This is a genomic window from Mucilaginibacter sp. A5337 (assembly GCF_059690695.1).
Genome location: NZ_JCAWEC010000006.1, coordinates 230,685 through 288,355, shown reverse-complemented (window position 1 = coordinate 288,355; position 57,671 = coordinate 230,685). Strand labels below are relative to the sequence as shown.

56 protein-coding genes (2 of these 56 cut by a window edge) are annotated in these 57,671 nt (G+C 43.9%); 22 read left to right on the top strand and 34 right to left on the bottom strand.

Annotation, left to right across the window (positions count from 1 at the left end; genetic code table 11):
* Both AC59JO_RS21570 and AC59JO_RS21565 read right to left on the bottom strand, forming a co-directional pair.
* On the bottom strand, window positions 1-1,400 hold the 5' portion of the coding sequence (locus AC59JO_RS21570) for a TonB-dependent receptor domain-containing protein (RefSeq protein WP_497307908.1). 1,024 nt of this gene lie to the left of the window's left edge; the window shows 1,400 of its 2,424 coding nt (coding positions 1-1,400); its start codon is at window positions 1,398-1,400; its stop codon lies off the left edge, out of view.
* Window positions 1,401-1,514: 114 nt separating this feature from the next.
* Window positions 1,515-1,688: a hypothetical protein gene (locus tag AC59JO_RS21565; RefSeq protein ID WP_413670630.1), complete on the bottom strand. Its 174-nt coding sequence runs from the start codon at window positions 1,686-1,688 to the stop codon at window positions 1,515-1,517.
* 169 nt (window positions 1,689-1,857) lie between these two features.
* Between AC59JO_RS21565 and AC59JO_RS21560 the strand changes: the two genes are divergently transcribed.
* A complete protein-coding gene (locus tag AC59JO_RS21560) occupies window positions 1,858-2,454 on the top strand; it encodes a Crp/Fnr family transcriptional regulator (protein ID WP_091222582.1) in 597 nt (198 codons plus the stop codon).
* A 114-nt stretch (window positions 2,455-2,568) separates the two neighbouring features.
* Window positions 2,569-3,156 carry a DUF308 domain-containing protein gene (locus AC59JO_RS21555; RefSeq protein WP_497307905.1) on the top strand — a complete coding sequence of 196 codons (588 nt, stop codon included), beginning with the start codon at window positions 2,569-2,571 and terminating at the stop codon, window positions 3,154-3,156.
* Between the two features lie 239 nt (window positions 3,157-3,395).
* Here AC59JO_RS21555 and AC59JO_RS21550 read toward each other — a convergent pair whose 3' ends face one another.
* The 19 genes from AC59JO_RS21550 to flxA all read right to left on the bottom strand — a co-directional run bounded on the left by AC59JO_RS21550 (window position 3,396) and on the right by flxA (window position 18,804).
* Entirely contained in the window at window positions 3,396-3,755 is a 360-nt protein-coding gene (locus tag AC59JO_RS21550) for an ApeI family dehydratase (RefSeq protein ID WP_497307903.1), read from the bottom strand.
* Window positions 3,755-4,390 carry a flexirubin biosynthesis protein LolB2 gene (lolB2, locus tag AC59JO_RS21545; protein ID WP_497307901.1) on the bottom strand — a complete coding sequence of 212 codons (636 nt, stop codon included), beginning with the start codon at window positions 4,388-4,390 and terminating at the stop codon, window positions 3,755-3,757. Before lolB2 ends, AC59JO_RS21550 begins: the two co-directional genes overlap by 1 nt.
* Window positions 4,353-5,153, bottom strand: a complete 801-nt coding sequence (lolA2, locus tag AC59JO_RS21540) for a flexirubin biosynthesis/transport protein LolA2 (protein ID WP_497307899.1) — start codon at window positions 5,151-5,153, stop codon at window positions 4,353-4,355. The genes lolB2 and lolA2 overlap by 38 nt, the downstream gene beginning before the upstream one ends.
* Window positions 5,146-5,919: a polysaccharide deacetylase family protein gene (locus AC59JO_RS21535; protein ID WP_497307897.1), complete on the bottom strand. Its 774-nt coding sequence runs from the start codon at window positions 5,917-5,919 to the stop codon at window positions 5,146-5,148. The genes lolA2 and AC59JO_RS21535 overlap by 8 nt, the downstream gene beginning before the upstream one ends.
* Entirely contained in the window at window positions 5,913-6,962 is a 1,050-nt protein-coding gene (locus AC59JO_RS21530; protein ID WP_497307895.1) for a beta-ketoacyl synthase chain length factor, read from the bottom strand. The genes AC59JO_RS21535 and AC59JO_RS21530 overlap by 7 nt, the downstream gene beginning before the upstream one ends.
* Before the next feature lie 3 nt (window positions 6,963-6,965).
* A complete protein-coding gene (locus tag AC59JO_RS21525; RefSeq protein WP_497307893.1) occupies window positions 6,966-8,165 on the bottom strand; it encodes a beta-ketoacyl-[acyl-carrier-protein] synthase family protein in 1,200 nt (399 codons plus the stop codon).
* 3 nt (window positions 8,166-8,168) lie between these two features.
* The gene (locus AC59JO_RS21520; protein WP_091222612.1) at window positions 8,169-8,432 is read right to left on the bottom strand and encodes a phosphopantetheine-binding protein; all 264 of its coding nucleotides are present in this window, start codon (window positions 8,430-8,432) and stop codon (window positions 8,169-8,171) included.
* Window positions 8,433-8,499: 67 nt separating this feature from the next.
* The gene (locus tag AC59JO_RS21515; protein ID WP_497307891.1) at window positions 8,500-9,135 is read right to left on the bottom strand and encodes a hypothetical protein; all 636 of its coding nucleotides are present in this window, start codon (window positions 9,133-9,135) and stop codon (window positions 8,500-8,502) included.
* A gap of 39 nt (window positions 9,136-9,174) precedes the next feature.
* A complete protein-coding gene (locus AC59JO_RS21510) occupies window positions 9,175-10,425 on the bottom strand; it encodes an NAD(P)/FAD-dependent oxidoreductase (protein WP_497307889.1) in 1,251 nt (416 codons plus the stop codon).
* Between the two features lie 27 nt (window positions 10,426-10,452).
* On the bottom strand, window positions 10,453-11,004 hold the full coding sequence (locus tag AC59JO_RS21505; RefSeq protein WP_497307887.1) for a hypothetical protein: 552 nt from the start codon (window positions 11,002-11,004) through the stop codon (window positions 10,453-10,455).
* On the bottom strand, window positions 11,001-12,131 hold the full coding sequence (locus AC59JO_RS21500; RefSeq protein ID WP_497307885.1) for a beta-ketoacyl synthase N-terminal-like domain-containing protein: 1,131 nt from the start codon (window positions 12,129-12,131) through the stop codon (window positions 11,001-11,003). Before AC59JO_RS21500 ends, AC59JO_RS21505 begins: the two co-directional genes overlap by 4 nt.
* A 13-nt stretch (window positions 12,132-12,144) precedes the next feature.
* The gene (locus AC59JO_RS21495; RefSeq protein ID WP_497307883.1) at window positions 12,145-12,570 is read right to left on the bottom strand and encodes an acyl-CoA thioesterase; all 426 of its coding nucleotides are present in this window, start codon (window positions 12,568-12,570) and stop codon (window positions 12,145-12,147) included.
* A 12-nt stretch (window positions 12,571-12,582) separates the two neighbouring features.
* Window positions 12,583-13,227, bottom strand: a complete 645-nt coding sequence (locus tag AC59JO_RS21490; RefSeq protein ID WP_497307881.1) for a hypothetical protein — start codon at window positions 13,225-13,227, stop codon at window positions 12,583-12,585.
* An 8-nt stretch (window positions 13,228-13,235) separates the two neighbouring features.
* Window positions 13,236-13,661 carry a hotdog family protein gene (locus AC59JO_RS21485; RefSeq protein WP_497307879.1) on the bottom strand — a complete coding sequence of 142 codons (426 nt, stop codon included), beginning with the start codon at window positions 13,659-13,661 and terminating at the stop codon, window positions 13,236-13,238.
* Window positions 13,658-14,536: a lysophospholipid acyltransferase family protein gene (locus AC59JO_RS21480; RefSeq protein ID WP_497307877.1), complete on the bottom strand. Its 879-nt coding sequence runs from the start codon at window positions 14,534-14,536 to the stop codon at window positions 13,658-13,660. Before AC59JO_RS21480 ends, AC59JO_RS21485 begins: the two co-directional genes overlap by 4 nt.
* Entirely contained in the window at window positions 14,536-14,793 is a 258-nt protein-coding gene (locus tag AC59JO_RS21475) for an acyl carrier protein (protein WP_110584161.1), read from the bottom strand. Before AC59JO_RS21475 ends, AC59JO_RS21480 begins: the two co-directional genes overlap by 1 nt.
* An 11-nt stretch (window positions 14,794-14,804) precedes the next feature.
* A complete protein-coding gene (locus AC59JO_RS21470) occupies window positions 14,805-16,025 on the bottom strand; it encodes a beta-ketoacyl-[acyl-carrier-protein] synthase family protein (protein WP_497307875.1) in 1,221 nt (406 codons plus the stop codon).
* 446 nt (window positions 16,026-16,471) lie between these two features.
* The gene (gene flxB / locus AC59JO_RS21465; RefSeq protein ID WP_497307873.1) at window positions 16,472-17,200 is read right to left on the bottom strand and encodes a flexirubin biosynthesis SDR family reductase FlxB; all 729 of its coding nucleotides are present in this window, start codon (window positions 17,198-17,200) and stop codon (window positions 16,472-16,474) included.
* Between the two features lie 32 nt (window positions 17,201-17,232).
* On the bottom strand, window positions 17,233-18,804 hold the full coding sequence (gene flxA, locus AC59JO_RS21460) for a flexirubin biosynthesis tyrosine ammonia-lyase FlxA (protein WP_497307871.1): 1,572 nt from the start codon (window positions 18,802-18,804) through the stop codon (window positions 17,233-17,235).
* A 106-nt stretch (window positions 18,805-18,910) separates the two neighbouring features.
* Between flxA and AC59JO_RS21455 the strand changes: the two genes are divergently transcribed.
* The 9 genes from AC59JO_RS21455 (at window position 18,911) to AC59JO_RS21415 (ending at window position 31,767) form a co-directional block, all read left to right on the top strand.
* Window positions 18,911-19,516, top strand: a complete 606-nt coding sequence (locus tag AC59JO_RS21455; protein ID WP_497307869.1) for a hypothetical protein — start codon at window positions 18,911-18,913, stop codon at window positions 19,514-19,516.
* A gap of 464 nt (window positions 19,517-19,980) precedes the next feature.
* Window positions 19,981-21,177, top strand: coding sequence for a DUF2062 domain-containing protein (locus AC59JO_RS21450; RefSeq protein WP_497307867.1), 1,197 nt, complete (start codon window positions 19,981-19,983; stop codon window positions 21,175-21,177).
* A gap of 3 nt (window positions 21,178-21,180) precedes the next feature.
* On the top strand, window positions 21,181-25,035 hold the full coding sequence (locus tag AC59JO_RS21445; RefSeq protein WP_497307865.1) for a 1-acyl-sn-glycerol-3-phosphate acyltransferase: 3,855 nt from the start codon (window positions 21,181-21,183) through the stop codon (window positions 25,033-25,035).
* Window positions 25,036-26,550 (top strand): phytoene desaturase family protein, encoded by a 1,515-nt coding sequence (locus AC59JO_RS21440; RefSeq protein WP_497307863.1) that lies wholly within the window; start codon window positions 25,036-25,038, stop codon window positions 26,548-26,550.
* Window positions 26,543-28,225, top strand: coding sequence for a C45 family autoproteolytic acyltransferase/hydrolase (locus AC59JO_RS21435; protein ID WP_497307861.1), 1,683 nt, complete (start codon window positions 26,543-26,545; stop codon window positions 28,223-28,225). The genes AC59JO_RS21440 and AC59JO_RS21435 overlap by 8 nt, the downstream gene beginning before the upstream one ends.
* Window positions 28,222-28,599, top strand: coding sequence for a holo-ACP synthase (gene acpS / locus AC59JO_RS21430; RefSeq protein ID WP_497307859.1), 378 nt, complete (start codon window positions 28,222-28,224; stop codon window positions 28,597-28,599). The genes AC59JO_RS21435 and acpS overlap by 4 nt, the downstream gene beginning before the upstream one ends.
* Complete coding sequence (gene flxY, locus AC59JO_RS21425) at window positions 28,596-29,897, top strand: flexirubin biosynthesis putative acyl-CoA ligase FlxY (protein WP_497307857.1); 1,302 nt, start codon at window positions 28,596-28,598, stop codon at window positions 29,895-29,897. The genes acpS and flxY overlap by 4 nt, the downstream gene beginning before the upstream one ends.
* Before the next feature lie 24 nt (window positions 29,898-29,921).
* Window positions 29,922-31,172, top strand: a complete 1,251-nt coding sequence (locus AC59JO_RS21420; RefSeq protein WP_497307855.1) for a cation:proton antiporter — start codon at window positions 29,922-29,924, stop codon at window positions 31,170-31,172.
* Window positions 31,173-31,185: 13 nt separating this feature from the next.
* Window positions 31,186-31,767 carry an HPP family protein gene (locus AC59JO_RS21415; RefSeq protein ID WP_413670658.1) on the top strand — a complete coding sequence of 194 codons (582 nt, stop codon included), beginning with the start codon at window positions 31,186-31,188 and terminating at the stop codon, window positions 31,765-31,767.
* A gap of 99 nt (window positions 31,768-31,866) precedes the next feature.
* Here the strand turns inward: AC59JO_RS21415 and AC59JO_RS21410 are convergent, their stop codons facing one another.
* From AC59JO_RS21410 to AC59JO_RS21400, 3 genes are read right to left on the bottom strand one after another with little or no spacing between them, the layout of a single operon-like run.
* Entirely contained in the window at window positions 31,867-32,412 is a 546-nt protein-coding gene (locus AC59JO_RS21410; protein WP_413670659.1) for a hypothetical protein, read from the bottom strand.
* 28 nt (window positions 32,413-32,440) lie between these two features.
* Window positions 32,441-33,142 (bottom strand): Crp/Fnr family transcriptional regulator, encoded by a 702-nt coding sequence (locus tag AC59JO_RS21405; RefSeq protein WP_413670660.1) that lies wholly within the window; start codon window positions 33,140-33,142, stop codon window positions 32,441-32,443.
* A gap of 48 nt (window positions 33,143-33,190) precedes the next feature.
* Entirely contained in the window at window positions 33,191-33,424 is a 234-nt protein-coding gene (locus AC59JO_RS21400) for a hypothetical protein (RefSeq protein WP_091222681.1), read from the bottom strand.
* A gap of 168 nt (window positions 33,425-33,592) precedes the next feature.
* On the opposite strand from AC59JO_RS21400, the gene AC59JO_RS21395 reads away from it, so the two are divergent.
* Both AC59JO_RS21395 and AC59JO_RS21390 read left to right on the top strand, forming a co-directional pair.
* A complete protein-coding gene (locus AC59JO_RS21395; protein WP_413670661.1) occupies window positions 33,593-35,449 on the top strand; it encodes a chloride channel protein in 1,857 nt (618 codons plus the stop codon).
* 242 nt (window positions 35,450-35,691) lie between these two features.
* The gene (locus AC59JO_RS21390; protein ID WP_091222764.1) at window positions 35,692-35,973 is read left to right on the top strand and encodes a DUF4242 domain-containing protein; all 282 of its coding nucleotides are present in this window, start codon (window positions 35,692-35,694) and stop codon (window positions 35,971-35,973) included.
* Between the two features lie 59 nt (window positions 35,974-36,032).
* On the opposite strand, the gene AC59JO_RS21385 is transcribed toward AC59JO_RS21390, so the two are convergent.
* From AC59JO_RS21385 to AC59JO_RS21370, 4 genes are all read right to left on the bottom strand, one after another.
* Window positions 36,033-37,127, bottom strand: a complete 1,095-nt coding sequence (locus AC59JO_RS21385; RefSeq protein ID WP_497307851.1) for a phosphatidylinositol-specific phospholipase C1-like protein — start codon at window positions 37,125-37,127, stop codon at window positions 36,033-36,035.
* A 75-nt stretch (window positions 37,128-37,202) separates the two neighbouring features.
* Window positions 37,203-38,819: a RagB/SusD family nutrient uptake outer membrane protein gene (locus AC59JO_RS21380; RefSeq protein ID WP_413670663.1), complete on the bottom strand. Its 1,617-nt coding sequence runs from the start codon at window positions 38,817-38,819 to the stop codon at window positions 37,203-37,205.
* Window positions 38,820-38,839: 20 nt separating this feature from the next.
* The gene (locus AC59JO_RS21375) at window positions 38,840-41,833 is read right to left on the bottom strand and encodes a SusC/RagA family TonB-linked outer membrane protein (RefSeq protein ID WP_497307849.1); all 2,994 of its coding nucleotides are present in this window, start codon (window positions 41,831-41,833) and stop codon (window positions 38,840-38,842) included.
* A 343-nt stretch (window positions 41,834-42,176) separates the two neighbouring features.
* Entirely contained in the window at window positions 42,177-42,797 is a 621-nt protein-coding gene (locus AC59JO_RS21370; RefSeq protein WP_497307847.1) for a hypothetical protein, read from the bottom strand.
* A gap of 380 nt (window positions 42,798-43,177) precedes the next feature.
* Here AC59JO_RS21370 and AC59JO_RS21365 point away from each other — a divergent pair, with 380 nt between their 5' ends.
* Complete coding sequence (locus AC59JO_RS21365; RefSeq protein WP_497307845.1) at window positions 43,178-44,341, top strand: MFS transporter; 1,164 nt, start codon at window positions 43,178-43,180, stop codon at window positions 44,339-44,341.
* Between the two features lie 334 nt (window positions 44,342-44,675).
* Here the strand turns inward: AC59JO_RS21365 and AC59JO_RS21360 are convergent, their stop codons facing one another.
* From AC59JO_RS21360 to AC59JO_RS21350, 3 genes are all read right to left on the bottom strand, one after another.
* Entirely contained in the window at window positions 44,676-45,716 is a 1,041-nt protein-coding gene (locus AC59JO_RS21360; protein ID WP_497307843.1) for a DUF4097 family beta strand repeat-containing protein, read from the bottom strand.
* 85 nt (window positions 45,717-45,801) lie between these two features.
* Complete coding sequence (locus AC59JO_RS21355) at window positions 45,802-46,185, bottom strand: VOC family protein (RefSeq protein WP_413670668.1); 384 nt, start codon at window positions 46,183-46,185, stop codon at window positions 45,802-45,804.
* Between the two features lie 31 nt (window positions 46,186-46,216).
* Window positions 46,217-46,702, bottom strand: a complete 486-nt coding sequence (locus AC59JO_RS21350) for a peptide deformylase (protein ID WP_497307841.1) — start codon at window positions 46,700-46,702, stop codon at window positions 46,217-46,219.
* Between the two features lie 194 nt (window positions 46,703-46,896).
* On the opposite strand from AC59JO_RS21350, the gene AC59JO_RS21345 reads away from it, so the two are divergent.
* From AC59JO_RS21345 to AC59JO_RS21310, 8 genes are all read left to right on the top strand, one after another.
* The gene (locus tag AC59JO_RS21345) at window positions 46,897-47,469 is read left to right on the top strand and encodes a Crp/Fnr family transcriptional regulator (RefSeq protein WP_091222718.1); all 573 of its coding nucleotides are present in this window, start codon (window positions 46,897-46,899) and stop codon (window positions 47,467-47,469) included.
* Between the two features lie 109 nt (window positions 47,470-47,578).
* Window positions 47,579-48,112 carry a YceI family protein gene (locus AC59JO_RS21340; protein ID WP_413670670.1) on the top strand — a complete coding sequence of 178 codons (534 nt, stop codon included), beginning with the start codon at window positions 47,579-47,581 and terminating at the stop codon, window positions 48,110-48,112.
* A gap of 29 nt (window positions 48,113-48,141) precedes the next feature.
* Window positions 48,142-48,360, top strand: coding sequence for a tautomerase family protein (locus AC59JO_RS21335; protein WP_497307838.1), 219 nt, complete (start codon window positions 48,142-48,144; stop codon window positions 48,358-48,360).
* A 4-nt stretch (window positions 48,361-48,364) separates the two neighbouring features.
* Window positions 48,365-49,099, top strand: coding sequence for an SDR family NAD(P)-dependent oxidoreductase (locus tag AC59JO_RS21330; protein ID WP_497307836.1), 735 nt, complete (start codon window positions 48,365-48,367; stop codon window positions 49,097-49,099).
* A 1-nt stretch (window position 49,100) separates the two neighbouring features.
* On the top strand, window positions 49,101-49,553 hold the full coding sequence (locus AC59JO_RS21325) for a nuclear transport factor 2 family protein (RefSeq protein ID WP_091222729.1): 453 nt from the start codon (window positions 49,101-49,103) through the stop codon (window positions 49,551-49,553).
* A gap of 10 nt (window positions 49,554-49,563) precedes the next feature.
* Window positions 49,564-50,640: an NAD(P)H-dependent flavin oxidoreductase gene (locus AC59JO_RS21320; RefSeq protein WP_497307834.1), complete on the top strand. Its 1,077-nt coding sequence runs from the start codon at window positions 49,564-49,566 to the stop codon at window positions 50,638-50,640.
* Entirely contained in the window at window positions 50,637-51,386 is a 750-nt protein-coding gene (locus AC59JO_RS21315; RefSeq protein ID WP_497307832.1) for an MBL fold metallo-hydrolase, read from the top strand. The genes AC59JO_RS21320 and AC59JO_RS21315 overlap by 4 nt, the downstream gene beginning before the upstream one ends.
* A 70-nt stretch (window positions 51,387-51,456) precedes the next feature.
* Complete coding sequence (locus tag AC59JO_RS21310; protein WP_413670674.1) at window positions 51,457-52,299, top strand: SDR family NAD(P)-dependent oxidoreductase; 843 nt, start codon at window positions 51,457-51,459, stop codon at window positions 52,297-52,299.
* A 13-nt stretch (window positions 52,300-52,312) separates the two neighbouring features.
* On the opposite strand, the gene AC59JO_RS21305 is transcribed toward AC59JO_RS21310, so the two are convergent.
* From AC59JO_RS21305 to AC59JO_RS21295, 3 genes are all read right to left on the bottom strand, one after another.
* Window positions 52,313-52,753 carry a cupin domain-containing protein gene (locus AC59JO_RS21305; RefSeq protein WP_413670675.1) on the bottom strand — a complete coding sequence of 147 codons (441 nt, stop codon included), beginning with the start codon at window positions 52,751-52,753 and terminating at the stop codon, window positions 52,313-52,315.
* A 72-nt stretch (window positions 52,754-52,825) separates the two neighbouring features.
* Complete coding sequence (gene ppsA, locus AC59JO_RS21300; RefSeq protein WP_497307829.1) at window positions 52,826-55,471, bottom strand: phosphoenolpyruvate synthase; 2,646 nt, start codon at window positions 55,469-55,471, stop codon at window positions 52,826-52,828.
* A 507-nt stretch (window positions 55,472-55,978) separates the two neighbouring features.
* Window positions 55,979-57,671: the 3' portion of a TonB-dependent receptor gene (locus AC59JO_RS21295; protein WP_497307827.1), read on the bottom strand. It continues 983 nt past the right edge of the window; 1,693 of the gene's 2,676 nt are visible here — the last part of the coding sequence; the start codon falls outside the window, past its right edge; its stop codon occupies window positions 55,979-55,981.

Below are 57,671 nucleotides of genomic sequence, written 5' to 3'. Positions count from 1 at the left end.
TAATAAAAAGCATTGCTGTAATTGTTGATAAAGCTTAGCTTACCGCCAAAAGCAAAACGGGCGTATTTGGTAGGGACTATAGCATCGGCTTTAAAAGTATAAATATTAATATCCTGCTTATTGGTGTCATGATACCGGTTGCGGCTGGTACCATTCAGTGAGCCGTCGGCGAGGTAAGTATTGCTCTCAAAATCTGATCTATCCGTTCGGTAATAATTAAAATAGTCGGCATTAAGCACCAGTTTCGCACCGGAGGTATCCAGGCTGATGGTGCTGTGCAGGTTAACCGCATTGCTGATAGCGACAGGATGATAAGTGGCGTAGGTTTTTAATGTTGAATCGATAGCCCCGGTAGTATTGTTAATGATCGGGTTATTCACATGGTCAGATCCATCATAAGTGTTTTTACCGCCCTGATAATTTACGCCTGCAGTAACTTTAGGACTAAGCCGGTAATCGGCACCGGCAATGAAGTTTAAATTATGGTAACGATAGTTTCCGGTATCTGTTTGCAGCCAGGTTTGCTTGGGGTAATAGATCTCCGTTTCAAAGCCTTCCAATTCATGGTCATGATCTATGTTTACGCTGGCATAGGCCGATAGTTTATTTGAATTATAGTTGATATCTCCGCTTGCGTTTAGCCACCAGTAATTGCTGGTGCCGTAAACCGAGGCCGGGTTATGCAGCCATTGTTTATCATTAATTTGTACACTGCCCGAATAGCCTTGCTTTTTGCTGTGTTTTAAGGTGATGTTGATAATACCTGCATTTCCTTCTGCATCGTACGCTGCACCGGGGTTTTTAATAAGCTCAATAGTGCCAACCTGGCTTGCGGATAATGACCGCAGATAACGGAGCAGATCGGTACCTGCCAGTTGAACCAATCTTTCATTCACCATTACCTTGATACTGCCTTTGCCAACAATACTAAGGTCATTATCACCGACTTTCACGCCTGGCACCCGGCCAATAACCGTAAGCGCATCGGCCCCGGCTGATGTTGCACTTGTGGATACGTTGTAAACCAGTTTATCGCTTTTATTTTCAACAGAAGCTTTACTCGCGGTTACTTTTACCTCATTCAGTTGCGTGGTGTTATCCATAAGGGTAACGGATAAGGCGGTATCATGCTGAAAGCTTAATTTAAGTACCGTAGTTTGATAGCCGGTATAAGTTACAGTTAGGTTGTAGTTGCCTTTATCAACAGCTGTAAAACTGAATATGCCAGCCGAATCGGTTTGCACCGCCCGGGTTTGCTCGGAGTTTTGTTGTTGCAGATTAACAACGGCAAAGGCTAATGGATTTTGGGAAACGCCGGTTACTTTACCGGTAACTTTTACCTGGGCAAACAGGCTGCTATAAATTAAACTGAAAAACAGAACGTTGTAAATATGTTTCAAACCGGGAGCAGGTTGGGGTTTATAATATTTGTAAAATAAATAAAAAACCGCCGCTAATTGTTTAGCGACGGTTCTATTTTAATTTCGGATGTTGCTCCGGAGGCTGGCCTGGTATTAGATTTCGCTCTTTACGTGTTCCAATCCCCCGTTTTCGGTAACGTAATATTCGGAACGCGAATGGGCGCCCGCGTCAGTGTTACTGCCTTTCTTTTTGCCTTTTCGCGGACCCGACACCGCCAGTATAATGGCTGCCAGGAAGAGGGTTATCTCTATCAAACTCACTAACATGGGGAGATGTATTTATATTCTTCATGATGTTGATTGATTGGGTGATTGTTTTTTGTTCAATTTAGTTTGATTGTAAAATAAGAAAATAAAACCTGATATTATTAACCCAGGTGAAAATTGGTGTGGTTTTTTGTGCCGATATTTGAATTGATTACGCTTTGTTAACAGTATGGAATCAAAACAGGAAGTATTGAACGATTTGCTTGGCAAGTTTGCCGACCTCTCGGCCAACGATGTCAACGTTAGTCTGCCTTACTGGCGAACCCGCAAAATAGCCAAAAGCGATTTCTTTAACATGCAAAACATTGTATGTACCGATCTTGCGCTGATCACCAGGGGGCTGTTCCGCATCTACTACGTACATCCCGAAACACAGGAAGAAAAGAATATCTACTTTTTCTCCGAGCGACAGTTCCTGGTGTCGTTCCGAAGTTTTATAAATCAGTATCCCTGTGCATATTTTATCCAGGCCATGGAAGATGCCGAGATCATATCTATCAATTACACCGATCTTCAGTATCTGTATGGCACGCCAACCGGCTGGCAGCGTTTTGGCCGCCTTATTGCCGAGCTGTTTTTTAACCAGTCGCAAGCCCGTACCGAGGAGTTTTTGTTCAATACGGCAGAAGAACGTTATTTAAAAATGATAACCCAGCACCCCAATATTGTAAGCCGTATCCCGGCTTATCATATTTCATCTTACCTGGGCATCAAAAACCCGTCGCTCACCCGCATCAAAAAGCGGCTATCGCAGCAAAAGCCCTAAAAACGAAACTCTGCTGACAAATGCCCATCGCTGTTTTCACCTAAGTGAAAATTGCCGGCTTGTTTTGTGTGCAACTTTGCTTCATCAAACAAAACGAAATAAAAATTTAAAGTCATGTCAGCAAATAAAACATTAATCATAGAAACTTCAGCCGCGGCTAATACCGCCGCTGCATTGCGCAAACTATATTTTATAAGAGTAGCATTTTCGGTTACCTGGGTAGTATTGGTATCCTTATTAGCTAAAACTTCATTTACGGCAGCTACCATTCTGCTTGTGATCTATCCATTGTGGGATGTTGTTGGCACTTTCCTCGATATCCGCGCTAACCAGGGCAACGGTACATCTGTAACACCTCAATATGTAAACGTTGCTATTAGTGTTATTACAACCCTGGCTGTAGCTTTTGCTATAACTAAAGGGGTGCCCGCAGCATTGATTGTATTTGGTGCCTGGGCGTTATTAACCGGACTGATCCAACTGGTATTGGGTTTAAAAAGGCGGAAAGAATTTGGCGGCCAATGGCCAATGATCCTGAGTGGCGGGCAGTCAATGCTTGCAGGTGTATCATTTATAGCCATGGCACATTCGCCTAATATGGGGATTGTGAATTTGGCGGGCTATTCGGCCTTTGGTGCTTTTTATTATTTACTGGCTGCTATCAGATTGGGTAAAAGTGCTAAACAGCCTTTACAGGTTTAAAATATTAGATAGAGGATTAGGTGTGATTGATGAGCCCTTGGTTATGGTGAACCAGGGGCTTTTTTGTTTATAATCCGTTGTCATTTCGATGGAGCAAGGGCAAGCCTTAGCGTTGGGGCGAAAGAGAAATCTTATACGCCTTGAAAATCTTAAACGCAAAGTCGTAAAGCAGGACGTACAAGATTTCTCACTCGTTCCTCGTTTCGAAATGACAGTTTTTTATGATATTTAGCCTTTTACTAATCAAACACCCCCTTAAACTTCAAAAACACAATTCCTTCATTCACCAGTTGCGCATCGGTTTTAACCTGTTCATTAACCACGTTCATCTTAACCTGTAATCCAACCTGTGCATGTTGATTAGGATCGATAAATGATAGAAACTTGATATTATCCGCCTTAACAAGCTTTAGCTGTTTACTTAAATAACTTTCCAAAACTTCTTTGATCATTTGCATCATACATACGCCGGGCACAATAGGGTTGCCCGGAAAATGCCCTTTGAAAATATCATGCGCCGGGTTAAGGGTAATGGTGGTTTTAAGCAAACTGCCATCAGTTTCAGGAGGGCTGAAAGTAAAAAAAGTATCCTTGAGCATTATCGTTTAAGACGTTTGAGGCCGATATTGAATTTGAAATTTTTATGGCTGATGCCGATGGTGTCAGGAATGCCATCGTGAAAATCATGCATTATGGCCTGCACTACCGGCTTGCGGTCCGACGAGCGCTCCATGCGGATCAGCTCTGTTCCTGCCTTGTTGGTAATATAGTAATTGGCACCTTTTTCCTGCGGAAAAACATAATACAGGAAGCTATCATCCTGGCGCATATAGCCCGTTTCCGGGTTTTGCCTGCGCATCATCACCAGTTCAAAATCTTTTTGCAGGGTGATGATCACCGGGCGCTTATCCATTTGCTTAATGATATAGTACACCTTAAAGCCGCCATCGGGTTTAAATTCAAAATCGAAGAACTTAAAGCCCATCTCATTACTGAATACCATGCGTACGCTTTTATCGGGCAGGGTTTTAATCAGCAACAGACCGCTTAAATGATGGCCGCCAATTACGTCAACCTCGGTTTTATAAAGTACATTGGTAAAATCCGGCGCGAATTTTTTGATCTCGCGTACGTTACCTTCGGCCGGTTTCAGGCTTTTGTAAACCGAAGAGCAGCCGGCCAGGATGAACAGGCAGCTACTTAATAGCAAAAAGCGCGTCCGGGATATTGGCATTGATCTCTTTATTAGTAAAATGCAAAATGGTACTATCGCCAGATCCTTCCAGCATTTCAATGGTGTTTACGGAATAATCTTTCTTATCTACGGTGATCTCAATGGTTTTAAAAAAATCGCTCAGCTGCTTGTTAACCGGGGAGAGAGAAACCAGGTACGTGCCCTTGTTTTCATAAACGGCCGACTTAAAATCGCCGCTATTAAGGGCTGTTCCCTGGATGCAGTCCACTACAATTTTGTTGATCTGCTTAAATACTTTGTTGGAACGGGTGGATACCTTGTTTTCCTTTTGCCCGTCTTTAATATATACATTATCCTTGTTCAGGATCATGAGGTAGCTAAAGGGTTGGGTATATTCCATCCGCAGCATATTTGGCTTGCGGTACCAGAATTTTCCTTTCGAGGTGATTTTTTCTGATAGCATGCTCAGGTTTTTATCCTGTGTGAAATCACTTTTAATGCTGTTTGTTTTTGCAGCAACTTCGGCAAATCGTTGTTTGAATTTGGCAAGATCGGATAGCTGGGTGTAGCCGGAGTGCTGGGCATGGGCATTAAAAGTTAAACAAACAAAAGCTGCTAAAGCGATCGCTAATTTGAAAAGCAGAGGCCTGCGCGATTCCCCTCTTGAGAGGGGTGGAGGGGTGTGTTCCTGCTTTGATAAGCTAAGCGCAGAAACACACCCCTGCCCGCACTCAAGCCCATCGCACCCCCTCTCAAGAGGGGAGCTATTTATATTCTCTTTAATAAAAATCAATCTACGCATAAGCCTGTAAATTTAGCATTTTATCCAGCCGTACTATTTCGTATCCCTGTGCTTTAGCTTGTTCAAGAAACAAGGGTAAAACCGAAATTGTTGCTGCTCCTGTATCATGAAACAGGAAAACAGCGCCGGGGTTTAAGCGGCGTGTTATCTTATTTAATAGTTTTTTGGGGTCGCTAATAACCGTATCCATCGAGCGAACGCTCCAGCCGATAGGTACCATCCTGCTTTTTAAAATGGCTTTTTTGAGGTTAGGATTAATCACCCCATAAGGCGGCCTGAATAACAACGGACTTAAATTGATAGTCTGCCTTACCAACTGGTTGGCCTGAAGCATATCATCCAGCATTTTGGCCGGTGGAAACAGATCGAACCAGAAATGGTGCGAAAAGCTATGGTTACCGATAATGTGCCCGTGCTGGTGGATTTGTTTCAGGATGGTTTCATTCTCGGCAATTCTGTTCCCGATACAAAAGAAGGCTGCATGGGCATTATGCAGCTTTAAAATATCGAGGATTTGAGGTGTAGCAGCGGCATCGGGCCCATCGTCGAAAGTAATAGCAATAACTTTTTTACTTGTTTTTAGCGAGCACATTACCCGCATAAAAAAGTTGGAGCCGATGTAATAGCATCCGTAAAATAATATCAGCGAATAAATAAATACCAGTACAAGGTAGCTCCACCATGCCCCCCCTTCAGTAATATGCTGCCAGATTATTAACCCCAGAAGCCCGGCAAAAAGGATATTGGTGTTCCTGAAGTTTAACATGCCGAAAGCAGGATTAGTGAGTGGTGGATATTTTGGTAGTGATTGTAGATCAATATCTTTTTTAACGAAGTTTGGTCGGCCTCCGGTACAAATGAACAAACACCGTTTTTGATTTCATGGGCGGCCAGCCACATTGCAAATGCAGATGAGGTTGGGTATTCGCCGCAAAGGGCTTTATAATTGATGACAGGTGCATCGGCAAGGTCATACCTCAGTAATTGCTCATAAACTGCGTCATTTTTTAAATCACCGTTATTACCGGTTATAACCAGATCAATCTCATGGATGTTGGTGTTCTGGCTTTGCAAAAAAATGCTGATCTGTTGTTTTATTTCAGCCGTGTTGCGTGGTTTATAAAAGCTGGATACACCCTCAATTTTAGCCCAATCATTACCCGAAGCTTCCCGGCTTAGCAAGAAAAAAGCGGATCCTTCTCCTGCCATTGTGCCCCTGCCGGGGGTATTAAGCAGTTCAAAGTTTGATACCGGCTGACTGCGATATAAACCCATGCGCTTTAAAATAGTATGGCTGTTAACGGTGATTTCATCAATTCCGCCTACGAGTACATTGCTTGCTTCGCCCTCATACAAAAGCATCATAGCATCAAGCAGGGCGTTTTCAAACGAAGCGCCACCGTTCACGAATGTATTGTTGTATTGATGGCATTGAAGCAACAGCGCTATCTGCGCACTGATAGTGTTATGGGTGGATTGGATAAACGGGGTAGGGGAAAGCGCTTCCTCGTTTTGCTGCACCATTTTACTCAGAAAAGTGTTTGTATCCTCTAAGCAGCCGTAAGTGGTTCCGGTAATGATGGCATCCGGTGCATTGATCCCAGCCTGGTAAAGGCAATCCATCCCTGTCGCTACTCCCATTTTAATGATGCGGCTCATGCGGCGGATGAGTTTGGGATCAATCAGAGTTTTATACTCCGGTTCGATACACGTTAGCTGTTCGCCGGTGTATTCGGCCAGCTCCGAAAGATAAGGCTGATTACCGAATGTGTTTTGAGGCGATATGTTGCTTGCTGCTTTGATGTACATCGCCTATAGTTTTGAAAATATCAATGATGAACAATTGCCGCCAAACCCGAACGAGTTGGATAACACATGTTTGATTTCCGGCCGTGTCGAAAAGCGGATTTCAGGCGTAAATGGAAAACCTTCCATCTGCTTTTCAAATCTCAGATTGGGATATAACAAACCACGCTGTACAGCCAATGCCGAAAATACGGCTTCAATGCCACCACTTGCCCCAAGGGTATGCCCGGTAAAAGCTTTGGTAGAACTCATTTTGGGAGAGTGCCCGGCAAATAACTTGCCGATGGCAGATCCCTCCGAACTATCATTGTTTTGTGTGCCTGTACCGTGTAGATTTATATAACCGATATCGGCAGGCTGCAAACCACTTTTTTTAAGCGCCCCCTCCATTGCCAGTAACGATCCTGTTCCTTCGGGAGATGATGCCGTTTGATGATAGGCGTCGTTGGTATTGCGGTAACCGCTTAACGAGCAATACAGCTCTTTTTTAAGCGCAAAAGCTATCCGTTTAGAAACCAATACCACATAACCGGCCCCTTCGCCAAGGTTAAGGCCGCGGCGGTTGGCATCAAAAGGCTGGCAGGGTTGTTTATCCAGTATCATGAGGGTATTAAAGCCGTTCAGCGTAAAGCGGGTTAGGGCATCGGTACCTCCGGCTATTACCACATCCAGCATATTGTTTTTGATAAGCCTTGCTCCATACATGATAGCATTGGCCGACGATGAACAGGCCGTGCTGATGGTGCCGACATAATGCCGGATCCCCAATTGATCTGCAACTAAGTTGGTGATAGCACCGCACTCATGGTTAACCACGTTGCGCAATCTGCCTTTGGTATTGTCGCTTAAAAAATCCCTGAAAAAAATTTCGGTTTTATCCATGCCGCCAACGGTATTGGCCGAGATAAAGCCTGTTCTTAAACCTGCAAGATTGGTAATTCCGGTATCTGTTAAAGCCTCCCGCGCCGCAATTAAACTCAGCATAGCTGTGCGACTGATACCTCGTTTAAATCCCGACAGCCCGGCAAGCTCATCATTACTGAGCTTAACCTCGCCAACTGGAAATTCATCCCGGTGTTCAGTATCCAGGTATTGGATAGGGGCGATGCCCGTTTTTTCCTGTTCAAGCGACAGCCGGTTTTGGGCCACAGTGTTACCTATGGCCGAAATTACCCCCAGGCCGGCTATAAAAACAGGTTGCTCCATTGTTTATGCGTTCGGGATCTTGTTACTTTCAATAAATTCGGCAATAGTGCGTACCGAGCGGAAGATCTTCGGGCCGTCCTCCGCATTGGAAAGTTTTACCTTGTATTTCTGCTGTAACAACACAATCAGCTCCAGCGCGTCTATCGAATCAAGCCCCAAGCCATCACCAAAAAGCGGCTGATCATCACCGATATCTTCCGGCTTCACATCCTGTAAGTTCAACTGCTCAATGATCTGCTCTTTCAGATCGGCCATTAATTTATCCATTTGCTTAATTTTATAATCACCCCCTCTAAATCTCCCCCGATGGGGGGAGACTTTAAAAAAAGTCTTTTTAAACGCTCTCCCTTCCGGGGAGGGTTTGAGTAGGGCTGTAAATTTTATTAATATTTTCTGTTGTGAAGGGTATTACGCCTTCTTTTTCTATTGAAAACAAAACAGCTTTATAGCCTGTTGCCGTCATTTCCACCCAGCCGCAAATGCAGGCCTGTAATTGTCCCGTCTCCAATAAAATGGAAACATAGTTGTTGATGAAACCGGCATTAAAACGGTCAAAAATATAAAAAGCGTTTTCGCCTTTAAAATGATGACGGATACAGATCTCGCCAATAACAATATTGGGCAGCGTGTACACAAACAAGGCCGGACTTGCAATGTCCTGCACCGACTCATAATACCGCTTATCGGCATCAAGGCTCGAACCCGCGTTGGTTAATACCACGCCGATGTCGGTCGGTTGATATTTTGTCTTATCAAAATCTTTCAGCAAAACCTCGGCGGCCAGCCAGCCCAGTTTTGCCAGGTTATCCATTTTATAAAACTTAGGATATTTTACCCCAAGATGCTGGTAAACCGACAGCAAAAAACCGGGAATATCATTCTCCGTACCCTCAAACAGCACCTCGTTATTATAACGAACAATGTTGTTGCTGATGCTGCAATGAGCTGATATGTAATATTGATGGTTCAATTGTATAAAATCAAGCTTTTAGCTTTAAGCATTCCGCTTTTAGCTCTTATCCGCCGCAACCATATCCCTTAAAGTAATAGTCCTGGCCAGTTTATGCAATGCTGTTTCGTGGTTTTTAACATAGGGATTATCCTGGTCCCAAACGTAGCCTGCCAACACCGAGCAGATCTGGCTTTTAACGAGCGGATCCTGGTTATCGGCAAAAAATATGGTGTCCAGCACACCCTCGTACCACGAGGTAACATATGAGCGGAAGGTATTTACGCCCTGCATCATATGCTGCATGTATTCTTTGTCCCAGTCTACGGCTTCGCCGTTAAGCTTGCGGATCACCAGTTTGGCAGCCGTTTGGCTCGATACTGTAGCAAGCGTTACGCCCGATGAAAATATAGGATCAAGAAATTCCGTTACGTTACCGGTGAGCACAAAGCCATCACCATAAAACTTATCTGTAGTGGCCGACCATGACTCCAGTACTCTCGGTGCAAACGCAAATTCCACGTTCTCAAAACGTTCAGCAAAATAAGGTTGCGATGCGATCAATTCGCGCAAAATTTCTTCGTCGGTTCCCTCATATTGCTTAAAAAACTCAGGGTTGCCCACAAAACCCAGCGAGGTAATGCCATTGGCAAAAGGAATGATCCAGATCCAAACGCCGGGTTGATGTACCACAATGGTAATGCGGTTTGGCTCATCGGCCATCGAGCGCTTTTTATCAACCGTATGCACAAACAGGGCTTTACGCGGTACCTGGGTGGATGGCCTGTCGAGGTTAAACAACTTAGGGATCACCCGGCCGTAGCCGCTGCCATCGATAATGAACCGCGCCGCAATTTGCGTTTGGTTGCCGTTTTTATCTTCAATAGTAGTTACTGAATCCTGGCCGTTGAAAACGATGTTGGTAACGGTAGTTTCGTAATGAACAGGCACACCCATTTTTTCAACGGTATCGGCTAAGGTTTTATCAAAATCGGCACGGGGAACCTGCCAGGTCCAGTTCCAGCCGGGGGTAAACTGGTCGGCAAATTGGTAGTCGCAGATTTTGCCGTCCTTCACAAACTTGGCGCCCGCTTTTTCCTGGAAACCTTGCGCTTTAACGGCATCTACGAAACCGGCTTCGGTTAATGCCTCCATGCAACGAGGCAATAAACTTTCGCCAATTACAAAGCGGGGGAAAAGCTGTTTCTCAACAATTTTTACTTTAAAGCCTGCCTGGTGCACGATAGAAGCGGCCACCGTTCCTGCCGGACCGGCACCTATTACCAATACATCTACCTGTTCTGTGTTCATGTTATGAAATATCCTGTTGTGATTTGGTTAAATTGATTTGCTTTTTTTGATTACCTCTGCGCACTCAAGACCTATTTTATTGTTAATTTCTTTTGGGACAGGAAGGAGCATTGAATCGGGGTACATTTTTTTCAATCTGCCAATCATGCAATCGCATAATTTTTCGCCATATCCGGGCGCAATATTTTGAAATACAGCAATGTAACTATCTCGGAATGTCTTTTCCAATTCAGGGCTCCATTTTCTGTAATAGGGAACTAATTTCGTGCTATTACCTTCGTTTGCTTCTTTTATGGCATACTCTCTGCCCAGTCTTGTACCTAAATTGTGCAAACTATCTTTTGATAAAGAGTTTAAGCCGTCGGGCATTTCCTCTTTGAATCGCCGGGTTAAAAATGTAACAAATTTAGCCCGCTTTATCGAATCAGATATTGTTGGTTTAAACGTGGAATTGAGGTTATTATAAAGTTGCTGTTCATTTTTTTTTGTCCAGGGTTTAAGATCGACTTTTGGCTTTTGTTTCTGTTCGCATGCCCATATCAATGAGCAGCAAATAAATAATATCAGTGCTTTTTTCATTGTTGTGATTTGGTTAAAACTATAGCCGCATTACATCCCCCAAAGCCTGATGCTATTTTGAGGCAGCTATTAAGCGGTTTTGATATCAATTGGCTGCAAACATTCACAGGGTTGGTATCACCTTGTTTGTTGAATCCTTTTGTTGGAATGATAGTGTTTTGCTTTAGCGATTGAGCAGAAACAATGGCTTCAATCAATCCTGAAGCACCCAAAGTATGGCCGTAAAACCCTTTAAGGCTGTTTAGGGGTACATCCTGCAAACCTGCCAGTGTTACGGCTTTGGCTTCCATCTCGTCGTTATAAACGGTCGCGGTGCCATGGGCAGATATAAAGTCTATATCGTTGGCTTTCAAGCCTGCGGCCGCCATAGCTTTATCAATGGCGTAATATAATTCTTCACCGGTGCGCGATGGGCCTGAAATATGGTTGGCATCGTTACTCACAACGCCCGAAGCTAATTCAATAATTTCTCCATCTGGTTTTTCTGCCGATAGAATAACAGTAGCGGCGCCTTCACCTAAGTTGATACCATCACGATCGGCATCAAACGGTTTACATAAACCCGGGCTCACAGCCTGAAATGATTGAAAACCCGACAATACAAACTTTGAAATAACATCGGCCCCGGCAATAACCGCATGATCGTACTGCCCGGACCGGATTAATCGCATCCCGGTGATCATGGCAACCAGGCCTGAAATGCAGGCATGTGAAACTACTATTGGCTCATTTATAAAGCCGAAATGTTGGGCTATCTTTTTGGCTGAGGTATGCAGGGCTATGCGCTCATCCAATTCGGGACTTGGTTCGTCGGTTTCCAATAGGCTAATGTTGCCTTTGGTAGTGGAAATGATTAGAACAGTTTTTTTATCGGATATATTTTTATCGACTCCATGCAAGGTTTCGGTTAACGAAGCGATGAGAAGATGCTCGAATTTGGAGCAGCATTCATCGGGTTGAAAATATACTTTTTCAAATAGCGATGCAAAAAAAGGATCGTCAGACAGGGCTTTATCATAGTGTTGCCTCACGCCTGAAACGCCGTTAACCAAGTGTTCAAAATTTTGAGTAGTGGTAGCCCCCAACGGCGAGTAAATATTATCAGCAACAAGATAGACCTTCTTCATCGCGGCGTTCTGTTTATATCAAACCTTGTTTTTGCTTCCATTCCACAAAAAAATCCGGGTTGGTAAGTTGCAGCTCGAAATTATTGCGATGAACAAATACCTGTACGGTTGAGCCTTTTACGATCAACTCGCCGGTTTGAGCGTTGAGCAGCCGATATGTAAAATTGATCTTGGCCGATTCGGTAGAGGTGTAAGTGGTTTCGATGATCACCTTATCCTCATACCGCAAAAATCGTTTATAATCGCAGTTTACGTTAACTATAGGTACAACATAGCCTGCGTTATATACATCCATATAACCCAGGCCATATTGCTTGCCAAATGCTTCGCGGCCATCTTCAAAATAGCGGATATAATTGCCATGCCAAACCACGCCCAGCATATCCACATCACTGAATTTGACCTCTATTTCAATAGTATTTGTTAACGATTGCTGCAAAACGCGATGGGCTTAGTAGTTTTTAAACAGGTCGAAATCCTTACCGAAATCCTTCAGGATCTCATACCATGGATGTGCCCAGTAATTTTTGAAGCCAAAGCCAAAGCTGCCGCCGGTACGGAACACAGTGTACAATACCGTTTTATCGTTCATGTTAACGAAAGTTACCCACGCACCGGCTTCTTTACGGCCTTTGTCCATCCCTTCCACAATGAGCAGCATACCGATGCCTTTGTTACCCATAAAATCATAGTTTTTAACCAGTGCGTCGATATCTTTTTCGGTCAGTACTTTGAAATCGCCGGGATTTGAGTCGAAGAAGTTTTTGGTAAGCGCACTGTTTACTTTTTCCGTAACGTTCATGGCAAAATGAACAGTATCGCGGTGAACGGCTTTAGCCGGGTTGTATTTTTTCGGTTCGATGATAAAAAAATTTGCCCAGGCCGGGATGTATTTGCCGCCAAATTCGGCATTGATCACCTCACCTCTGTAAGCAGCTTCCGAACCAATGAATTTCATTTGTGAAAAGTCCAGGCCCAGCCAGGTTATCGGTGTTTTTTTGTCGAATACTTCGGCTTTGGTTTGGGCTGATGCCGGTTTTAAAAAAGCGGCTAATAAAACTATCAATAAACTTAGTTTAATTGTGTGTTTTTTCATGGTTAATATTATTGTTGGGGTTGTATAAATATTTTCATTTCGCATTGGGCCAATGTATTGCCCTTGCTGATAATTTTTCCTTTAATGATAGTTACATCGAAAACCTGGTTTTCCATTTTTACTTCGGTTTCAATAGTGTCGCCAACCTTTGGTAAGGCAAATACTTCCAGATTTTTTACTCCGCCAATAAAGCCAGGCTGCACAGGTTTGCCCAATTGCTGAGCGGCATATCCGGCACCTGCCGCTGCCGTTTGAGCTATGTTTTCTGTCAGGCCTGCTTCGCTTAGTTCTCCCTCGCTTACCAAAACATTTTCGGGCAATACCAACAGCGTAGTACGCATAATATCTTCTGATGCCGATACCAGCGTATCAACCATTACAAACGGCGGTCGCTGCGGGATCAATGCTAAAATATCCTGTGTTGGTAAGGTCATTGCCAAAAATTATAATAGTTGTACCACTGTTCGGGATACGTTTTTACCTTGTTCTCAAAGCTGATAATAAAATCGTCTGCCAGTTGTTCCATACCCTTGCCTCTGCCCAGGTCCGAATAATCTTTTACCGGGCTGGCAAAAAAATGATAATGCAGTGCGCTTTCCTTTAAGGCATAAACAAATGTTACCGGGACTTTAAATTTTTCGGCCATGACGAAAGGCCCTGCCGGGAATTTCGCATCCTCACCTAAAAACTCCCTTGTTATGGTTTTATTGCCTTCGATATACCTGTCGGCATGCATGCAAACCAGCTCATTGTTCTGGAAAGCCGCGTTGATTTTAAATATGTGCGACAGGTCATTTTTGATTACAATGATATTTATTTTCCGCTCGCCGGTTACCGAATCCATGTATTGCTTAATCTGCTTATCCTCGCCATCAAACATCACAATGTTAATGCGGGTATTGATATGATCAAGCAGTTCGCCTGCTATTTCCCAGCTGCCTATATGCGAGCTAAGGAGCAACCCGCCCTTGTTCATGGCAGCAATCTGCCGCAGGTTATCTATCCCGTCAAAATTAAAAGTGAACTTATTGGGGATGCCCGACATGATCACTACCTTATCAATAATACTTTTCCCGAAAAGGTAATAATTACGGTACAGTTTAAATATTGATTTTACCTTGCCGAAACCGAGCCGCTTATGGAAATAGTAGTAAGTGCCTTTTGATGTTTGCCACGAAAACAGGAAATAGTAAAGCGCCACAAACCTCAGCATAAAATAAGCGGGCAATACGCCAGCTGTTTTTAAAACGCTTACAAAAATGCGGTAGCCAAGGGTGTTGCCTTTTGATTTTCCCTGCCAGGCGGGCATTAGGCAAGCTCCTTAGGTTGTACGCGCGATAGTACGTAGTCGTAAAAATCCTGGAAGGTAACAATACCCGTAAAATCCTCTGGCTTTACTTTGAACCCAAAGTTGCTTTCAATCACTACAACAAGGTCAATATAATCAAGGCTATCCAGGTCGAGGGTTTCTTTCAGATTTGCTGTGGGCACCATTTTATCTGCATCAACCTCAAATTCTTCGGCAAGGAAGCTGTTGATTCTTTCAATGATCTCTTCAATTTGCATAACGGCTTAGTTTAAATATATTTTTTAATAATCAGGGACGAATTGGTGCCGCCAAACCCAAACGAGTTTGACAGAAATGTATCTATATTTTTCCCGACGGTTTCGGTAGCGATGTTAAGCTTCGCCGAATCTTCATCGGGGTTTTCAAAATTAATGTTTGGTGCCACGAACGAGTTTTGCATCATCAGCATTGAATAAACGATCTCGCTTGCGCCTGCCATCCAGCATTCATGGCCGGTCATGGATTTTGTTGAGCTTACCAGAGGCTTATAATTGCCAAAAACCTCGTCAATAGCTTTAGCCTCGCTGGCATCACCGGCAGGGGTAGAGGTAGCGTGGGCGTTGATATAATCAATTTCGGATGCTTGTATCCCCGCATCTTTAAGCGCCATATTAAGTGAACGCACCGGGCCTTCAACCGTTGGGTTTGAGATATGCCCTCCGTTTGAAGAAAAGCCGTAACCAACAACCTCGCCCAAAATAGTCGCGCCTCTTTTCAGCGCCGAATCCAAACTTTCCAGGATCACGGTAGCTGCACCGCCGCTTGGCACCAATCCATCACGGTCACGATCAAATGGTCGGGAGGCTTTAGCCGGATCGGCTTCATGTACAGAAAACGCCGAAAGCGCATCAAAACTGCCCATGGAATAATGGCTCAGTTCCTGTGCGCCGCCACAAATAATACAGTCCTGCATGCCGCTTTTGATGAGGTGGTAGCCCATGCCTATCGAATGCGAACCACTGGCGCAAGCTGCACTGATAGTGAAGTTAACACCGCGAAGCTTGAATATGGTAGCCAGGTTCATGGTAACGGTTGAGTTCATGGTTTGAAAAACCGCTCCCGAGCCGATAAGCATGGTGTCTTTTTTTTCACGGATAATATCAGTGGTTTCAATAACTGCTTTGGCGGTACTGTCGTTACCATATAAAATGCCCACATCGGTTTGAGCGATATAATCGGCATCGATACCAGCTTGTTGCAATGCTTCTACAGTAGCTATGTAGGCGTATTCACCCTGCTCGGGGAGCATAATGCGCGCCCGGCGATCAAGCGTACCTTTCAGGTTGGGCTTTTCAACCGCACCGGTAAGGCCCGAGCGGTAACCAAAATCTTTACGGATAGCATCATATACAATGCCCGACCTGCCGGCATAAAGGGACTCCTTAACTTCATCAAGATTTTTCCCAATACACGAATAGATCCCCATCCCTGTTATCACAACCCTATTCATATCTGAGCAAAAACTGATAGTACATAGTCAACAAAATATGATAAAAATACAAAAAAATAGAACTTTATGGTTTTTGTATGTATATCGGTTCTTTAATGTTTCAAATTTCGGCCTTTAAAATACCTGTATCTTAATAGCTTATAATTAAGTTTATATTAAGAGTTAAATACTCTTGTGTTTGTTACCGGCAAATAAGATTTGCCGCCGCTCGGCTCCAGCCGAGTGGTAATTATTTCCAGGCCTCTGGCCTTCTTATCTTCTTGCGCACGTTTCAACGTGTGCTTAATATGTTTTAGCGATTGTATCGCCTGTATCGCGTTTTAAACGCTATCCCAGTTTAAGCGCTCGTTGCAAACGAGCGCAAGGTTTGGAATTTCTTTTTTCTTCGGAGGCCAGAGGTCGCTTGATAGTTGTCACTCGGCTGGAGCCGAGCGGCGGCGATTGGGTTAGGAATACAGGCCCCCATTTATCGAAAGCACCTCTGCTGTAATATAAGCCGCTTCCGGAGAGGCCAGAAAGCCTACAGCATGGGCAACTTCTTCCGGAGTGCCGAACCTTTTTAGAGGTACCATCGCTTTCAATTCCTTCTCATCAAGACCGGCAGTCATGTCTGTTGCTATGAATCCCGGAGCCACAGCATTTACTGTAATTCCCCTGCGACCAACCTCCTGGGCTAAAGCCTTGGTAGCACCAATAACCCCGGCTTTGGCCGCCGAGTAATTTACCTGCCCCGGCAAGCCTTTCAATCCCGAAAGCGAAACCACGTTAACAATGCGGCCGTATTTTTTCACCAGCATACTGTTAAGCACCAAACGGGTAACGTAAAAGAACCCGCTCAAGCTGGTGTTCAGCACGCCATCCCATTGTTGGTCGGTCATCCACATCATCAGGCCATCGTCTTTAACGCCGGCATTGTTTATCAAAACTTCAATGTACTTTTCGGTATTGGTTTCTATCCAGTTACCTAATTTTTGCTGGATATCATTTTTATCGGCTACATTAAATTGCAACAGTTCACCGTCGCCTCCGTTGGTTTTGATCTGAGCGAGGGTGTTCTCTGCTTCGTCGATATTGCCTTTGTAATTAATAAGTACATAATAACCCATATCGGCCATTTTGTAGCAAATGGCCCTGCCAATTCCTCTTGAGCCGCCGGTTACTAATGCACATTTCATATGATATTTTTGGTATTAAAAGGTTTAACAATTCAGGAAATAAGTTCGGCCGTTTCAAAATAAGCTTTCACTTGTTGCAGATCCTGGTACTTGGGTTTGTCCTCAATAAATGTAGGGAATATCCGCCTTAAGTCGGTATAAACTTTGTTGGTTGGGGTAGATAACTTGTTTGCACAATCAAGATAATCGACCGCCTGCAGCAGGGTCATGGCCTGGATAGCCAGCACCTCAAAGCTGTTATCGATCACTTTTTTGGTTAACAATGCCGCGTTGCAGCCCATGCTTACAATGTCTTGATTATCATTATTGTTCGGGATGCTGTGTACGTACATCGGGTACGAAAGGGTTTGATTTTCAGCAACTGTCGAGGTAGCTGTAAACTGCATTCCCTGCATCCCGAAGTTAAAACCAAGCACTCCCATGTTTAAAAACGGCGGAAATTTTTGGTTCAGCTTATCATTCAGCAGATAATTCAGTTGCCTTTCGGATAGCATGGATAACCGGGTAACAGCTATCTTCAGTTTATCCATCTCCAGCGATACATAATCGCCATGAAAATTACCACCGTGAAAGATGTTATGATTTTCGTGATCGATAACCGGGTTGTCGTTTACCGAGTTAAGCTCGTCTACAACTACATGCTCGGCCCGGGCGATGGTATCATACACCGGACCTAGGATCTGCGTAACACAACGGAGCGAATAATATTCCTGCACCTTATCCTCAAATACTTCCTGATCGATGTTTTCGGGATTGTATAAATGCTCGGAGCGGCTGCGGGTCATTTGACTATCCTTCAGGATTTCTCTTAGCTGTGCTGCAACAGCATTTTGCCCTGTATGGTGTTTTACCTTATTCAGCTCGTGCGAGTAATGATCATCAAAAGCACCTACCACCTCGTTGATCATGGCAGATAGCATCACTGACCAGCCCAATAGCTTTTTAGCGCGGATGATATTCAGCAAACCAACCCCCGTCATAGCCGAGGTACCATTGATGATGGCCAGGCCTTCACGGATCTGGATTTGCAATGGCTTGATGTTCAACTGTTCAAAAACTTTGGCCGTAGGTTGTATCTCGTTGTTATAGATAACTTCACCTTCGCCTATTAAAACTAATGCCAGATGGGCTAATTGTACGAGGTCGCCGCTGGCACCTACGCCGCCGTGTTCAAATATGCAGGGATAAACGTTTTTGTTAATAAGTTCAGCAAGGAGGTTTACCAGTTCGGGATGTACACCAGAGTGCGCCTGCATAAAGCTGTTGAGCCGGGCAAGCATTAAGGCTTTTACCAGTTGTGGTTGCATCAAATTACCGCCACCTGAGGCATGGCTGCGGATGAGGTTGTACTGTAATTGCAACCGGTTTTCATCGCTCACCTTATATTGCGCCATCGGGCCGAAGCCGGTATTGATACCATAAATTAACTTATTGGATGAAAAACTGCCAAGAAAATTAAAGCTGGCTTCTACCTTTTCGAGCGCCTGTTCATCAGGAACAACGGTAGTGTTTTTAAAAATTACCTGGTAAAAATCATCCAGCGTAAGGGTTTTTCCTCCAACCGGTAGTATGGGCACAGTAGTTTTATTTAATAAGGTTTCCACAAATCAGGGCGAAAATAAGGTAAATGTTCGGATTTGAAAATAGCACAGCCGCCGCTTTGCCTCGGGCGAGTGGCAATTATTAAACGGCCTCCGGCCGGTGGGTATTGTGAAGCCTATTAAAAGCTATTTGTTATTTATAATTGAAAAAAATAATAGTTTTGATAACACCGCTTATTACTTAATGAAAGCGCCTAAAACTCCCAAACCATTTATTCGATACGAAACCCTCAAAGCTTGGGAGGTTGTTATTGTTGTGATTTATGCGCTGATAACGGTAGTCATTGCGATGTCTCGATTGGTTTTAAATTTATCATTTAGAAGAGACGCAATCATTTTTTATGCTGCAGTGCCTCAGTTGTGTTTCTTGTTTTTTCTTTATGTGTCACTGAGAAACTTTAGATTTTACCTGATTTGGTTATGTTTCGGAGTGATGCATTTTATACTTTTTTTATGTTTTAAAGGCCCGTCTGAATTTCAAATGATTGGAAATCCATCAGGATTACTTGCCAATACGCTTCCATTATTATTTCTTTTTCAAGCGTTAAGATATTATAGTGTTAATATACTACACCGGGAGTTTGTTTCTCCCGCCAAAGGCGAGGATGGCGATTTGATTGAAAACAAAAAGCCAACAGGGACTGACTATTTAATTTCTGTAATTTATTTCGGAACATGGTTTGCGCTTACTATGTTATCGGCAAGTCATAGTTAAATAAATTGCGTATATGCATATTGGGTGTGCTTCTGTATGGCTGCCACGCTATCAATCTTGATGAAGTAATACTTTACATCCACATAAAAATTTAACGTTTAATTTAACCCGAAACAATAACTTTGTAAAGCATTAAACGTAAACCCACCCCTTGGCGCAAGTCTTGTGTGCAGGATGGTGCAGGCGGACTTGTGAATCGGCAAGCCCAAGTTACCCCATGCTCGTTTGCCATCCCGCAAAACTTGAGCTAAGGAAGCGTACCCGCCGTGTATAGCATGCGATTGCCACGTCGCGTCCGGCACGCTAAGCCGGTTGGCTCCTCGCAATGACATGATTTATAACTTCCACACAAAAATTTAACGTTTAATTTAACCTGAAACAATAACTTTGTAAAGCATTAAACGTAAACCCATAAACCCCATTTGATAAAAACCTGGACTGAAGCCGGTACGTGCGATTGATATATGACGGATAACTTACAAATGATACAGGCAAAGTTTAAACAATTACAGGTATGCGTTATTATACCCACCTATAATAACGCTGGCACGTTGGCCGCTGTTATTACTGATGTTTTGGCTTATACCACCCAGGTTATTGTTGTAAACGACGGCTCGACCGATAGCACGCAAGCCATTATCCAGTCATTTCCGCAAATTCAATCTGTAAGCTATACCCAAAATGTAGGCAAAGGCTGGGCCCTACGCAAAGCTTTTGAGTTTGCTATCGAGCTGGGTTATCAACACGCCATTACCATCGATTCGGACGGGCAGCATTTTGCAGCCGACCTGCCCGCTTTTATAGAAAAGCTGGAACAGGAACCGGATTCACTGATCATTGGTTCGCGTAATATGGAGCAATCATCTGTGCCGGGCAAAAGCAGTTTTGGGCACAAATTTTCTAATTTTTGGTTTTGGGTGGAAACAGGTATTAAATGTCCGGATACACAATCGGGCTACCGCTTGTATCCAATTCACCTGCTCAAAAACACCAAATATGTTACCCGTAAATACGAGTTTGAAATAGAGGTGATCGTTCGTGCGGCATGGAAAGGTATTAAGATTGATTGGGTACCGGTTACGGTTTATTACGCCCCGAAAGAAACCCGGGTATCGCATTTTCGCCCTTTTCAGGATTTTTCGCGCATCAGTGTGCTTAACACCATATTGGTGATTATAACTTTCGCCTACATCAAGCCCCGCGATTTTTTCAGGACGCTTTTTGATAAAAAAAAAGCGAAGCAGATGCTCAAAAACCTGTTCTTTAACCCTGAACACTCGCCACAGCTTAAAGCTAAATCTGTAGCCTTTGGTGTTTTTATGGGGATTGTGCCCATTTGGGGTTTCCAGTTGCTGGTGGCTATTTCGCTGGCATTCTTGTTTAGGCTCAATAAGGCCATAGTGGTTACGGCGGCGCATATCAGCGTAGCGCCCATGATCCCGGTGATCATTTTTTTGAGTTACAAAACCGGCAGCCTCTGGATGGGCGGCAAGGATGTGGATATTCCCCTGGATAAAATTTCACTCAAATCCATTGGCGAGCATTTGGAACAATATCTTTACGGCAGCATTTCGCTGGCAATTTTTGCAGGTATTATAGCAGGATTGCTCACTTTTGCGTTACTAAAGCTGTTTAAGCGGAGGCCTGTCCCCGCGCTGTAATTCATGGAAAAAATCCTGGTAGGCATCTATAATTATTTCAATGCCCGCAAGCCACTGTTTTATACCGTGTTTGCGTTAAGCTTTGTGCTTATAAGTTTTTTTGCTTCGCGGATAAGGTTTGAGGAGGATATCTCCAAGGTACTTCCCAAAGATAAGAAGATCGAAAAACTTAACTACATTTTCCAGAACTCCAAATTTGTGGATAAGCTGGTGGTGATGGTATCGCTCAAAGATTCCACGCAGCAGCAGCCCGATAGCCTGATAGCTTTTGCCGATAATTTTACCGAAACAGTTCAGCAAAAATTACCTGGATATATTAGTAAGATCAATGCGAAGATTGATGACGGCCTGGTGTTGGAACTGTTTGGCACTATTAATAAAAGCCTGCCCATTTACCTGAACGAGCGTGATTACCTGAATATCGATACACTTATCCGCCCGGATCAGGTAAAAGAAACCCTTGCCCGCAATTTGCGCACGCTAACCTCGCCCGCCGGGCTTGCGCTGAAAAGCATGATCAGCAGTGACCCGGTTGGCATCTCATACCTCGGTCTCAAAAAATTACAACAGCTGCAATACGACGAAAATTTTGAACTGTACGATAGCTACGTGATGACCAAAGATCATAAGAACCTGCTGTTGTTTATCACGCCAAAATATTCGCCCAATAACACCGGCGAGAACGCTGTAATGCTTAAAGGCATTGATCAGGTTATTGATAGTCTGCAGGCTAAAAATTTCAAGATCATCAATTGCAGTTACTTTGGTACCACAGCGGTATCAGTTGGCAACGCCCTGCAATTGCGCCGGGATTCGATGTTTACGCAGGGGATTACGGTAGTGTTCCTGATTGTTTTCCTGGGATTTTATTTCAGGAAAAAGCGAGCGCCGGTTGTGATCCTGGTGCCGGTTTTGTTTGGTGCATTGTTTTCGTTGGCCGTAGTTTATTTTGTGAAAGGCAGCATTTCTGTTATTGCCCTGGGCACAGGCTCGGTGGTACTGGGCATCGCGGTTAATTATTCGCTGCATGTGTTTAATCATTACCGCCATACCCGTAGTATTGAACAGGTGATCCGCGATCTGGCTATGCCGCTTACCGTGGGGAGTTTTACAACCATTGGTGGTTTCCTTTGCCTGGAGTTTGTGAAGTCGGAAATGTTGAAAGACCTTGGTCTGTTTGCTGCCTTTAGTTTAATCGGCGCTTCGTTTTGCTCTCTGGTGTTCCTGCCGCATTTTATTGCCTCTAAAAAAGAACAGGATCAGCATACAGCCCAGCTATCGTGGATTGATAAATTATCAGCCTATAACCCTGAGTATAATAAATTCATTATTTCGGCTATTGTTATTCTCACTGTGGTATTTAGCTATACCGCCCGGAACGTGAGTTTTGAAACGGATATGAACCGCATGAATTTCATGACCGACAAGCTCAAAGCATCCGAAGCTAAACTGAACGCAATTAACAAATATGCGCTTCAATCGGTTTATTTCCTTGCCGAAGGCAAAACGCTTGATGATGCGCTTCGGACTAACGAAAAATTATCGGCTCAGATTGACTCGCTAAAGGGAAAAAATATCGTTAAAAAATACTCGGGAGTATCATCGCTCATCATTTCCGACTCGCTGCAAAAAGCCCGCATAGCCCGGTGGAATAACTACTGGACACCTGCAAAAAAACAGCAGTTGATGGCTGTTTTGCTTAAAGAAGGCGAAGCCCAGGGCTTCAAGCCCTCTGCGTTTGATCATTTTCAGGAGCTCATCAACAAAAACTTTAAACCGGTTGGGCAGGATGAAATGGCAGGCATCCGTAAAAGTTTGCTGGACGATTACATTACCGAGCGACCGGGCCGGGCGGGTGTTATTACACTGGTAAAAATAGCCCAGGGGGATAAAGCCAAATTGTATAGCCTGTTCGAAAATTCGGCAAATGTTACCGTTGTTGATAAGCAATACCTAACTAATCGTTTTGTAGGTATCATCAATAATGATTTTACGAGTATCGCGGTGATGTCGTCGCTATTAGTGTTTTCGGTATTGCTGCTTACTTACGGGCGTATCGAACTTACGTTGGTTTCTTTTATCCCGATGTTTATTTCCTGGATCTGGATTTTGGGGTTGATGGGTTTGCTTGGTATCCAGTTCAATATCGTAAACATCATTATATCAGCCCTGATATTTGGTTTGGGCGATGACTATAGCCTGTTTATTATGGATGGGCTGCTGCAGGAATATAAAACCGGCAAGAAAAACCTGTCGTCGTACAAATCATCTATATTCTTGTCGGCCATTACCACGGTGGTAGGTTTGGGTGTGCTGATATTTGCTAAACACCCGGCATTGCGTTCCATCGCCTTGATCTCCATCATCGGGATAGTTTGCGTGGTGGTAATGGCCCAGATACTGATCCCGTTTTTATTTAACCTGCTGATCAGGAACAGGGTGAACAATAGGCGCTTCCCGTGGACGTTGAGCGGCTTTGCGATCTCGGTATTTGCTTTTACATATTTTGTGAGCGGCTGCCTGTTGTCAAGCCTGATTGGTTTGGTTTTGATCAAGCTTAATTCGTTTAAGGGTGAGCGGAGTAAATATGTTTACCATGCTATCCTGTCGAAGTTTTGTTGGTCGATGATGTACATTATGCCCAACCTGCGTAAGCGTGTGGTGGATAAAGATAAGTTTGAAAAACCAGCCGTGGTGATCAGTAACCACCAATCGTTTTTGGATATCCTGGTGCTGATCATGCAGCATCCAAAGCTCATTTTGTTTACCAATCACTGGGTATGGAACTCGCCGGTATTCGGGGCTGTGGTGCGCATGGCCGGGTACTTCCCGGTGGCCGAGGGTGTGGAGCAGAATATTGATGAACTGGCCGAAAAAGTAAAGCAGGGTTATTCGATGGTCATCTTCCCTGAAGGTAGCCGATCTCCCGACGGTAAAATGAAACGCTTTCATAAAGGAGCATTCTTTTTGACAGAGCAATTAGGGATGGATATTGTGCCGATTATGCTGCACGGCACAGGCTATAACATGACCAAAGGCGATTTTCTGCTAAAAAATGGTACAGTAACTATAAAATATCTGCCTCGGATTACGCCCAACGATGCAGCATTTGGTACAGGCTATGCCGAACGCACCAAAAACATCAGCCGGTATTTTAAAGAAGAATACCAAAAGCTAAGTGTCGAAATTGAGCAGCCTGCTTACTTTAAAGAGCAGCTGTTTTATAACTACCTGTACAAAGGCCCGGTACTGGAATGGTACATGCGCATTAAGCTGCGGCTCGAAAAAAATTACCAGGTATTTCACGATCTGCTGCCCAAACAAGGTAAAATGCTTGATTTGGGTTGTGGCTATGGCTTTATGCCTTACATGCTGCATTTTGCAGCGCCGGGGCGTGAGTTTACCGGGGTTGATTATGATGAGGAAAAGATAGAAGTAGCCAACAATTGCTTCAGTAAAACGGCTGAGATCAATTTTGTTTATGCCGATGCGCTTGCCTTTGAAATGCAGCAATATGATGCCATCATCATAGCCGATATGCTGCACTATTTGCAACCTGAAGAGCAAAAGCAGTTGATAGAGAAATGTATCGCTAATTTAAACCCTGCTGGTATACTCATTATCCGCGACGGCGATGCCGATCTGCAGCAAAGGCAAAAAGGTACAGCTTTAACCGAGCTTTTCTCCACCCGTTTGCTGGGCTTTAATAAAACGGGCAAAAAAGGCCTGTCGTTCATTTCGGGTAAAGTACTCCGGGAATTGGCCGCCGAGCAGGGTATGTCATGTACTCAAATTGATGATAGCCGGTATACCTCAAATATTATTTTTGTGATCAGAAAAGAAGGGAAGCAGGACTAAATGGACGATAAGTTTGATGTATTGATCATTGGTAGCGGTATGGGCGGTTTGGTTTGCGCCGATATGCTTGGTCGCGAAGGTTACCGGGTTTGTGTTGTTGAAAAGAACAAGCAGCTTGGCGGTTCGCTGCAAACCTACGTGCGCGATAGGGTGATCTTTGATTCGGGGGTACATTATTTGGGCGGGCTCGACAAAGGGCAGAATTTATACCAAATTTTTAAATACATCGATATTATTGATAACCTGAAACTTGAAAAGCAAAGTCCGGACGCCTTTGATAAGATCATGATCGATAACGACCCGGTGGAGTATCCGCAGGCGCAGGGCTATGAAAATTTCATCAAACAATTACTGGTTTATTTTCCGGATGAAGAGCCTGCCTTGCGTGCTTATTGCGACAAGCTGAAAGAGGTTTGCGATAAATTCCCGTTGTATAATTTGCGCTCGTCGGATGATTTTTATGAAAAGGCCGATGTGCTGGAGGTGGATACCGAAGCCTTCCTGGCATCTATCACCAGTAATAAAAAACTGCAGCAGGTACTGGCCGGCAATAACTCTTTATACGCCGGACAGGCCGATAAAACACCGTTGTATGTGCATGCGCTGATCCTCAATAGTTATATTGAAAGCTCATGGAAATGTGTTGACGGCGGTTCGCAGATTGCCAAACTGATAGCCCGCAATATCCGCGAAAGGGGAGGCGTTATCATCCGTAATAAAGCCGTGAAAAAACTGGTGGAGCAGGATGGAAAAATATCATACGTTGAACTGCAACATGGCGAAAAGCTGTATGCCGGTCATTTTATATCCAACATTCACCCGGTAAAAACGCTGGAAATGACGGATTCATCCATGATAAAAAACGTATACCGCAACAGGTTGAAAAGCCTGGAAAACTCGGTGTCGTCATTCACCATCAATATTGTATTTAAAAAAGATTCTTTTAAATATTTCAGCCATAACGTTTACAGTTTTAAAGACGGGCAGGTATGGCACATGGCCGACTACACGCAGGAAAACTGGCCGCTGGGCTATGCCGTGTTCATGACACCCTCGTCAAAAAATAAAGAATATGCCGATGGTATGACCATACTGGCCTATATGCGTTATGAAGAGGTGAAGCCCTGGGAGGATACGTTCAATACGGTATCTGACGAAGCTTACCGCGGCGAAACCTATGAGCAATTCAAAAAGCGCAAAGCCGAAGTATTACTGGATGATGTGGAGCTGAAGTTTCCGGGTTTGCGGGAGCAGGTTTATTCTTACTATACAGCCACACCACTTTCATACCGCGATTATATTGGTAATGAAGATGGCTCGCTTTATGGCATTGCCAAAGACTATAAACACCCGCTGAAAACATTCATTTCGCCGCGCACCAAATTACCCAACTTGTACTTTACCGGGCAAAACCTTAATTTACATGGTATTTTAGGTGCTGCTATGAGCGGGATAGTAACCTGTTGCGCCTTGCTGGGCAATGATGAACTGATAGATAAAATAAGAAATGCGTAACAGGAAATTTAGCTGGAAAAAGTTCGGGAAGAGATTACTGTACACTGGTCTTGTTTTTGTAGGGTTGCTGCTGATTGGCTTTATTTACCTGTATTGCGTAGCTATTGATTATCCCCCCAAACCTGCCGATCTGACCAGTTTGCAATTGCAGCGCAAAGAGCTTTCACCGGGTTTTTATACCATCAATAATAACTGGTTCAGAAAAAGCAAGAGTGGTTTATTTGAGATGTATGTGGAGGGTAAGCCTTTTGAACGTGGGGTGATTAACGGTAAGCTGAGCAAAGAACTGGTGGTAAACCAGGAGGTTTATTTTACCGATCAGATCAACAAGATCATTCCCTCAAAATCATACCTGTCGTTTCTGAAATATTTCATAGCCTGGTTTAACCGCGATCTGGCGAAAAACGTAAGTGAAGAATATAAAGAGGAGATCTACGGTATCTCTAAATCAGCTTCGGATAAATACCAGTTTATAGGCTCCAATTATCAGCGGATCCTGAATTACCATGCCGCGCACGATATCGGTCATGCTTTACAGAGCATGGCGTTGGTTGGCTGTACTTCGTTCGGTACCTGGAATGACCGTTCGGCCGACGGTACCATGATTGTTGGCCGCAACTTTGATTTTTATGTGGGCGATAATTTTGCGCACGATAAGATAGTGGCATTCTTCAACCCAAGTGAAGGGCATAAATTTATGACCATAACCTGGGGGGGATTTGTGGGGGCGGTATCCGGCATGAACGAAAAAGGCCTGAGCGTTACTATTAATGCCGATAAAACCAATATCCCATCGGGTTCGGCTACTCCGGTATCTTTAGTTGCCCGCGAAATTTTGCAATACGCCCAAAACATCAATGAAGCCATCGCGATAGCTAAGAAGCGCAAAATGTTTGTGTCGGAGTCATTCCTGATAGCCTCGGCCGAGGATAATAAAGCCGTAGTGATCGAAAAAACACCTGATACGCTGGATGTATATGATCCGCATCAAAACTATATTATATGCGCCAATCATTTTCAAAGCAAGGGGTTGGCACACTCTAAAGAAAACCTGGTGCAACTGAGCAACAGCGCATCGCCGTATCGATATCAGCGCTTAATGGAACTGCTGAATGCCGAAGGAAAAAACACTGTTCAAAAAACGGTGGATATACTCCGTAACCGCCAGGGCTTGCATGGCGAAGATATTGGTATGGGGAATGAAAAAACGCTGAACCAATTAATCGCCCATCACTCGGTAGTGTTTGAGCCTCAAAAGCTGCTGGTTTGGGTATCAACTTCGCCATGGCAGTTGGGGCAATTTGTGGCTTACGATTTGAAAAAGATCTTTGCCATGAAAGGCATGCAAACTGATCATGAAATTATAGATAGCACGCTAACTATTAAACCCGATACGTTTTTGAATACAAAGGCTTATCATGATTTTATAACTTTCCGCACACTGAAACAAAAAGCTTTTGATGGGGGCGAGATCAATCCGGATAGCGTAGTAGCAAGCAATCCGCAGTTTTACCATGCTTACGTAATAGCCGGAGATTACTCGTTTAAACACCGCGATTATAAAAAAGCCCTCGGTTACTACAAAACTGCTTTAACTAAAGTGATTGCCACTGTAAATGAGGAAAATTATATTAAAAAACAGGTTGAAAAATGTACTAAAAAGCTAAGTCCATGACAGTTTACGGGGTAGGTATTGATATGATAGAAGTAGAGCGTGTGCAAAGCAGCATCGCCAAAGAGCAAGGCTTCCGCGAGCTCGTTTTTTCGGCAAATGAGATTACTTATTGCGAAAGTAAAGCCAACACGTATCAGCACTATGCCGCCCGTTTTGCCGCCAAGGAAGCTTTTTTTAAGGCGCTGGGTACCGGCTGGCTAAAGGATACCGCTTTTAACGAAATTGAGATCAGCAATGACGAAAACGGTAAGCCATGCCTTGAACCCATTGGCGAAAGCGCCGTAGTGATCAACCGCAACGGCCCACTGAAAATTTCTGTATCATTAACCCATTTAAAAACAATGGCATCTGCCGTGGTAATTATTGAAAAGTGATAGTATCTCCGCCTAAATCATTAGCATACCAACCCAGACACGAGGTTGTTAACATACAGGAACAAAAATTGCAGGAGTTACTGACCTATCTCAGCCGCAATTCGCCGTTTTATAAAGACCTTTTTGCTAAACATCATATCGATATTAGCCAGATCAAAACGCTTGATGATCTGCGGTTGATACCGACTACCACTAAAGAGGACCTGCAAAAACGCTATGATGATTTTTTATGCGTGGATAAGGGGAGGATCATCGAGTACAGTTCTACATCAGGTACGCTGGGTAGCCCGGTAACTATCGCGCTTACCGAAAATGATTTGGAACGGTTGGCTTATAATGAATATAATTCTTTTACCTGTGCCGATGGTTCGCCTGCCGATTTGTACCAACTGATGCTTACGCTCGACAGGCAGTTTATGGCGGGAATGGCTTATTATTCGGGCATTCGCAAGATAGGGGCGGGTATTATCAGGCTGGGACCGGGTGTGCCGTCGCTACAGTGGGAAACCATTTTAAGGCTGAAACCTACGGCCATTGTAGCGGTGCCATCGTTCATTTTAAAGCTGATCCACTTTGCGCAGGAGCATAATATTGATATCAATGCCTCATCGGTTAAAAAAGCGGTTTGTATTGGCGAAAATATCCGCAATACCGATTTCAGCCTGAATATCCTCGGCCAAAAAATAACCGAAGCCTGGAATATCAAGTTGTATTCCACCTATGCCTCTACCGAAATGCAAACCGCTTTTACCGAGTGCGGCGAGGGCAGGGGCGGGCATCACCAACCCGAGCTGTTAATAGTGGAAGTATTGGATGAGCATAATAACCCGGTTGCTCCCGGCGAATCGGGCGAGGTTACCATTACTACGCTCGGTGTAGAGGGTATGCCGTTATTGAGATATAAAACAGGCGACATCTGCCATTATTTTGATGAGCCCTGTACCTGCGGTCGTACAAGTATCAGGCTGTCATCTATTGTTGGCCGTAAAAAGCAGATGATCAAATTTAAAGGGACAACCCTTTACCCGCCGGCATTGTTCGATCTGCTGAATGGTATGGAAGAGATCAAAGATTTTGTGGCCGAAGTATACTCTAACGAAATAGGAATGGATGAAGTGCTGCTGCACATACTGCCTGTAAGCTATACCGATGAGTGCGACCGGAAGATCCGTGCTAATTTACAGGCCAGGCTGAGGGTGAGCCCACATATTACCTACCTAAAACACGATGAAATGCAGAAATTGCAATTCCCTGAGGCGGTACGTAAGCCGGTTAAGTTCATCGATAAAAGAAAGTAAGTGATTATGTGCTAACTTTGCATCATGCATAATGCCGATATCCTGGGCCGGTTAACGCAGCAGTTTGAACTGCCGTTTAGTAACCCGGTACTTATCTTCTCGCTGATATTGCTGATCATTTTGCTTGCTCCAATCATTATGGGCAAGTTTAAAATTCCAGGTATTGTGGGTTTCATTATGGCGGGGATAGCGGTAGGACCGCATGGATTAAACCTGCTTCGTAAAAGCTCGGCGGTTGAACTATTCTCTACCATCGGCCTGCTGTACATCATGTTCATAGCCGGTATCGAACTTGACCTAAATGAGTTTAAGCAAAAAAAGCACAAGAGCCTGGTGTTTGGCCTTTTTACTTTCTGCATCCCAATCCTGATAGGTTTTTCGGTTTGTTATTATGTATTGGGTTATTCGTTAATAACCTCGGCCCTTACAGCCAGTATGTTCGCTACACATACGCTGGTGGCTTATCCCATTGTAAGCAAATACGGTATAGCTAAAAATGAGGCTGTAGCCATAAGCGTAGGCGGCACCATACTCACCGACACCGCGGTGTTAATATTGCTGCCTGTAATTATGGGTGCTAAGGATGGCGGACTTGGTTTCAGTTTTTGGCTGCAACTGATGATATCGCTTTCCCTATTTGCGTTCATTATGTTTGCGCTGATACCTCCCTTGGCAGGCTGGTTTTTTAACCGCTATCGCGATAGCAAAACGCTGCCCTATGTGTTTGTGCTTTTTATCGTGTTCCTGTCGGCTTTTCTTTCACAGCTGGCCGGGGTTGAGCCAATCATTGGTGCCTTTGTGGCCGGGCTGGCCCTGAATAAATCGGTGCAGCAATCGCAGGTATTAATGGCCCGGATCGAGTTTGTGGGTAATGCTATTTTTATACCATTCTTTTTGATCAGCGTAGGCATGCTGGTTGACCTGCGTGTACTTGGCCGAGGTCCGCAAGCTGCCATAGTAGCAGTTAGCCTTACACTTGGCGCTTTGCTTGGTAAATGGCTGGCGGCGCTATCTACCCAAAAAATATTTAAATATTCGTCAACGCAGCGTACACTGATATTCGGATTAAGCAGTGCACACGCCGCGGCTACGCTGGCAATTATTTTGGTTGGTTATAAGGCGCAAATTATTGACGACAATATCCTGAACGGTACCATCATTCTGATATTGGTTACCTGTGTAGTGGCTTCATTGGCTACCGAACGGGCAGGTAAGAAAATAGTTAAGCAGGATGATGAACAAGGAGTTTTAACAGAGGAACAAACTATCGGCTAATGCCGGTTATGATATGAGAAGACGGTTACACAGGCACATTCGCACGGCAAAATACATAGTTTATAAAGAAACCCTTGTTGATTTCAGAGAGCATTTCTGGACTTTCATTAGCTCCTTTGCCGGTATAGCACTTATTGGGTTACTAAACAGCAAATACTTTACGGCCACGGATAATCTTTTTCTGATTGGCTCATTCGGAGCATCTTCGGTATTGATATATGGTGTTATTAACAGTCCGCTGGCACAGCCACGTAACCTGATCGGCGGCCATGTGCTGTGTGCACTGGTTGGTGTTACTATTCATAAACTGGTTCCTCATGAAATATGGTTGGCGGCAGCACTGTCGGTATCTATATCGATAGTATTGATGCAGATTACCAAAACTCTGCACCCGCCGGGTGGCGCTACAGCATTGATAGCCAATATAGGCTCTGAAAAGATCAAGGCGCTGGGGTATATGTATGTATTTAGCCCGGTATTTTCAGGTGCGATGATCCTGTTGCTGGTGGCGCTGCTGTTTAATAACATGACTAAGCACAGGCATTATCCCAATAATAAAAAATGGCTGCAGGTTTGGAGAAGATATCAGCGGTAGGTGTTGCTGTTTTGTTTATTTACTGTCGCCTCTCGCTATTGTTTGTGATATCATCAGCATTGGCAGAACCGATATTTGCCTGCTAACGCCCTGATTTCCTTATGGCGCTGTAAGGTTTGGGAATATCTTAATTACAATTGAAAAGAAAACCAAAATGACGATTATATAGGTGATTAACCTATCTGTACGTTTTGTCTTTAGCTGAAAAGCAGTTAAAAAAGAGATAATGGAATTAAATATTGTCATGGCGATAACTGCTACAAGAAAAGAATGTAGCCTGTTTTCGTCAAAAGTTAGCTGCCTGATCGCCTGATACACCGATTCTATTATAAACCAAACTCCGATGCTGTAAAATATAAGTCTGGAAATCGTTAGGTCCGGGTTTATATGCAAGACCTCTTTTTCGAAAAAAATGATGGTTGTTATATGTATGAAAGTGAAAATTAGTCCCCTGATTTTAATAGGGGTATAAGGGATAAACTCAGGGACAAAGCTAGTTTCATTTATGATATAAAATGCAAGCAACAGCCAAACGAGTGTTATTGCGAAGTATTTGAAGGCGGTTTTAGTAATAAGGTTCATTACTATCAAAGATACTAAAAATGGAAGGGTTCCTTTGACAATAGTAAATTCTGCTTTCGCCATTGTTGTCTCCAACAACGGTTCCGTAGTTTTATCCCGCCTGCTGTTCCTCTTCAGTAAATTTCAACAACACGGCTTCATTTTTTATGCGGATGCTTTTGCCGGATATTTCGATGATCTGCTCGTCGATAAAATCATTTATGGTGCGGAACAGTGATTCATAGGCTGCCCCGGTAAATGAGGCCAGGTCCTGCCGGGTAAGTTCAATATTGATAAAGCCTTCTTCGTTAAGTCCGAATTTGTTTCTGAGCGAAATGAAAGCCTGCGCTACACGGCCTTTAACCGGCATGTGGGCCAGGTTGCGCATGCGTTTTTCTGACTCCTGCAGTTCGTTGGCAAAGAAGCGCATTAGTTTAATAACAAAGTTATTGTTAACCTGCAGGGTGCTTTCAAAAAATGGCATTTCGATATAACAAATTATACCCGCCTCGATAGCCGTGGCCGAAACCGGGTAAAACTCGGTACTGCCTAAACCAAGGTGACCAACAATATCCCCCTCACGGGCAAAACGGAGGATAAGCTCTTTTTCCTTATCCCACTTTTTATGAACTTTTACGGTGCCCGAATAAACAAAGTAAATGCCGGTAACGGGATCGCCTTCCTTAAAGATCTGCTGCCCTTTTTTTACAACGATATTTTTCCTGGCGGCGCTGATGGCCGGGATCCAGTCGGGCAAACAGTGAGTGCATAAAAAGCAGGTCCCCAAATCGCATTTATCTTTGTTTTTCGCCATTTATTGATTTGTATTTAAGCGGGTACTTTTATAAAACGTGCTAATTTATTAAAAGCGGCGGCCTTTTGGCTGCTCCCAGGTAGCCATGTTGAAAATAACTCCGAGGCTTAACAGTACTGCACCTCCAAAAACAGGCCATGGAAATGACCGGATGCCATTAATGTTAATGCTCCAGGGGTGAGAGTCGAACGGGTTAACTGTATTCAGGTTCCTGAACAATAATAATCCGGCAATGATGCTTACGGCACCTAAAACAGAAAGGATGATACTGGTGATTTTCATGACTATTGTTTGTGCAATGATTTTTATTAAAAATTAAGCAAATGTTGAATAAAAATATTGCATGTGCAATATAAAATTGAAAATAAAATTTATTTATGCTGCTTTAAGTATTACCTTTGCAATAAAAATAGTACAGTCCCCTAAAAATGGAGCGGGACTAATCAAAACATGGAAACAAAACAGAACGCCATCCCGGTTTCGCCCTCCTTAAATGATCTTTACAATTTTAAATCCGGCTTAAAAGGTACCCGGCAAATGAAAACAAGGCTGATCTTTATATCGGCAGTTTGTATCCTCATTGCATGCCTCATCAGCGTAATTGCCAAAGGACTTATCTATCTTATAAACATCGTTACCAATATTTCATTTTACGGAACGCTGGATGCCAGCTTCCATAGCCCGGCCAACAACCATTTGGGTTTATGGGTTATTGTGATACCGGCAATAGGCGGTATTATGGTGGGCTTTATGGCTTTGTATGGTTCAAAGGCTATCAGGGGGCATGGCATACCCGAGGCTATGGAGCAGATACTGGTAAATAAGAGCAAAATAAAGCCGATTATAACATTTTTGAAGCCGGTATCATCAGCAATAGCCATAGGTACCGGTGGCCCTTTTGGTGCCGAAGGGCCAATTATTGCAACCGGCGGCGCACTTGGTTCAACTTTTGGACAGTTATTCAAAATATCGCCCAATGAACGTAAAATCATTTTGGCGGCAGGAGCAACGGCCGGTATGTCGGCCATATTTGGTACACCTATAGCCGCAGTGTTTTTGGCTATTGAATTGCTGCTGTTCGAGTTTTCGCCAAAGGCAATATTACCTGTGGCGTTGGCTTGTATTACAGGAGCGGCGGGGCACCATTTATTGTTTGAATCCGGCCCGGTATTCCCAATGCCTGATGTAGACACACCCTCAAATACTGCACTGGCTGTTTACAGTATTATTGGTTTAGCCATCGGATTTATATCATTGGGACTAACCAAAATTGTTTATCTGATTGAAGATTATTTTGAAAAGCTGCCTATCCACTGGATGTGGTGGCCTGCAATTGGCGGTTTAGCCGTAGGCCTTATAGGTTATTTTGCTCCGCATACCCTTGGGGTAGGGTATGATAATATCATTACTATCCTATCGGGTACATTGTCGGTGATGTTAATTGTGCGTTTGTGTTTTTTCAAATTCCTTTCGTGGGCTATTGCGCTGGGCAGCGGCACATCTGGTGGTACGCTGGCTCCTTTGTTAACCATTGGCGGTGCGGCCGGTGCGGCTTTTGGTGCGTTAATACAGTTAACATTTCCTGATGCCGGTGTAAGTGTTCCGATAGCTGCACTTATTGGTATGGCGGCCATGTTTGCCGGCGCTTCAAGGGCTTATTTAACCAGCATCACCTTTGCCCTGGAAGCCACCATGCAGTCGCATGCCTTGCTGCCCCTGCTTGGTGCCTGTACAGCATCATACCTGGTATCATTTTTCCTGATGGAGAATACCATCATGACCGAAAAGATTGCCCGTCGTGGCGTGTACACACCGGATTCGTACGAGCCTGATCTGTTGCAGGTATTAACTGTGGCTGATGTTAACAATGAAGTAGGTATAACATTAAACAGCAAGAGCACTATAGCCGAAACAAGAGCCCTGCTTGGTGGAAATGGCACTATTCAAAACTTTTTTATTGTTACTAATAATGATGGCTCATACGCGGGTATGGTTAACAGGGCTGATATTTATAATCACAGTACATCTGCAGAGCTCGCTATTGGTAATATCACCCGGGCAAGTAAACAAGCTGTAAAGGGCAATGATCCGTTGAAACGTGTGATGGAGATCATGGCCGAAGAGTCGGTAGAAGTGTTGCCTGTTATCGACGCCGGAAATGCCATCGGCGGAAAGATCTCCTATAAAGAGATCTTAAATACCTATTACCGGCATGTTGAGGAAAACAGGCAGGTGAACACCCAAATCTCGCTTAAGCGGCGCAGGCTTAAAATGGCTGTACGCAATGGCAATAAGGCTAAATTTTAAGAAAGTAATACGTAATTAGGTATAAACCCCGTGTAATGCTGCATGGGGTTTTTGTTTTCGGAAACCTGCGTTAATGAAAATAAATATTCGGAAGTTGGATTATTGTTTATTTATTGTATAGCTTTGGTTTATAAACCATTGCGACTTGCTTAGCGTCGTTTACCGTTCCCCATCTATCAAATTTCACCTGTTTGATTTAACGTTGCTGTTGAAAGTAATATTTAACTATTAAATCATGTTTTATGAAAAAATTTGTTATTGAACGGGAGTTACCGGGGGCCGGTAACTTGTCGCCCGAAGAATTACAGGCAATTTCACAGGCATCGTGTTCGGTTGTGAATGAATTGGGTAAGCCCTATCACTGGATCCAGTCGTTTGTTACTGCCGATAAGATTTACTGCATCCACATTGCCGAAAGCGAAGATGTTGTGCGCGAGCATGCTTTGAAAGGTGGCTTCCCGGTAACCAGCATTGCCGAAGTTAAAGCCATTATTGATCCCACTACCAGCACCATGACTGTATAAAATCAAACAGGCCCGGGTTTTGAAGCCGGGCCTGTTTGATTCGTGTATAAATGCATGACTTACTTACCTACCGAAGCTGAGGCTGTTGTTTTAAACAGCGGATTTTCTTTGAAATAAGTGCCTCCGTTAAAGCTGATCACATAATCTGAGCTAAAATGGGTACTCTTTTTATAATAATCGGTACTGATGATTTGCGCGCCTGATTTTTGCGCTGCTTCAAAAGAACTCATGTCGTTGGCACGGGCTTCCTGGGTATCCGAATCGGCGCGGGTACGGATGATGTAACCTTTCTTAACCAGTTTCTGAATTTCTGCCAGATCCTTTTTAGCATCGTTCATGATGTGGATGGCTGCTTCAGGTGTGCCGGGTTGTGCATCGGCAAATAATACGCGGCCTTTCAACGATGGATGCCCCGCGATATAGGCAGCCCTTTTTTCACCTTTCTCATCAAGAATAAAGATGAACTTACCTTTAGCTGCTTTCAAAGTTGGCCAGTTGTTACGCAGTACCGCTGCCTCAAGGGTTTTGTATGTACCGCGTACATCATCTGGTGTAATTAAATATTGTTTGCCAAGGTTATCCAATATCGCTTTATCCAGATCGGCAAAGGTTTTAGCTGTAAATTTTTCCGGAACAGTGAATCCTGGTTTATCCGAAGCCTCATCTTTGGCGTTCATGGTAATGTATATGGGGTTATGATCCGGGTGTTCATCACTCCATTTCTTCAGCTCCTGCAGGCAAAGCTTAAAAGTGGCGCAATTGCTGCGGAAATCAATATCCTCTATGTGGAATACTTTAAAGCCCGGCTCCTTCATTACACCCTGAGTATCAAAAGCCGGCTGACCCGGTACCCAATCCAGCCCTTTAGGATGGGCATATTTGCCACCTTTGGTATCGGCATAAACGTCAATTTCCAAAGCGTTTAAGCCTAAATTAAGCTGGTCGGTGAGACTGATGTGCTCATAATCAATCTTACTCATGCCAACCGAATCGCGCTGTTGCAAAAAACGGAACAGCTTTGGGTTGATGGCCTGTTTATAGCTATTGTGCGAGCCTATTACCTGAAAATGGTTCATTTTCTGGTCGCCGGGATTGCTCAATAATGCTGATGCTGAAAGAACAATGCCAGCAATTAATCCGCCTGTAAGTTTCATTTGGTAAATATATTATTGGTTTAATAAACAAAGCGCAAAAGGCCCGCCTTTTGCGCTTTGTAAAAAAGTTATTGATTAATAACCCGGGTTTTGTTTCAGGTTAGGGTTGGTTTTTAATTCGGTAGACGGAATTGGATATAACCTGCGGGTTGGATCGGTGTTCATTTTCAGATCATCGGTTTTGCCGCCCATTACCGGTAGCGGGTATTCCTTCTCGAATAAACCATAACGGATCAGGTCATTACGGCGCCATGCTTCCCATGAAAGCTCACGTGCGCGCTCATCCAGCAAAGCATCCAAATCAATTGATGTGGCAAGCTCCGCGTGCGCACGGGTACGTAGCTTATTTACTAATGTAAGTGGAGTTTGCGCGTCGCCGTTTATAGTGGTTGGTGCTGCGCCGCGTAAAATAGCTTCGGCTTTCATCAGGTAAATATCGGCTAAACGGAATACCGGAACGTCGTTACTGTTTAAGCGGGTTGCCTGGATGATGTTAACATCAGGATAATATTTGATGGAACGTACACCTTCAGACTGCGAAGTAGTCACATCATTACCCAAGTCCATCGGTTTTAAACCGGTGAGTGTTAAGGTTGGGATAATGTTAATTTGCTTGGTAGCATTCGGGGCCGGATAGTAAACCGGCTGGTTAGTGAAACCACCATTGCCATCAGGGTAATATTGCGGACCGGCCAGCCAGGTTTTGGTACGGTCGTCGCCCGGGATGTTAAAGCGGTTATAAAACTCAGGCGTAGTGCTCATGGCAATACTTAAACCAACGTTAAAGCCGTACGCCTGGGCCAGGTAATAGAAGAAGCCGAAACGGGTAAACTGGTTGCCCGGGATTTGCTGGTCATAAGGAACTGCGAAAATGGTTTCATTAACCTGCGGACCGTTGGTTGGCAAAAATATGTCGCGGTATTTTGCATCCAGGAAGTAGTTGGTATTGGATTGCACGCTATCGCACATGGCAACGGTTTCCTGGTAACGGGTGGTGCCGGTGTATACACCCGAGTTTAGGTACATTTTTGCAAGCAGGGCAAACACCATTCCTTTTGTCGGGCGGCCGTATTGGCCTACGTTAGTTGCGGCATTGCTGCTTTTGGCAGGTAATAACGGTAAAACACTTTTAAGTTCGCTTTCAATAAACTCATACACTTTAGCGCGTGGCTGATTGGTAGGTTGCGTAGTCACCGGGAAGTCGGTGATGATAGGAACGTTGCCATACAGGTCCATCATGAAGTAAAGGTATAAGGCGCGCATTGCTTTAACCTCGGCAATTGACGACGCTTTTTTCGCCGCTGTTGACGAGGACGCATTGATAACAGTAATAATACGGTTACAGGTATTGATACCACCGAAACCCCATTGCCATACCCCGATAACGTTCGGGTGGTCAAAGGTCCAGGTGTGGTAGTGTAACTGGCGGTATTGACCTCCGTCGTCAAAGTTACCGTCGCGGGCAGGTAGGATAGCCTCATCTGTCGACATATCCTGCATACGCCAGTAAGGCACTGCGTAGCTTGACGAAAGGTTTGAATAAATAGTACCCAACAATGCGGTGTAGTCGGCATCGGTAGTCGGGAAGTTGGATTTTACGTATTGTGATTCAACAGGTACATCTAATTTTGTACATGAATATGTGCCAATCATGGTAGCGAAAGCGGCACATGCTAAAAATATCTTTTTCATCTTTTGTCTTTCTGGGTTTATTAGAATTGTGCAGTTATACCTAAGCTGAACGTGCGTGTTTTAGGATAGAAATCGCGATTATCGATACCCGGGGTTAAGCCGCCTATGTTAACTTCAGGATCAACACCACGGTATTTGGTGATGATGAAAATGTTATTGCCCGAAGCATAGAAACGCAGGCTTTTAATAGCCTGGATATGCGGTTTAATGGTATAACCTAAAGTGGCGTTATCCAAACGCAGGTATGAGCCGCTTTCAAGGAAACGGTCAGAGATCAGGTAGGCGTTGATATCCTTAAATGATTCGCCTAAGGTAAACCTCGGGATGTTCTGCAGTTTTGAATCGGCAGGGTTGTTCAATGCAGCGAGGGTTGCATTCAGGATCTTGTTGCCATAAACACCACGCACCAGGAAGTTTAAGTCGAAGCCTTTATAGAAGAAACTGTTGCTCCATCCGTAAACCAACTTAGGCTGGGCATCATATTTAATAAACTGATCGGTAGTAAGCGGTTGTGTAGCAGTAGTTGAGCCATCGGCTTTTTGATAGGTACTTACGCCGTTAGCGTTTTTACCAAGATAATGCCACAGGTCAAACGTTCCGATGGCATAGCCAGGCTGTATGATCTGGCTGTAGTTTCCCGATTGGCCTTTACCGCCTAACTGGGCAGTTTGAATAAAGTTAAGGCCGAACTGGCTGTTTGATAAGCTTTGAACAACGTTTTTGTTATGCGAAACGTTGAAAGAGGTGCGCCAGGTAAAAGCCTGTGATTTTACAGGTACGGCATTTAAAACAACCTCGATACCGCTGTTTTTGATTTTACCTACGTTAGCAGTGTAAAACGGATAGAAGTAAAGTGTGGTTGATACCGGGTAGGTATAGATCAGGTCGGATGTTTTCTTGATATAATAATCTACCGAACCGGTTAAACGGTTGTTGAACAAACCGAAATCCAAACCGATGTTGGTGGTAGCAGTACTTTCCCATTTCAGGTCCGGGTTATCGTTACGCACCGGGCCAATTGGGTTAACAATGTTACCATTGCTCAAAAATTTACCACCACCCGGAGGCACACCGTAAATTAAACGCGCGGTAAAGGCGTCGAAACCCAAGCTGTTACCGGATACACCGTAACCGGCCCTTAATTTCAAATCGCTGATCACCGGAACTGATTTCATGAAATCTTCGTTGATGATTTTCCAGCCTGCAGAAGCAGCAGGGAAATAACCATGACGCTGGTTAATACCAAATGCCGATGATCCGTCTTCCCTTAATGAAGCCTGTAAAAGATATTTATTTGAAAACTCGTACTGGCCACGGGCATAGAACGATACAAACCTCAACGTAGAAATATAGTTAGGGTTGAACACAATTTGTGAAAGCTGCGTTGGATTTGATAATGCCAGATAGTTGTATGTTAAGGCATCATTTGAAAATCCTTGTGTTTGCACACCAAAGCCGTCATTGTTACGGTCTTGCTGATAAGAGTAACCACCTAATAATTTTAGCGAGTGTTTACCAAACACACGGTCATAGTTAAAATAAGCCTCTAAAACGTTGCTGGTATTGGTATAAGCACTACGTACAGCTACACCTCCTGCATTTACATAAATACCCGATTGGCTGGTAGAGTAGGTGTTAACATTGTTCTGCTCCTTTTGGGTCGATCCGGATACGGTAAATTTTAAACCGTTTAAGATGTCAACCGAAGCAAAACCATTGATAAGGGTTTTATTGTTCTCCGTCCTGGTAAAGTTGTTGTTAATCAACGATAGCGGGTTTAACGGACCGCTGCCTGTACGGGTATAGTTTTCTTTATAAGTACCATCGGCATTATAAGGGCTAACCGTTGGCAGATAAAATAAAATACCCGATAGAACCTGGCTTTGGAAAATATCGTTGTTTTTGGTAGCACTGTTAGTAAGGGTGATACCCAGTTTTAAACGATCGTTAAAAAAGCGCTGGTTAATATAGCCTTTGTAAATAGTGCGCTCAAGGCTGGTATTTCTGAGGATACCATTGTTTTTCATGTAGTTTACGCTCGCGCCATACTCCGAATTTGTACCTGCGCCACCATATGAAAGGTTATGGTTTTGTGAATAACCTGTTCTTTCGGCCAGCTTTTGCCAGTTGGTATTTGAGCCGTCATCATCTGCGGTGCTCAATTTAGGTACTCCATTGTCGGTTAAATATTTACGAAGCTCATCGCCGGTAAGTACGTCGATGTTTTTTGATACGTTTTCAACTGCTCCGTAAGCACTGTAAGTTAAGCGGGTTTGGCCGGCTTTAGCCCTGCGTGTAGTAACGATGATTACACCGTTGGCCGCACGTGAACCGTAGATAGCTGTAGAAGACGCGTCTTTTAATACGTCGATACTTTCGATATCGGCGGGGGCCAAAAGGTCGATAGAAGCGCCCGGTACACCGTCAATTACATAAAACGGTTGCTGTGCAGCGCCTTCACGCAATGTTGATGGCCCCCTTAAGATAGTGGCCGGTTGTTTGTTGGGGTCGCCGCTTTTGGTGATGTTTAAACCGGCAACTTTACCTTGCAATAATTCGGCAGGAGTAGTCAATACACCAGCATTAAAATCTTCGGCCTTAACCGAAGTGATAGCACCGGTTACATCCTTACGGCTTGCAGTACCATAACCGATAACTACAACATCTTTAAGTTGTTTGGTGTCAGTTACCATGGTTACGTTAACCACTTTTTTGTCGCCAATGGTAACTTCTTTTGGTAACGAGCCTAAGAAAGTGAATTTGATCACATCATCCGGTCCGCTTACCATAACCTGGTAAATACCGTTAGCTGATGTTGAGGTTGCTTTACCTGTACTTTTAACCGTTACTACTACCCCGGGTAACGGTAAGTTGGTTTCGTCGGTAACGGTACCCCTGATGGTACGTTGCTGTGCAAAAGCCATTGATGAGGCTAAAAGCATCAGCATAAAAAGGCAAATCGATTTACCCGATCTGTGCCATAATCTAAAAATAGATCTGTAGTTTTTTTCCATAGTTTTTAATTAATGATAACCTCTTTTAAATAGCTGCCGAAGTTGGGAATTAGCAGGCGATAAATTGCTGCAAAGCAACGGTTGTTTTATTATCAGGAAATGAATAAGGAGTTAACTTATCTATTAATTAAAATTGGTATTGCTTTTTTAAAACAAGCTACTTTAAGCTGATTTTCAGTTGTTTGCTTGCCATAAACAAATTGGCACTGTTAATAAAGGGTTAAGGGGCTATAAATTTTAGTGTTTTGTAAAAAGCTTGTTGTTAGGCAATAGAAGAAAATGCAAAGCAAATTTTTATGCTTTTTACAATCAATGGAAAGGGGATGAATATATTTTGAACAATTTACCGTAAGGCCAGCGAAATCATGGTATAATGTTCATTGGTTTGGATAGTGAACATGAATTCATTGTTTTGGTAAATCTTGCTTCCGTGTTTTGTATAAATTATATCTATGAAGTCATGATTTTCAAGATAATCCTGGAATGAGTGATCATGCAATGCCGGGCACATATACAATACTTGTTCCATCCTGATAGCGAGGGCTGTTTTTCGTTTTTTATTCTCCCATCTGTTTTTATCCTGATCGAATGCCCAGCCGCTGTTGATCTTATTGAGTTCGGTAGTGTAAACGCCTGGACCTGCTTTGATGAGCCGCATCATATCCGCCGGAGTTATCTCTCTTTCGGCTGTGTTTAATTTCGGACGATGCCAGTAATATAAAACCCCTAAGATTAGGATAACTGCGATGGTTAACAAAGCAGGCCACCGATAATTTCGACGCTTATCGGGCTCAATAAATTCAGGATATTCATCCGGATGCAATTCATGTTTAATTATAGCAATAGTACGCTTTGCTTCGGTACGTGTAACCCCTTCTCCAACCAACAAAGCCTCAATTTCATGGTCGGTATTGCCGTCGGCAATCATCCATTTTATTTGGTCGGTAATTTGTTGCTTGTCCATTGGTAGTGGTGATGGGATTAGGTTTAGTTTTGAAACTCAAGATACATATTTTTATAAAGACAACACAGAGGAAATAGAAGCAGGAATGGTATCACTTTAAAACACGAGGCACCTACAGAGCCCGCGCATTTTGATTTTGCCTGTCTACAAACACGATACTCCTACGGAGTTTGAAAAAGAATTTAGGCTTTATTACTTCGGAGGAGTATCGTGTTTGTAGAAAATTGTTCTAAAGCAACTATAGGCTCCGTAGGAGCCTCGTGTCTATCATTGGTTTAAATAGGAGTTCCCCAGATAAAAGTAGCCATCATTGTTCAAAAGGCACAGTTTATAATTATCATTGTGCTTCTTTAATTTCAGCTCATCATTTGGCAAAACCAATGAAACGTATCCTCCCCGTAATTGTACTTTCCCAGTTTTTTTGTACTTCGTTATGGTTTGCGGGCAACGCGGTTATGGGCGACATTGCTAAACAATTGCAGCTTGAACCATCTTATCTGGCTTACCTGACAAGTGCAGTTCAACTTGGTTTTATTACCGGAACCCTTGTTTTTGCTATCCTGAGTATTGCCGACAGACTTTCGCCGGCACGTGTGTTTTTTATTTGTGCACTTATTGCCGCTTTTATCAACGGGTTGGCGTGCTTACCGGGTACGGACGCCACTACCATACTGATATTAAGATATTCCACAGGTTTTTTCCTCGCAGGGATCTACCCGGTAGGCATGAAAATAGCCTCCGATCATTATCCGCAGGGATTAGGAAAAGCGTTGGGTTTTTTGGTTGGCGCTTTGGTGTTAGGCACATCATTTCCGCATCTGCTTAAAAGTTTAATGTCGGCATTGCCCTGGCGTTACGTTATATTGTCAACTTCGGTATTAGCTGCTTTGGGCGGATGCGCCATGGTATTGCTTGTGCCCGATGGCGCAGGGAGAAAACAGGGATCAGCGCTGAATCCGGCGGCGTTTGTTAAAAGTTTCGGTAACAAACAATTCAGGGCAGCGGCTTTTGGTTACTTCGGGCACATGTGGGAACTTTATGCTTTTTGGGCTTTTGTGCCGGTTATATTAAGCGCCTATAATACCCGGTATACTGAAGCTGATTTAAATGTGCCACTATTATCCTTCCTTATTATTGGCGTTGGGGCATTGGCCTGTGCCGGTAGCGGTGTCCTGTCTCAATATAAGGGGGTGAAAAATTTGGCAGTGTCAGCATTGGCAATTTCATGTATCTGCTGTTTAGTATCGCCGCTGTTTTTGTTTGCCGGTTCGGCGTGGATGTTAATTGCGTTTTTATTGGTTTGGAGTATTGCTGTTATTGCCGATTCGCCATTGTTTTCAACCCTGGTTGCACAAAATGCCGATCAGCAATTAAAAGGTACTGCGCTCACTATCGTTAATTGCATTGGCTTTGCCATTACCATTGTAAGTATTCAACTCATCACCGCTTTACGGACAGTTGAAAACTCCAGGTACGTTTATATGATGCTGGCGATAGGGCCGGTATTGGGATTGGTGGCTCTGGCCGGAAAAAGAACTAAATGAACAAAGAGTTTTCAAGTTCCATCTTGAGATTATCGTGTGGACACATCTTTTTAATCTTATCATTGATAGAAAAAAATGTCATTTCGACGAGCCAAAGGTGGGATTTGTGTGCCAGAGGTGAGGAGAAATCTTCTACGCCCAGTCCATCGCAGCTCTATCTATGACATTTCTTTAAAGATGTGTCCACACGATAATCTCGAGAGGGAATCGCACTGTTCCCTCACTTTTTTAAGTTAACTGTGATGTTAATTCCCTGGATAGAAACCTTAACCGAAAACAAAAAGCTCGGGTTACGTAACCCGAGCTTTTATGCCGTACAGAGGCCAAAATGGTTTTACCTGAATTTAATATTAACGCTTCCGCCAGATGCTTCAGCTTTAACCGGAATACCGCCGCCATTGTATTTGCCGTTAACCCGTTCCTTTTCCCACTGCCCGTTAAATTTGGCAACCGATGATGGTGATACGCCTTCACCACGCAGGTCGAGGTCATAGCCCTGGTTCTGCGGAAGTTCGATATCAACATTGCCTGCGCTTGATTCCAGTTTAAGGTATTTGCCAACTTTAAGCATTTGGGCGTATAAGCCCCCGCCGCTGGTTTCGGCGCTCACGCTCCCTGCCATACGTTTTAGGTCAATACTGCCGCCTGATGTACTGGTAATCAGCTCGCCGCTGATATTATTGCCGTTAACACCACCACCGCTGGTTTCGGCGTTGATTGTGCCTTTTAGGTTTTCAAGAGTAATACCGCCACCGCTGGTTTCAAGCCTGATCTTGCCATTGCAGTTTTTTGCTTCGATACCGCCGCCACTGGTTTCAAGCGAGATATCATCGCCCGAATTGGAAACATGAATGCCGCCGCCCGAAGTATTGCCGCGGATAGTGCCATAAAGCCTGTCAATTTGCAAGCCTCCTCCGCTGGTGCTGAACTTTTCGTTGCCTTTTAAGTTATCAAGAGCAATACCGCCGCCGCTGGTTTCCAGGTCGGTTGAGCATTGTTGCGGTACATAAATGCGGAACGAAATGCTTAGCGAGCTTCTCCAGTTAAAAAAACTCTGGCGTTTACTTTTGGCAACGGCCTTAACTTCATGCCCGCTAACAGATATATCGAGCGTGTAATCTTTATCAAGGCGTTTTTTGATCTCTTCTTTTGAGAGTTCACTACCGTTATTGCCTTTAATGTAAACTTCAACCCGAGGGGCCTGTCCGGCTTGCCCGCTAACCACAATACCTCCGGCCGAAGTACGTACTACAGCGCTGGTAATGGCATCGTTGGCTAAGGATTTAGTAAGGTATAATGAACGGCTGTCGCCATCTTGCGCTGCCGCCACAGCGGTTTGCCCGGCAAGCAGAAGAAGTAAAATATAATTTTTCATAAATGGGGTTTTAATCGTGATACAACTATGACCACTCTTTACCCCTATACGTTACAGGTGTTTTAATTTTTATTTAGATAGTTCTTCAACCCAGCAAGTCCCACAAATTACCAAAGGGATCTTTAAAAACGGCAACCGTGCCGTATGGTTCAACCCGGGATTCACGTACGAAATGGATATTCTTATCTTGCATTGCATGGTAGTCGCGCCAAAAATCGTCGGTTCTTAAAAAAAGAAACACGCGGCCACCTGTTTGTTGTCCTATCCTGCTTTGTTGTTCTTCGCCCACAGCCTTTGCCAGCAATAAACAGCACTCTGATGCACCTTTCGGCCTTACCAAAACCCATCTTTTATTTTCCTTGATCCATGTGTCTTCTACCAGGTCGAAATTCAATTTTTCTGTATAGAATTGAATTGCTTCGTCATAGTCATTAACCACCAATGTAATGTGTGTTATAAATTGCTTCATAAGCAGAAAAATAAGATGAATACATCAACAGTTAAGGCCGCCATTTAAACGACATATTGTCGATGGCGCGCATGGTACATAAAATGCCATTTAAATGGTCGTGCTCATGCTGCATCAGTTCGGAGAGGGCATCGGTCATTGCCCATTGTTGCTGCTGCCAGTTTTCGTCCAGATAATTTACCGTTATGGTTTTATGTCTTTTAACTTTTACCAGCAGGTTAGGAAAGCTCATGCAATCGTCCCAAGGCTCAAAAAGTTCGTCGCTGGCATCCTGTATTTCAGGATTAATAAAAACTACCGGCTTATCAATATTCATATAAACAAGCCGCTTCATGATACCCAACTGCGGAGCTGCTATTGCCCGGCCAAAGTTGTATTTCTGCCTTATTTCCTGCATTACATTGTGCATGTCGGCAATCCAGCCGCTTAGCAGTGGCAGCTCATACTGTAACACTGGATCGCAAACCTGGTACAGGCGTTCATCGCCAAGCAGCAAAATATCGGTCAGTTTTTTCATGCTATGGTAAAAGTAACTTTTTTATCTCCCGGATGGTTGCATTAGCCCGTATTTGAGTTAATTTTATACTCGCCAATTGAACCTGCTATTTTCTTGAATTGCGAAACTAAAATACGCGGAAACCGTATAAACGAGAAAGTTAAATGTTGACTTCCTTATCCAGATAAAGTTTTTTGTAGTTATTTTATTATATCATGCAGCCGAAAGAGATTTTAAAAGAACACGTAAGTAAAACCATTACATTAACCGACGATCAGTTCGATTATTTCTTTTCGCATTTTACCTACAAAAAATTTAAAAAAGGGCAAACTATAATAGGCGAAGGCGATAAAGTAGACTGTGAGTATTTTGTACTTTCGGGCTATTTGAAATCGTTTTTTATCAATGATGACATGAAAATGTTCATCCTGCAGTTTGCCATGCCTACCTGGTGGGCTTCGGATTACAATGCGCTTTATAGCGGCGACCGCGCCACAGTTAATGTTGATTGTATTACAGATGCCGAAGTACTTTGCCTCACCAGCCAGGACCGTGAAAAACTTTGCAAAGAAATTCATGAGGGCGAACACTTCTTTCGCTGGCGTACCAATAAAGGCTATGTGGCTACACAAAAAAGGCTGCTATCATTCATGAATAATGATGCCAAACATCGTTATGAAGAGTTATTGGCGCAATATCCAACACTGTATAATATAGTTCCAAAACAGTTAATCGCCTCGTATTTAGGTGTTTCAAGGGAGACATTGAGCCGCTTATACCATTCTTAAAATGTGACGTACATCACATAAACAGGACGGTGTTTCGATTGTGATGTAGGTCACACAGTTTCCGGGCGGTTAGTACGCAACTTTGTATTGTCATTAAAGACATAACAAAATGGAAACTCAAAAATTTGAAATCATCAGCGCAAAAAGTAATATCGACTGGATTGGTCGTAAGGTTACAGGCGCACACAATGGTACCATCGCTATAAAAGAAGGTTCTTTAACTTTTGCAGATGGGCAGCTAACAGGCGGTAAATTCGCTATCGACACCACTTCTATTAAAATACTTGACATAACTGACCCGGCTACCAATGCCCAGTTTGCAGGTCACCTCGCTTCTGACGACTTTTTTAATTCTGAAAACTATCCCGAAGCCCAATTTGTGGTTACCGCTATCAACAAAGTGGGCAACGATACTTATGGTATCACCGGAGATCTGACTATAAAAGGAATTTCTCATTCTGTAAGTTTTGACGCACAGGTTACTACCGCCGCTGATACCGTTAGCGCAACCGGTAAAGTTGTGGTTGACCGTACTAAATACGGCATGAGGTTCCGTTCCGGAAACTTTTTTAAAGACCTGGGCGATACCCTGATCTACAACGATTTTGACCTTAATGTAAACATAACCGCAAAAGCTGTTTAACAAACAGCTTTTGCTTAAAAACCAAAGCCATGCCATACGTAAAAATTGAACTGACCCGCGAAGGTGTTACCCGCGAGCAGAAACAAACCCTGATAAAGGGCGTAACCGATTTGATTGTCAATACCCTGAACAAAGATCCGCATTTAACCCACGTGGTGATCAGCGAAGTTGAACTGGATGATTGGGGATATGCCGGCGAGCAGGTATCAGCATTAAGAGAAAAAGGCATCACTGCCGATAAGAAGTAAAACAATGAAAAAACAAACAATAATCGTTACCGGGGCATCATCCGGTATCGGTAAAGAAATAGCCCGTCATTTTTTAGAAATGGGCGATAACGTAGTAATCAATTCAACAACTGCCGATAAACTGGAAGCTGTTTACCAGGAACTTGGCGCAGGCGAAAACCTGGCCATGGTTGCAGGTAGTGTAAGTGATAAAGCAACAGGCGAAAAGCTGACCCAAACAGCTATTGATAAATTTGGCGGCGTTGATGTATTGATCAATAATGCCGGGATTTTCGAAACAAGGCCGTTCCTTGAGGTTGATGAGGCATACCTCGATCGTTTTTTAGATACCAACCTTAAGGGTACTTACTTTACTACCCAGGCCGTAATCCCTCAAATGATTAAACAGCATGATGGTGTGGTGATCAATATAGGTACCCCACTGGTTAACCATGCGCTTAGCGGGGTTCCTATTACCGCACAAATGGCTTCAAAAGGAGCGGTACATGCGCTTACCATACAACTGGCCGGCGAGTTTGGTAAAGATAACATCAGGGTAAATACCATAGCACCGGGTACTATCCGTACGCCAATGCACGGCGACAATGCCGATCAAACTGCAGGCTTACACTTGCTAAACCGTGTTGGTGAAGTTGAAGATATTGCACAAATGGCTTACTCTGTTGCCAAAAGCAATTTTATTACCGGCGCCATCATCAATGTTGACGGTGGCACCGCTGCAGGCCGTAACTTAAATTAAAATGAAAACCCTTTTATTAACAGCTTTTATGCTCTGCACATTGCAGGGCATAAAGGCACAAAGCAAAAGCAAAATGGAAACTAACAATCAAGACAAAGCAGCCATTGAACAGGCGCTTGAAACTTACTACTTCAAAGGGATTTATGAAGGTGATGTGGATTTGTTAAAACAGGTGATGAATACCGGCACCCTGCTTTTTGGCGATGTGAAAGGGCAACCCTATGCAAAAACATTAGATGTTTATCTGGACGGTGTAAAAAACAGGCAAAGTCCTAAAGATTCGGGTAAACCATTTGAAGGGAAGATTATTTTTGTTAAAACAGTAAACTCAATTGCCGTTGCCGAAGTAACGGTGAAAATGTATGATTTTAACTACTATGAGTTTTTATCGTTTCATAAAATTGACGGTAAGTGGCTCATCGTAAATAAAATGATCAGCGATACAAGCAAATAATAATAAAATCATGTGGTATAACACAAAAGCAACAGAGATACTGGGCATAGATTATCCGATTATGCAGGGGCCTTTTGGCGGCAATCTATCGTCGGCCGAATTGGTGGCCGCGGTATCAAATGCCGGCGGTTTGGGTGGTTATGGGGCGTATACCCTCAGCGCGCCTGAAATTGTTGAGGTTGATAAACAGATCAGGGCGGCAACCAACAAGCCGTATAATATCAACCTATGGGTTTCGGAAACCGATGCGCCCAACGGCGAAGCCACTGATGAACAGTATGAACATGCATCGCAACTGTTTAAGCCATACTTTGATGAGGCCGGAATCCAGGTACCGCCAAAACCGGCGCCTTTTAAGCTGCGGTTTGAAAATCAGTTGCAAGCTATTCTTGACCTGCGCCCAAAAGTTTTCAGTTTTATGTTTGGTACATTATCCGCCGACATCATGGAGCAATGTCGCAGGTTGGGCATTGTCACCGTTGGTGCGGCTACTACACTGGATGAGGCCATTGCTTTAGAAGCTACCGGCGTAGATATGATCATCGCATCGGGCTTTGAAGCCGGTGGCCACAGGCCATCGTTTCTTGCCCCGGCAGAAGCATCAACTACCGGCACTTTTGTATTGCTGCAGCTGATCAAAGACAAAATTAAAACTCCGGTTATTGCTGCAGGCGGCATTGCCAGTGGCAGGGGAGTAGCAGCAGCCTTAATGCTGGGCGCTGATGCAGCGCAAATAGGCACTGCATTTTTAGCCTGTGACGAATCGGGCGCGCTCCCAATCCACAGGCAAATGCTTTTTTCGGATGCGGCTAAGTATACCACCTTATCCCGCGCGTTTACCGGCAGGCTTGGCCGTGGTATTACCAGCCGGGTAGCCAAAGATTTGATCGGTAAAGAAGCGGGTTTTTTACCATTCCCATTACAAACAACCTTTACGGCCCCATTAAGAAAAGCCGCACTTGAACAGCAAAAATGGGATATGATTTTATTCTGGGGTGGGCAGATAGCACCGATATTGAAACATAAAAAGGCTGCCGACCTGATGCAATCCATAATTGAAGATACTACCAAAATTATGAACCCATGAAAAATGAAGTTAATGTAACCTACCTGGGCGGCCCGACCGTTATTTTAGAGATCGGCGGTTTAAGGCTTATGACCGACCCAACACTTGACCCGGCCGGTGAGCAATTCATGATCAATGATAAGCCCGCCTACCATAAAACCGAAGGCCCGGCTACTACCGAGATTGGTAAAATAGATGTGGTTTTGCTAAGCCATGACCAGCATGGCGATAACCTCGATAATGCAGGGCGGGAGTTGCTGAAACAGGTTGATAAAACATTAACAACTAAAATAGGAGCCGAAAGATTAGGCGGCAACACCATAGGCCTTTCACCCTGGGAAAGTATCCAGTTAAATGATGAAGTAGTGGTAACCGGTACACCTGCAAGGCATGGCCCTGCAGGCAGCGAAAAACTTACCGGCGATGTAACCGGCTTTATTGTAACTGTGGAAGGGCTTCAAATTTATTTTACCGGCGACACTGTGTTTTATGACGGGGTGAAAGAGGTTGCAGAAAAATTTAAACCGAAATATGTATTCATATTTGCCGGTGCAGCCAAACCCCGCGGCCCGTTTAATGTAACTATGGGTACTAATGACGCTATAGATACTGCCTTTGCTTTTCCTGATGCTGTGATCATACCAGTACATTTTGAAGGCTGGTCGCATTATACCGAAACAGGGGAGATGCTACAACAATCATTTGATGCGCTGGGGATTGGCGGACAGCTTAAGATCCTTAAACCAGGCGTAAAAACAAGTTTATAAGTAATACCAGTATGGGTTTGCAGGCTGCTGAAATGCAGGCCGGATGACTCATGCTTAAAAAAATCAAACCATGAACTCAGCAAAAGTATGGTATGTAACCGGGGCCTCCCAGGGATTGGGACTTACCCTTGTAAAAAAGCTATTAGAAAAAGGCTATCGCGTAGTTGCAACGTCACGTAACGCGCAATCCCTGAAACAAGCAGTAGGGATCATTGATACAGACAGGTTTTTGCCTTTGGCTGTTGATTTGAGCAACCCGGATTGTATAGAAGAATCCATCCGTGAAACACTCAACGCTTTTGGACAAATTGATGTATTGGTTAACAACGCCGGTTATGGTATGGCCGGTACGATTGAAGAAACCGAACGGCAAAAGATCCATGATATTTTCAGTGTTAACGTGTTGGCCACGATTGATGTAACCAAGGCTGTGCTGCCTGTTATGCGTAGTCAAGGTTCTGGATATATTATCAATATAGGTTCGGTAGCGGGTTTTGTTGGCGCACCGGGCTGGTCGGTTTATTCGGCTACTAAGGCCGCCATTGCCGCATTTTCGGAAGTGCTGGCACTTGATCTTAAAGAGTTTGGTATCAAAGTAACGGTGGTTGAACCATCAGGTTTCCGTACGGGATTTCTTACTGCGGGCTCATTGGCTTTTACCGAAAGCCATATTGGAGGGTATCATGCAGTTAAAAATGCCCAGCAGCGTTACCTCGCCGCCGATGGCAAACAACCCGGCGATCCTGAAAAGGCATCGGAGATCATGATCGGCCTTACAGAAATGACAGAACCACCGCTCCATCTTTATTTGGGAGAGGATGCCTATAAACGGGCTTCTGAAAAGCTTGGCATAATGGCTGCCGAGCTGGAACAATGGAAGCCGGTTACTATATCTGCCGATTTTAAATCGTGATTTGGGTAGCGGCCTATGCGGGTTTCACCAGTTCAAGCCCGTGACCTTTCATGATGGTTAGGATCTTTTGCATATCCGGTGGACCACCAGGATTGATCACCGCTGCAATTTCGCGGAAATATGCCGGGCCTATAGATGCCGGAGAAAGCGTGCAGAGTGCCCTTGCTGTTTTATCGTGCAGGTTGTTGAAACCATGAATAGTTCCCCTTTTTATAAAGCAATGATCGCCCGGTTGTAGCTCCCGCATTTCTGTGCCTATCAATTGTGTAAGCGTCCCTTCCAATATATACAGCGTTTCGTCTACATCAACATGAAAATGAGGCGCCGGTACTTTCGCTCCGGGCGGAACTACGAGCTCAAATTGTACAAGCGTGCCATCTGTATCATCGCCATCAAACAAAAAATTGATCTCAAGAGAACCTAAGCTGATGCGTTCTTTAAAGTGAGCAAACATGTGTGGTTGGGTTTATGGTTGGTGTATTATTAAAAGTATTCATTTTCCGGTACAATTCCAATAAGTATTAAGCTACAAGATCTCTACATACCCATCCGTGCCGTTTACCCTGATCCGTTGCCCATCCCTGATCAGGTTTACAGCGTTTTCCACCCCGACAATGGCCGGCAAGCCATATTCACGTGCTATAACTGCGCCGTGGGTCATCAGTCCGCCGACTTCGGTTACCAGTCCTTTTATAGATACAAATAATGGTGTCCAGCTGGGGTCGGTAAATCTTGTGATTAAAATATCTTCATCTCCCAGGTCTGCATCTTCCATGTTTAGGATCACGCGCGCCCGGCCCTCAATGATTCCGGCAGATACGGGCAGACCTATGATAGCGTCTGCAGGACGAGCCTCCCGTTGATACCTGCCCACGATAATTTCGCCGTCGGAAGTGATAACACGAGGCGGGTTTAGTTTTTCATGTAATTTATGCTCATCTTTTCGTCGGTTGATAATCTGGTAATCCAGCTCACCTGTGCGTACTACTTCGCGCAGCTCATCAAATTGGAGATAATAGATATCCTCTTTTTCATGGATCAGGCCGGCATGTACCAGCTTTTCGGCTTCCTTTAGCAGTGCCTGTTTATAAACAAAGCTGCGGCTAACAATGCCATATTTAGGATATTCACGATACCCGGCAAAATTGCGGAGCAGGCCTATCTTTTGTTTCGTTTCTCCGGCCTTTGGTTCTCCATCGGGTAATTGCTTCAATTTATCCAGCAGTTCCTGTTCTTTTTTCAAAGCTTCCTGCAATCCATTCTCAAATTTTCGGGCAGCTTCACCGGGGGCAAAATTTTTGATATTATTGAGAAGCATTGGAACCAGGATCATTGGTTTTTCGCTCCAGCGTGTTTTAGTAATATCTATTTCGCCGGCGCAGCGCATCCCGTATTTGTTAAGATAAGTAACGATAGCGTCGCGGGTTTCCTCGCCGCCGGTAAATTTTACCAGTTCATTCAAAAAGGTATCATCTTTTGTGTGTTGCAGATAATCAATTACTTCAGGATACGGACGGATCACATCCGCAACATTCAGCAATTCCAGTCCCATTTCTGAAGTGATATTGTTTGATACAGACTGGGAAACTATATCTGCTGCATTCTTTTCACCCAGCCACTCGCTCATTTTTTCATTGATCCATGATGATGCGCTGATTGCAGCCATGATCATAGCCAGGCTTTGCGGGGTAAATAAACCTCTCCTTAGTCCCTGGAGATCTTCGATAATAAAATCAAACAGATCAGTTCCTGATTTTGTCAGGATATTTTGTTTCAACACTTCTACTGATGCCAGGCTTTGCTTAATCAGGTTAGCTGCAATTTCCGGGTCGTTTTCTATGGGTGCCGGGGGAGCTAAGGCAGGGTTAACCGGTGCGTTTTTACCGGGAGCAGGTTGTGTATTTGGCACCAATTTTATGAAATCGCCACGGTCTATGATGCTCATAATTGCATCTTTTATAAGTGGGTCATGTTGCGCCATCGCATTCAGCAAAGCTTCCCTGCCGGCGGCAGAAGCCAGGCTGTCCGCAACGTCAACAAATAACCTTCCGCCCGCTTTATACATCGGCCGTACAGATGTTAGCTGCCATAAAGATAGTCCTAATGGTTTCATGGCATCGGTCATCATTTGCTGATGGCCTACAGATATATAAACATGATTTTCCTGGTCATTTGCTTCGGGAACCGGGTATAAAGTAGTGATGGACCTGCTTTGAACAATATAAAATGCATCGCCGGCCAAACACCATTCAATATCCTGCGGATTACTGAAATGTTCTTCAAGCCTTCTGCCAATGTGCTCAAGCTGTAAAATCTGCTCGTCTGTGAGTACCGGCCTGCCTTGCATCTCAGGCTCAAGTAGCTGTTGTTTTGTGCCGCCATCTTTCAAGGCATAAATGGCCATTTTTTTGGCAGGAATTTTCTTGTCGATAATTTTACCGGTACGTACTTTATAATTATCAGCATTCACCAAACCTGAAACCATGGCCTCGCCAAGCCCGAAACCTGCATCGATAGATACGGTTTTTCTGTTACCGGTAACCGGATCGGCAGTAAACAAAATCCCCGCTGCCTGCGGGAAAACCATTTCTTGAACCACAACAGCTAAGTAAACCTTACGATGGTCGAAACCGTTTTGAATGCGATAGGTCACCGCCCTGTCGGTAAACAATGATGCCCAGCATTTGCTGATATGCTTCAGAATTTCGTTTTTACCGATAATATTCAGATAGGTATCCTGCTGGCCTGCAAACGAAGCTGTCGGAAGGTCTTCGGCCGTAGCGCTGGACCGTACCGCAAAGGCCTGGTTGTTATCAAACTTTGTAATATGGTTTGTAATCTCATCGACTATATCTTCAGTAATAGAAGCATTTTCGATAGCCGCACGGATTTTTGCGCTTATCCGGCTGATACTTTCTCTTTCTTCTGCCTTTAAACTCATTAGTTCATCCAGTAAACCGTTAAGCTCAATGTTATTTTCGGTTACTTCTTTAGAGGCTTCGGTAGTAATGCAAAAACCTTTGGGCACTTGTATTTCCCCGATGCGGGAAAGCTCGCCCAGATTGGCACCTTTGCCTCCCACGGTCAAGAGCTTTGAACGGTTAATATCTTCAAAGCTGAGAACGTAAGTGTGTGATTTTGTGACTGTGTTGAGTTTGTTTTCGGCGGTCATACTGATGGTTTTAGGGAGATGTATAACCAAAAGTATAAGGTAAAAAGGATCAAAATGCAGTTTTTAAAGTATATTTTTTTAAGCGCAATAATGACAGAAACAAGGCGTTATCCTTACAAACAAAGAGAAATAAATGTCTGCTTTATTGCAGGGTTTTGGCGCCGGTTATTGACCGGCTTTTTGTTTGGGATAAAGCGAAGGATTGTGCAATTTTCTCGTCGAAAACAACCAGGTGTATACGCCTTTAAAAAAGAAAATGTCATTTCGATAGAGCAGGAGTGGGCTGCGTGGTGGCGCGAAAGAGAAATCTTCTACATCAGGCTTCACAACTATACTTGTAAAAGTAGGGTGTAGAAGATTTCTCCTCACCTCCGGCGCACAAATCCCTACCCTTGGTTCGTCGAAATGACATTTTTTCTATTAATGATAAAATTACATTTCATCAGGATCTCTCGTAGAAGACCTGACTTCACCAGACAGTTACACTGATGAGACAAGAATATCCCTTCAAATATGAAACATCACTTTTAGCAGTATAATTCTTCCCGGTAGGGTATACGAGCTTGCGGTCAATGTATTGGCCGATAGGTAAAGCGTATTGTAAGTTTTTACATTGAGGAAATTGGCGGCGCTGAGTTCCAGGTCGGTTTTCCATTGCTCTACCCTGAGTTTTGCCGAAGCATCTGCAAAAAAGTATTTCAGATCGGGGTTGCCCTGCTGGCGGGTGAAGTAATGTTCGCCCGATAACTTGAACTGTAGATCGGTTACAGGGTTATAATTTACCGAAGCTTGTTGAAGTAACTGGTTAATGTGATAGGCCGAGGCCTCTGCCACCGAATGGCTGTGTGTTTGTGTAAATATAGCTTTATAGCTAAAGTTTACCTGGTCGTTTACTTTGGTATCAACGCCTGCATTAAGGGTTGTAGAAATGGTATTGAACGGCAACAGTGTATTATTCTGGATCTGTACCGATTTATTGCTTTGCCATTGGATTCCTCCGCTGAAGGTTGTTTTTAATGCAAAGGAATATTTGCTGACTGTGCCGTTCGCCGTCCACGAATCGGTACTGTTTTGGTATGGCAGCACTACGCGTTGCTGCAGATTGTTGGTGATTACCCCTGATGCGATGTTATTGGAAGCGATATGGTTATAAAGTACGTTTACACTGGCGAAAAATAGTGTTAGCGCCTTACGATAATTGAATCCCAAGGCTGCCATCTGATTTTGCCTTTCGGTAAGACCGGCATTGTTGGCGTAAAGCGTGCGATAGTCTTTCAGGATATAGCCCCGGTACATATCTTCTATAGTGCCTGTTTCGTTGCGATAGCTGTAAAGAAAATTTAGATAGTTTTCGAGCCCGGTTTGATATTTTACCTTTAGTTGAGGATTAAAATATAACCTGGTTAGGCTTTTGCGCAACGAATACAGGCTATCTGAATAATTGATCTGCTGAAGGCTCAGCGGCAGTGTTAGGTTCACTTTCAGGATATCGCCTGGCAGATCATAGGCTGCTTCAGCATAGATTTTTTTTCGAGTCCAGTTTAAATGGTTTATCGAACTGTCCGATTGCAGTTTAGTAGTATTATCGGCCGGCAAAACGTTCAGATCAGATGTTAAATGTTGTGACTGAACACTGAACCCTGTCCTGAAGCTTTGTGTGATAAGGCTTGACGGTATCTTGAAAGAGAGATAGTTATTGGTGTACCATGCCGGTACATTTACATTTTGCACCAGTTGCGCATAGGGTATGCTGTTATTAAATATCCCATTGTTAAAGTCTGGCCCTATAGTTCTGCTCTCCGGTTCGGCCGAGTGGCTGATATAAGAATAGGCCTGGATGATATTATTGGATCTTAAAGATTTGATCAAATTAAATTCATTTGAAAAGTTCAGCGCGTTGTCCCTGAAAACCTGGTTCACCATACTGCCATTGGCGTTCAGATCTGAATAATTGGTCGACCGGTTGTTATCCACCAACAGCACATTGTTCAGGTAATATTTCTCCTGGTTAACATTCAGCGTAAATTGGGTATGCAGTATGTCGGGGCGAAAGCGGTTATGTTGTGTTTCGTTATAGCGTACCGTGTCGCCGGGTAAATAAACGGTGGTGCGCTGGCTGTAATCCTGCCGGCGGGTATCGTGCAAATAATAGGCATTGATCTTCATTTGCACATTCTTTTTAAAGTTGACCAGGTTATTG

Excerpts from the sequence above, each read along its gene's own strand:
- AC59JO_RS21565 (WP_413670630.1), bottom strand. The coding sequence starts at position 1,688 with ATGTTAGTGAGTTTGATAGAGATAACCCTCTTCCTGGCAGCCATTATA.
- AC59JO_RS21560 (WP_091222582.1), top strand. The coding sequence starts at position 1,858 with ATGGAATCAAAACAGGAAGTATTGAACGATTTGCTTGGCAAGTTTGCC.
- AC59JO_RS21555 (WP_497307905.1), top strand. The coding sequence starts at position 2,569 with ATGTCAGCAAATAAAACATTAATCATAGAAACTTCAGCCGCGGCTAAT.
- AC59JO_RS21550 (WP_497307903.1), bottom strand. The coding sequence starts at position 3,755 with ATGCTCAAGGATACTTTTTTTACTTTCAGCCCTCCTGAAACTGATGGC.
- lolB2 (WP_497307901.1), bottom strand. The coding sequence starts at position 4,390 with ATGCCAATATCCCGGACGCGCTTTTTGCTATTAAGTAGCTGCCTGTTC.
- lolA2 (WP_497307899.1), bottom strand. The coding sequence starts at position 5,153 with ATGCGTAGATTGATTTTTATTAAAGAGAATATAAATAGCTCCCCTCTT.
- AC59JO_RS21535 (WP_497307897.1), bottom strand. The coding sequence starts at position 5,919 with ATGTTAAACTTCAGGAACACCAATATCCTTTTTGCCGGGCTTCTGGGG.
- AC59JO_RS21530 (WP_497307895.1), bottom strand. The coding sequence starts at position 6,962 with ATGTACATCAAAGCAGCAAGCAACATATCGCCTCAAAACACATTCGGT.
- AC59JO_RS21525 (WP_497307893.1), bottom strand. The coding sequence starts at position 8,165 with ATGGAGCAACCTGTTTTTATAGCCGGCCTGGGGGTAATTTCGGCCATA.
- AC59JO_RS21520 (WP_091222612.1), bottom strand. The coding sequence starts at position 8,432 with ATGGATAAATTAATGGCCGATCTGAAAGAGCAGATCATTGAGCAGTTG.
- AC59JO_RS21510 (WP_497307889.1), bottom strand. The coding sequence starts at position 10,425 with ATGAACACAGAACAGGTAGATGTATTGGTAATAGGTGCCGGTCCGGCA.
- AC59JO_RS21505 (WP_497307887.1), bottom strand. The coding sequence starts at position 11,004 with ATGAAAAAAGCACTGATATTATTTATTTGCTGCTCATTGATATGGGCA.
- AC59JO_RS21500 (WP_497307885.1), bottom strand. The coding sequence starts at position 12,131 with ATGAAGAAGGTCTATCTTGTTGCTGATAATATTTACTCGCCGTTGGGG.
- AC59JO_RS21490 (WP_497307881.1), bottom strand. The coding sequence starts at position 13,227 with ATGAAAAAACACACAATTAAACTAAGTTTATTGATAGTTTTATTAGCC.
- AC59JO_RS21485 (WP_497307879.1), bottom strand. The coding sequence starts at position 13,661 with ATGACCTTACCAACACAGGATATTTTAGCATTGATCCCGCAGCGACCG.
- AC59JO_RS21480 (WP_497307877.1), bottom strand. The coding sequence starts at position 14,536 with ATGCCCGCCTGGCAGGGAAAATCAAAAGGCAACACCCTTGGCTACCGC.
- AC59JO_RS21475 (WP_110584161.1), bottom strand. The coding sequence starts at position 14,793 with ATGCAAATTGAAGAGATCATTGAAAGAATCAACAGCTTCCTTGCCGAA.
- AC59JO_RS21470 (WP_497307875.1), bottom strand. The coding sequence starts at position 16,025 with ATGAATAGGGTTGTGATAACAGGGATGGGGATCTATTCGTGTATTGGG.
- flxB (WP_497307873.1), bottom strand. The coding sequence starts at position 17,200 with ATGAAATGTGCATTAGTAACCGGCGGCTCAAGAGGAATTGGCAGGGCC.
- AC59JO_RS21450 (WP_497307867.1), top strand. The coding sequence starts at position 19,981 with ATGACGGATAACTTACAAATGATACAGGCAAAGTTTAAACAATTACAG.
- AC59JO_RS21445 (WP_497307865.1), top strand. The coding sequence starts at position 21,181 with ATGGAAAAAATCCTGGTAGGCATCTATAATTATTTCAATGCCCGCAAG.
- AC59JO_RS21440 (WP_497307863.1), top strand. The coding sequence starts at position 25,036 with ATGGACGATAAGTTTGATGTATTGATCATTGGTAGCGGTATGGGCGGT.
- AC59JO_RS21435 (WP_497307861.1), top strand. The coding sequence starts at position 26,543 with ATGCGTAACAGGAAATTTAGCTGGAAAAAGTTCGGGAAGAGATTACTG.
- acpS (WP_497307859.1), top strand. The coding sequence starts at position 28,222 with ATGACAGTTTACGGGGTAGGTATTGATATGATAGAAGTAGAGCGTGTG.
- AC59JO_RS21420 (WP_497307855.1), top strand. The coding sequence starts at position 29,922 with ATGCATAATGCCGATATCCTGGGCCGGTTAACGCAGCAGTTTGAACTG.
- AC59JO_RS21415 (WP_413670658.1), top strand. The coding sequence starts at position 31,186 with ATGAGAAGACGGTTACACAGGCACATTCGCACGGCAAAATACATAGTT.
- AC59JO_RS21410 (WP_413670659.1), bottom strand. The coding sequence starts at position 32,412 with ATGGCGAAAGCAGAATTTACTATTGTCAAAGGAACCCTTCCATTTTTA.
- AC59JO_RS21405 (WP_413670660.1), bottom strand. The coding sequence starts at position 33,142 with ATGGCGAAAAACAAAGATAAATGCGATTTGGGGACCTGCTTTTTATGC.
- AC59JO_RS21400 (WP_091222681.1), bottom strand. The coding sequence starts at position 33,424 with ATGAAAATCACCAGTATCATCCTTTCTGTTTTAGGTGCCGTAAGCATC.
- AC59JO_RS21395 (WP_413670661.1), top strand. The coding sequence starts at position 33,593 with ATGGAAACAAAACAGAACGCCATCCCGGTTTCGCCCTCCTTAAATGAT.
- AC59JO_RS21390 (WP_091222764.1), top strand. The coding sequence starts at position 35,692 with ATGAAAAAATTTGTTATTGAACGGGAGTTACCGGGGGCCGGTAACTTG.
- AC59JO_RS21385 (WP_497307851.1), bottom strand. The coding sequence starts at position 37,127 with ATGAAACTTACAGGCGGATTAATTGCTGGCATTGTTCTTTCAGCATCA.
- AC59JO_RS21380 (WP_413670663.1), bottom strand. The coding sequence starts at position 38,819 with ATGAAAAAGATATTTTTAGCATGTGCCGCTTTCGCTACCATGATTGGC.
- AC59JO_RS21375 (WP_497307849.1), bottom strand. The coding sequence starts at position 41,833 with ATGGAAAAAAACTACAGATCTATTTTTAGATTATGGCACAGATCGGGT.
- AC59JO_RS21370 (WP_497307847.1), bottom strand. The coding sequence starts at position 42,797 with ATGGACAAGCAACAAATTACCGACCAAATAAAATGGATGATTGCCGAC.
- AC59JO_RS21365 (WP_497307845.1), top strand. The coding sequence starts at position 43,178 with ATGAAACGTATCCTCCCCGTAATTGTACTTTCCCAGTTTTTTTGTACT.
- AC59JO_RS21360 (WP_497307843.1), bottom strand. The coding sequence starts at position 45,716 with ATGAAAAATTATATTTTACTTCTTCTGCTTGCCGGGCAAACCGCTGTG.
- AC59JO_RS21355 (WP_413670668.1), bottom strand. The coding sequence starts at position 46,185 with ATGAAGCAATTTATAACACACATTACATTGGTGGTTAATGACTATGAC.
- AC59JO_RS21350 (WP_497307841.1), bottom strand. The coding sequence starts at position 46,702 with ATGAAAAAACTGACCGATATTTTGCTGCTTGGCGATGAACGCCTGTAC.
- AC59JO_RS21345 (WP_091222718.1), top strand. The coding sequence starts at position 46,897 with ATGCAGCCGAAAGAGATTTTAAAAGAACACGTAAGTAAAACCATTACA.
- AC59JO_RS21340 (WP_413670670.1), top strand. The coding sequence starts at position 47,579 with ATGGAAACTCAAAAATTTGAAATCATCAGCGCAAAAAGTAATATCGAC.
- AC59JO_RS21335 (WP_497307838.1), top strand. The coding sequence starts at position 48,142 with ATGCCATACGTAAAAATTGAACTGACCCGCGAAGGTGTTACCCGCGAG.
- AC59JO_RS21330 (WP_497307836.1), top strand. The coding sequence starts at position 48,365 with ATGAAAAAACAAACAATAATCGTTACCGGGGCATCATCCGGTATCGGT.
- AC59JO_RS21325 (WP_091222729.1), top strand. The coding sequence starts at position 49,101 with ATGAAAACCCTTTTATTAACAGCTTTTATGCTCTGCACATTGCAGGGC.
- AC59JO_RS21320 (WP_497307834.1), top strand. The coding sequence starts at position 49,564 with ATGTGGTATAACACAAAAGCAACAGAGATACTGGGCATAGATTATCCG.
- AC59JO_RS21315 (WP_497307832.1), top strand. The coding sequence starts at position 50,637 with ATGAAAAATGAAGTTAATGTAACCTACCTGGGCGGCCCGACCGTTATT.
- AC59JO_RS21310 (WP_413670674.1), top strand. The coding sequence starts at position 51,457 with ATGAACTCAGCAAAAGTATGGTATGTAACCGGGGCCTCCCAGGGATTG.
- AC59JO_RS21305 (WP_413670675.1), bottom strand. The coding sequence starts at position 52,753 with ATGTTTGCTCACTTTAAAGAACGCATCAGCTTAGGTTCTCTTGAGATC.
- ppsA (WP_497307829.1), bottom strand. The coding sequence starts at position 55,471 with ATGACCGCCGAAAACAAACTCAACACAGTCACAAAATCACACACTTAC.